The following is a 56,709-nucleotide window of genomic DNA, read 5'->3' as shown; positions in this document are numbered from 1 at the left end:
GGGTCGCCTCACGCATCCCGGGCGGGCGGCCGCGGCTCCCCTTCCACTCGACGGTACGCGGCAGACTCCTCGCGCCCGGCGAGGAACTGGACGCCGCCTACTGGACGGAACACGTCTCGGCGACCGTACGATTCGAAGACGCCGTCACCTCACTGTGCGGCCGGCCGCCCACCCATGTCGTCGAGATCGGGCCGGGGCCGGTGCTCAGCAATCTGCTCCGGCGGATCGGTGCCGCCCGCGACATCCCCGCCCTCGGCGTCTGCCGGGGCGAGGACTCCGGGCCGCGGGAGGTCGGCGAACTCCTCGCCCGGCTGCACCAGGACGGACTCGACCCCGCCTGGGACACCTTCTACCCGGACGCCGAGAAGCGGGCCGTGCGGATGCCTGCCCATGCCTTCTCCACCGAGTGGCGGTCCTGGCACCAGCAGCTGACCGTCCCCGCCCCCGACGCCCGGCCGGCGGGCGCGCCCGCCACCGGGCCCGATCCCGACCGGGTGCGCCAGGGGGTGCGTGAGGCCGTCGCCACGGTCAGGGGCGGCCGCCACGACGAACTCGACGACGGCCTGCGCTTCTACGACGATCTCGGCTTCGACTCCGTGATGCTGATGGAGCTCAAGTACCGGCTGGAGGAGCGGTTCCCGGAGATCGGTGAACTGTCCATGCCTCAGATGCTCCCCAGCCTGGTCAGCGTCGAGTCCCTGATCGGCTATCTGAGCGAGCAGCTCAACGCGGCGGTGGCACCATGACCTGGCCCGCAAGCGGCCGCGTCGGGCCCGTCCGGCTGGCAGGGATCGGCACCGCCCTGCCCGGCGAGCCGGTCGACAACACCGCGCTGGCGCGGCGGCTCGGCATCGCCGCGGAGTGGGTGGAGACGTTCATCGGCACCAGGACCCGGCACTTCGCACGCGACCTCGACGGCGGCACCGTCCGCTGGACCCTGGAGGACCTGTGCACCGACGCCGCCGACCGGGCGCTGGCCGACGCCGGGGCGGACCCCGACGACGTGGCCTTCGTCGTGCTGGCCACCGCGACCCCGGACGCACTGATGCCGACGACGGCCACGCTGGTCGCCGACCGGCTCGGCATCGACCAAGTGCCCGTCTACCAGCTCCAGTCCGGCTGCACGGGCGCGGTGCAGGCGCTGGCGCTCGCCTCGGCCCTGATCGCGTGCGGGCCGAGCGGCGGAAGGCCGGTGGGCCTGGTGATCGGCGGCGACGTCTGCAGCAAACACCTCGATCTGCACCAGGACTTCCGGGAGTTGCCGCTCTCCCAGCTCGTCAACTACGTCCTGTTCGGCGACGGCGCGGGAGCTGTCGCCCTCAGCCGTGAACCGGGTACCTCCCGGGCCGTGCTGACCCGGGCCGACCACTGGGTCAGCGGCCTCGGCCGCGCGCCGGGACAGCGCGTCGAGTGGTTCGGACTGGCCGACCGCCATACGGACCTGCCTGCCGTGACGGAGGACTACAAGGCCGTCGAGACCACGGTCCCCGTCATGTCCCAGGAGGTCCTCGACACCCTGCTCGACACCCTGGGCTGGCCCGCCGCGACCCTCGGCCATGTCCTTCCGCCACAGCTCAGCGGCAGGATGACCGAGCGCATCACGAGGGGTCTGCGGCAGGGCCTCGAGTGGGAGGAGGTCTCCTGTGTCGCGGACACCGGAAACAACGGAAACGCGCTGGTCTTCTTCCAGCTGGAGCGGCTCCTGCCGCGGCTGGGGGCAGGCGGGCGGGCCCTCGGCATCGCGATCGAGTCCAGCAAATGGATCAAGGCCGGCTTCGCAGTGGAGGCGACGGAATGAGCGCGCGAGGCGAAGCACAGCAGGAGTTGCGTGCCCTCCACGAAGCGGGCCGGCTGGCCCACGCGTACCCTCAAGTCCCCGCGCTGCTCGCCCGGCTCGACGACGACGCACCCGACGACGACGCCCTCGATCACGCGGGACGGCTGCTCGCCCGGCTGAGCCCTGCCGATGTGCTCACCGCCCACCCCGGAACCCCGGCCGTGCGCGTCGCGGTGACCGGGCGCTCCACCACCGCCGGACTCGTGCCTGCGCTCACCGCCCAGCTCGCCCGGCACGGCCTGCTGCTGATCCCGTACGCGGCGGGCAGCGGCGGCTATGTCCAGGACCTCGCCGACCCGGCATCCGCCGTGTACGCACACCGGCCGGACCTCACCCTGTGTGTCCTGGACCCGCTGACTGTCTGGGACCGGGTGCGACCACCCTGGCAGCCCTACGGCGTGGCCCTCGAAGCGGAACGGCAGCGGCTGCTGCTGGCCGAACTCGCCGGCACCCACGCCGCACACGCCCCCGAGGGGTCCACCTTCGTACTGAACACCGTGCCGCTGCTGCGGCGCTTCACCCACCAGCTGACCGGACTCGCGCAGCGGGCCGAACTGGGCGCGATCTGGCGGGAGTTCAACGCCGACCTGCTACGGATGTCCGATCCGGCGGCGGGCCTGGCCGTACTCGACCTGGAGCCGCTGACCGCGTCGGGGGTGCGCGCCGACGATCCGCGTCTGGGCGCGTACGCCGATGCGCACTGCACCGCCGGGCTGCTGGCCGGATACGCCCGCGAGGCCGCCCACCTCGCCAGGGCGCAGCGCGGCGACGCCAAGAAGTGCCTGGTCCTCGACCTCGACGGCACCCTGTGGGACGGCATACTCGCCGAGGATGGGCCCGAGCGGGTGCGCGCCGCCGACTCGCTGCGCGCGGGCGCGTTCGCGGGCTTCCGGCGGACCGTCGAGCAGCTCGCCTCGCAGGGCGTGCTGCTCGCGGTGTGCAGCAAGAACGACCCGGAGCCGGTCGCCCGGGCCCTGGCCGCCCACCCGGACTGGCCGCTGAGCACCGACGACTTCGTCTCCATCGTCGCCGACTGGGGCTCCAAGGCCGAGGGCGTCCACAAGATCGCGGCCGGTCTGGGCATCTCGCCGTCGGCCGTCGTCTTCGCCGACGACAGCGCCTTCGAGCGGGAGGTCGTACGGGCGGGAGCGCCGGGGGCCGCCGTCGTACCCCTGGACGGCGAGCCCGCTCTCCACGGCGAACGCCTGCTGGTCGACGGCTGGTTCGACGTGCCGTCGGTCACCGAGGAGGACCGCGGCCGGGCCGCGCGCTACCGGGAACGCGAACAGCGCGACCGGCGCCGGGCGGACGCGAAGGACTACCAGAGCTTCCTGCGCGACCTCGGCATCGAGGTCGACGTCGGCCCCGCTCAAAGCCATGAGACCGCCAGAATCGCCCAGTTGAGCCTGCGCACCAACCGCTTCAACCTCACCGGGACGCGGCTGACTGCGGCACAGATCCAGTGCCTCGCCGAGGCCCCGGAGGCGCTCGTACTCGCCGTGCGCGCCGCCGACCGCTTCGGCGACGACGGAGTGGTCGGCGCGGTCTTCGCCCGCATCGACGGCGCCGGACTGCATCTGGAGAACATGGTCGTCAGCTGCCGGGTGCTGGGCCGCGGCATCGAGGACGCAGTACTGGCCGGGCTGCTGTACGCCGCCCGGGACGCCGGACTGCCCGCCGTGCACGCGCTGTGGCGGCAGGGCGCGGCCAACGAGGCGCAGCGCGCGTTCTGTCCGGCACACGGCTTCGAGACGACATCTCAGACCGGTTGCGCGATTTGCTACCGGCACGCGCTGGAGCAACTTCCGCCCGTCCCTTCCCATGTGCGGCTGAGGCTGCGCCTCGCGCACGACCGGGCACAGGAGGTGGAGTCATGCACACCGTCGTCGATCTGATCTCACTCGCCAACGAACACCTGGGCACCGACCTGGAACCGGCGGACGCCGGACGCGAACTGGCCGAGCTGCCCTGCTGGGACTCGGTCCATCTACTGCGCCTGGTCACCCTGATCGAACAGGAGCTGGGCAGGCCGGTCCCGGTCGCCGAGATGCTTCAGGCTCGCAGCCTCAGCGAGATCTGGACCGCAGCGGTGGGGACATGACCGTGTCCGGGGACCGGGCCAGGCGCCATACGCGCTACTTCCTCAGCTGGGCGCGGGCCGCCGCCCCCGTCCACCTGGGCGCCGACGTCGACATGACCCGCGTCGAGGAGCACCGGGCCGCCGGGCACGCGGCGGGCCGGCGGTACTCGGTGGTGAGCTATCTGCTGTACGCCGCCGGACGGATCGTCGCCCGGCACCCCGAGGCCCGCGCGATGGCGCGCGGCGTGCTGTGGCCGCGCACCGCGCCGCTGCCGGATGTCGCGGCCAAGCTCGCACTCGACCGCAGGACCGAGGGCGGCGAGCGCGTTGTGCTCACCGCCGTGCTGCCGCGCATCGACGTGGCGGCCCTTACGGAGATCCAGGATTTGGTGGACCTGTGCCGCGAGAGCGACCCGTACGACCTGCCAGGCGCCGCGGCGGTGCGGCTGCTCAATCAGCTGCCGCCGCCCGTCGGGCAGTTGGCGTTCCGGCTCGGAGTACGCAGTCCGGCCACCAGGGCTCAGCGGCTCGGGACCTTCGCGGTGAGCTCGCTCGGGCACCGCGCTGTCGATGTCTTCCACTCCTACGGCGGCACGGCAATCACCTTCTGCGCGGGGCGGGTGGCCGACCGGGCCGTGGTGCGCGAGGGCCGGATCGTGGCAGCGCCGGTCATGCGCCTGGGACTGACCTTCGACCACAGAGTGCTCGACGGAGCTGCCGCGGCGGACGTACTCGACGGAGTGGTGAAGCGGCTGGAGGGCTGGCATGGTGATCTTTCCGGGACCCGTGACGAACCCCGCGACGGAGCAGGGATTCGCCCGACCCGTGCGGGTGACCGGCCCCGAGGGCCCCTGGGAGCAGGTCCGTGACGCGGTACGGGAGTACGGCAGCGTGGTCGTCCACGCCCAACTCGACGACTGGCTGCCCGCCGACCTGGACGCGCCCGAACTGCGCCCGCTGCTCGGCCGCGACTACGCCCGTTTCGCCGCCATGACGCACTATCAGATCCGATCCCGTTTCGTGGCGTCCAGGCTGCTGCTCAAACATGTCGCCTGCGCGATCATCGAGGCATCCCCGCAGTCCGTCGAGCTCGCCTACAAGCCGGGCGGACGCCCGTATCTGCGCGGCCTCGACCAGATCGACATCAGCCTCAGCCACACCGAGACACTGCTCCTGGTCGGGCTGACCCGCCGCGGCTGGATCGGCGTGGACGCCGAACTCAGAGACCGGCCGATGCTCGGACTCGGCACCGAGAACCAGGTGTGTACGCCGCACGAGCGCGAGGCCCTCGCGCAGATCGCCGACGAGCGGCGCAACGGCGCGCTGGTGCGTCTGTGGACGCTGAAGGAGGCTTACAGCAAGGCGATCGGTCAGGGCATGCGGTTCCGCTTCACGGAGTTCGGCTTCGGGCCGCAGGAGCGCAAGGTGCAGGTCCTGAGACCGGACGGGTCGCGCGGCACCGGCGACGAATGGACCTTCCACACCTGCTTGGTGGACCGCCGGTACACGGTGAGCGTGGCCCTGTTCGACGCGGGCTTCGGTGACACCAGCGACACCGCCGCGTCCACCATGCTCGACGCCGGCCTCATGGAGGCGCTGGCGAACACCGGGCCGGACGAGGCACCGACATGACGATCACGACAGAGGTCTGTGTGGTGGGCGGCGGGCCCGGCGGCCGCGCGCTCGCCCTCGCGCTGGTGCGCCTGGGCCGGCAGGTGGTCCTGCTGGAACAGCGCAGGGGCGGAGCGCGTGCTTTCCGCGGCGAGTCGGTGTCGCCCGACGGAGTGCGGCTGCTCGCCGGACTCGACGTACTGGACCGGGTGCGCCGACACACCCACCAAGTGCACCGTCTCGAGATCGCCGACGGCGGCTCCCGGGTACTCGACGTACGCTTCGAGACCTTCCCGTACGCCTACCGCCACCCGGTCGAGCTGGCCCAGCCGGTGCTGCTGTCGGCGCTGGCCGACGCGGCCGAAGAGCGCGGCGGCTGCACCGTACTCGAACCCGCCTGTGCTGTCGGGCTGCTGCGGGACGGCGGCGCGGTACGCGGAGTGCTCGCCAAGACCCCTGACGGGATGGTGGAGATACGGGCCGATGTGACGGTCGGCGCGGACGGCAGGTACAGCGCCGTACGCCGGATGTCCGGCCTCGTCGCCGCGCGCACTCCGCTGGAGCGTGACGTGATCTGGCTGAAGCTGCCGTTCCCGGCCGCCTGGGACCGGCGGACCTACCGGGTGAGGATCAGCGCGGGCCGCCACGGGCTCTTCCTGCCCAGCACCGACGGCACCCTGCGGGTCGGCCTCAACATCCCCAAGGGCGGGCTGCGCGAGCTGCGTTCGGGCGGCATCGGACAGCTGCACGCCCGGCTCGCGGAGCTCGCCCCCGAGCTGGAGCGGGAAGCGGCCGAGGGCATCCGCGGCTGGTCCGACACCCATCTGCTCGACATCTTCACCACCGACGTGCGGCGCTGGTCGGCCCCCGGAGTCGTCCTGCTCGGCGACGCCGCGCACACCCTCTCGCCCATCCTCGGCCAGGGCGTCAACCACGCCCTGGCCGACGCGGTCGCCCTCGCCCCGCTGCTCGCCCGCGCGCTCGATACGCCCCGCAGCGGACGCGGGGCCGCGCTCGCCGCCGCCGTGCTCGCCTTCCAGCGGGACAGGGAGGGCGCGGTGCGCCGCTCCCGGGGGCTGCAACTGCGCCAGGAGCGGATGTTCAGCCTCTCCGCACCGCCGGCCGTGGCCCTGCGGCGCACTGTCTATCGCGCACTGAACGCCAGCCCCGCACTCCAGCGCAGGGTGCTCGCCCCCGCCTACTTCCCCGGCCGGCAGACCGACCCCGGCGCACGGCCCACCAGGACGGAGCAGCGGACATGAACGGCACACCGCCCGGACCCGAACTCCCGGAGCTGCGCCGTTATGTGCTGCTGCACGCCCGCGCACAGGGACTCGCCCCCGCACGCTGCCGCGAGCTGCTGGAGAAGGTGGCCACCGCGCACGGGGGCAGCCACGACTCCTGGCCCGCCGTCTGGAGCCGCGCCGGCGACCGGCTCGCTGGACGCGGCCGACAGCTGGAGGCCTGCCGCCACTACGGCCTCGCCCGCTTCCCGTACGCGGCGGTGGACGATGTCGTCCGCCGCCGCGCGCAGCTGCTCTGCGTCCAGTCCTTCGACCAGTGGCGCCGGGCGCGAGCCGGCCTCGACCGCATCGACATCGCCCTGCCCGAGGGCCGGTTCGCCTGCTGGACGGCCGGACTCTCGGCGGCACAGCCGCGTCCGCTGATCGTCGTCATGGGCGGCATCGTCAGCGTCAAGGAACAGTGGGCCCCGATCCTGGCGCGTGCCGACGCCCTCGGCGTGGCCCTTGCGGTCACCGAGATGCCCGGCGTCGGCGAGAACACCCTGCCGTACCGCGCGGACAGCCACCGCATGCTCACTGCCCTGCTCGACACGGTCGCCGACCGGGCCGACGTACGGCGTACCTACGCGATCGCGCTGAGCTTCGGCGGCCATCTGGCACTGCGCACGGCCCTGGTCGATGAGCGCGTGGGCGGGGTGGCCACGGTGGGCGCGCCGCTGCGCCACTTCTTCCTGGACCGGGACTGGCAGCGCCGCGTCCCGCAGACCACGGTGCTCACGCTTGCGCACCTCATCGGCTGCGCGCCGGGCGATGTCTTCGACGCCGTACGCGAATGGGCGCTGTCCGAGGACGAGTTGGGGCGGCTGGACATTCCGGTGACATACGCGGCCGCCCTGCGCGACGACATCGTGCCGCTCACCGAGACGGCCGAGCTGCTGCGCGACCGCACGGCCCGGCGGGACGTACTGCTCCTTGACGACGAACACGGCGCGCCCGCCCAGCTCGGCCGGGTCCGCGTCGCCCTGCTGCGCGCGGCGTTGCGCACGGTGGGCGCGCGTCCCCTGCCAAGGGCGGCGCTCGGCGCGGTCGGCGGCGTACAGCGACTGCTGAGCAGGAGAGGACGGCTGACGGCATGAGCGCACGCGGAACCTTCAGGCCCTTGTCGGGGCTCCGCCCCGAACCCCGCGCCTCAAACGCCGACGGGGCTGGTACGGCCGGGTGGACCTACCACGACCCCGTGGGGCGCGCCCTCAGCGGCGCGGTCGGGGTGGCCGCGCTGGTCGCCGGCGCGCGGGTCGGCGGGGCCCGCAGCCGGGTGCTGTGGACGACCGCGGTGCTCCCCGACATCGCCCTGCTGTACGGCATCGAGGCCGCCCCGGACTTCGAGCGCCTGCCGGGCTACGCCGTACGCCCCTACAACATCCTGCACTCGCCCGCCGTACCCGCCGCCTTGCTCACCCTCGCGGCCGTCACCCGCAGCCGGCGCACGGCCGTCGCAGGCCTCGGCTGGCTCGGGCACATCGCCGTCGACCGGGCCTTCGGATACGGGCCGCGCAGGCCCAACGGGCTGCGGTACTGAACTTCCGTAGCCTCAGTCCCAGTTCACCGGCAGCGACTCCAGCCGGTTGACGAGCAGCCCGGTGTGCATCCGGACCTCGTCCACCGGCACGGCGAGACGCAGATCCGGGAACCGGCGGGCCAGCGCGGACAGCGCGATCTGCAGCTCGGCCCGGGCAAGAGGCGCGCCCAGGCAGTAGTGCGGGCCGTGCCCGAAGGCCAGATGCGGGGCGCCCCGGCGGGCGGGCTCGAAGCGGTCCGCGTCGGGGAACCGGCTCTCGTCCCGGTTGGCGGAGCAGATCGCCCCGATGACCGCGCTGCCGGCCGGCACCGTCGTGCCCGCCACCTCGATGTCGGCGGTGGTGACCCGGAGCGGACCGCCGTCCCCGATGGGGTTGATCCGCAGCAACTCCTCCACGAGCGTGGCCAGCGCGGCGGGAGCCGCGGGCACCAGGCCCATGCCGCCGCGGTGCCGCAGCAGCGTGAACACGGAGGTGCCCAGCACCCCGACCGTCGTCTCGTGCCCGGCGATCAGCAGCGTCATCGCCATGGTGATCAGCTCGTGCTCAGTCAGCGGCCCTTCCTCGTCCCGGATCCCCACGAGCGCGCTGAGCAGATCGTCTCCCGGCCGCTGCCGCTTCTCGGCGAGAAGCTGCTGCAGATAGCCGACGAGCGCCAGCTTGCGCTCCAGCATCTGCTCGGGCGTGTGCGCGCTGAGTGACAGGATCGCGTCCGACCAGCCCCTGAACAGCTCCCGGTCGGCGAAGGGCACACCCAGCAGCTCGCAGATCACTGCGACGGGATACGGAAAGGCGAACGCCTCGTTGAAGTCGACGGGACCGCCGCCATGCTCCGCCATCCGCTCCAGCAGTCCGTCCGCCAGCTCCTGGATGCGCGGCCGCATCAGGTCAACCCGGCGCGCCGTAAAGGCACTCGACACCAGGGAGCGCAGCCGGGTGTGCTCGGGCGGGTCCATGGTGAACAGCCCGCCCGCGTCGAACGGAACGGCCGTGAGCCTGGGCGACTCGGGAAGCGTGGTGGCCGCTCTGCTGCACCGGACGTCGGAGAGCACGGTGCGTACATCGTCGTACCGGCTGAACAGATACGCTCCGTCACCGCTGGGCATCACGACGTCTGCCGCCGGAGTGTCACTGCGCAGCCGGGCGTACTCCTCGGGGATGTCGGTCGCCGAGCGGCGAGGGGGCGGATAGCTGCGCACCACGGAGTCCTGAGGCATGACCACACCGTCCGACCTGGTACTCGGGATGTGCTCGAGCTGGTGTTCAGTTCGACTCGGAGATGTATCCTCGCCTTCGCTGACGGCGGGCTGGGGGAGGCCGAGTGCTGCGTGAACCATCGGACATGATCAGAGTGGTCCTTGCCGAGGACATGCACATGGTTCGGGGGGCACTGGTTGCTCTGCTCAACCTCGAGGCCGACATCCAGATCGTGGCGGCGGTCGGTACGGGGCGGGACATCGTGCCCGCCGTGATGGCGCACGACCCGCATGTGGCGGTGCTCGACATCGATCTGCCTGGCATGGACGGCCTTTCCGCCGCCGCCGAGGTGCACGCGAGGCATCCGTCCTGCCGCACCCTGATGCTGACCGGCCTCGGCCGCCCGGGCAATCTGCGCCGGGCGCTGGAGGCCCAGGTGTCCGGGTTCATCCTCAAGGACGCACCGCCGAGCCAACTCGCCGACGCGATAAGACGGGTGGCGGTGGGGGAGCGGGTGATCGACCCGCAGCTGGCTCTCGACGCGTGGACGGCCAGGAACAATCCACTCACCGCCAGGGAGACCGAGGTGCTGCGGATGGCCGCGGACGGGGCGGAGGCCCCCGACATAGCGGGACGGCTGTACCTGACCGTCGGGACCGTACGGAACTATCTGACGACGGTCGTCACCAAACTGGGCGCGCGCAACCGCGTCGACGCGATCCGAATCGCGAGGGAGCAGGGCTGGCTCTGATACCGCCGCCCCCCGGATCAAGGATTCCGGTGCGGAGCATGCGGGCGCAGAGGCATTCAGACGGCGCTGCGCGTGCCGTCGTCGGACTTCCTGACCGGCTGGTCCACCAGCCGCCGAGGCCGGGGCACCCGACCGCTCGTCCCGAACTCCAGCGGCACCTTCGCCACCAGATGGAAGCAGCCGTCCTCCCATACGCAGGCGGTCAGTGCGCCGCCGATCGCGGTGACGCGGGCGGAGAGATTTCCGATGCCGCTTCCGTCGTACGACGACGGCTCGCCGAAGTGGGCGTCAACCCCGTCGTTGCGCACATGCAGTTGCACCGACCCGTCGCCCGTGCTGCGAGCCTCGATACGGCAGTGCCGCACGCTGCTGTGCCGCAGGATGTTGGTGATCCCTTCCCGCAGCACGGTCGCCAGGACCGTGCCCACCTGGTCGGGCAGGTCCACCAGTGTGCAGTCGACCTCGATGTCGATGCCGGCGGCGCAGAACACCGAGCGCGCCGACGCGAGTTCGGCGGGGAAGGACATGTCCCGGTAGCTGCGGGCGACCTGCCGGGTGTCGGCGAGCGCCTGCCGGGAGATCTCGAGCACCGTCGAGAGCTCTTCACGGGCCCTCGCCGGATGCTGGTCGACCAGCCGCAGTGTCAGCTCACTGCGCAGGGTGATCGCCGAGAGGCTGTATCCCAGCAGATCGTGCAGATCGCGGGCGAACCGCAGCCGCTCCTGTTCCACGGCGAGCCGGGCGATCTCCTCTTGCGCGCTGCGTAATTTGAGCACCATCTCGGAGAGCGCGGTCAGTCCGTAGACAAGACTCGCGACCATGACGGTGGAGATGCCGATATAGGCGACGTCGAGGTAGGTCTTGCCGGACCAGGCAGTGGTCAGGCTCATGGTGCTGACGACGGTGAGCCCTGCGGTCACCCATGACCCGGGTGACCGCAGGACCAGCAGCAGCGATCCCGCGAGAAAGCCGGTGATGCCCACCCATGCGGTGCCCATCAGCAGGATCGGGGGGTAGCTCAGTGTTACCTGGATGGCCAGGATCCAGTACTGCTGTCTGCGGCCCAGCCGCACCCGTCTGGGTGCCGAGAGGACCACCTGGCAGGCGAACATCCCGATCAGAGCCGCCGCGCCCACGAGGAGTTCGGCCAGACTCTGCTGCACCGTGAGCAGATGCAGGGTCGCAGCGGCCAGCACGCTGCCCAGAGCGACCAGCAGGATGCCCTGGGCGATCTTGGGAGCCAGACCCATGTCGTTTCCACCACGCCGAGGCATGGCCGGATCGCGGTGGTCCGGACGGTGCGAGTGCTGTCTCTCCTGGGTTCGATTCACGTCAAACATGTGACCCCCCGTTGCCGCCAAGCGTGCCTCGATCTTAGGCGAGCACCGCGGGGACGGGACTGTTATTACTAGACAAACAGCGGGATCGGGTTGAGTTGCTCAAACGTGATCGGGGTGGTCCTCCGGCCAAGACGCACGGGTACGTCGTAGAGCCGACCGCGGCCGAACCGCGCCCAGAAGTGGCGTAATCCGGGCACCAGCACCTTCACCGCCGGGAGTCCGAGATCGGGCCGCGTCTGGTCGAGGACCAGCATTTCCAAGCCGTGCGCGCGCAGCAGTTGCTCCGCGGCCCGGATGTCGTCGAGGAGGTCCGCGCGCAGCGTGTAGCCGTAGTCGGTGCGGCGCTTCGCGGGGACGCTCCGGTCAGAGCCCAGATAGGGCTGGTTGGCGAGGGTGCGGCGAGTGCACCAGTCGAGTAGTTCGGGGTCGTCGGAAGGCGTCTGCAGTACGGCGGGCAGCAGCTGGTTGAGCTCGGTGAGAGCACGCCGTAGCGCGATGCCGGGATCGAAGTGGCAGCCGAAGCCGAACATGATGTCCTCGGCCGGCTTGTCGGTACGGCGCGAGAGCGCGGCCATCGCCGGAATACCCAGGTCGGATGTGAGATCGAGAACCCAGAACTCCCGGTTGAGCGAGGCGTACTGGGCGTGCATCTCATCGATCCACGGGTCCGGGAAGGACTCCAGGTCGACCGCGGGCTGAGGGGTGCGGTTGTACCACCACAGGGCGACCGCATCCCGCTCGACGAGTTCGAAGAAGCCCTGCAGGATGGCGTCTTCGAGACTGCTGCCCGCCGCGTTGCCGTTGGAATCGGCCACTGTGAAGCACGGGCCCCGCGGGGGCGCCGGGGCAAAGTAGAGCATCCCGGTCGGCAGCAGCCGCTGTCTGCCGTGGGTGAGAGACCAGACCGGGGTCCAGTCGATTGGTACGTTCTCGTCGAACGGGTCGCAGATGTACTGGAAGGGCGGCTGTACGGCGTTCCACTGCAGACGGCCCGCGAACTGACGCTCGTGGTACAGCTGGCATTCATTGGGGTGGACCGCCTCGTCGCCCAGTTCCGTGAGACTGGCGCGGATCCGGGGTTCATCGCCGTGCAGCGTCGCGGAGTACCGTTCAACGGCCTCGCAGAGCGCACCGACCTTGGCATCCAGCGCGGTGACCCCCTTGCCGCCGCTCTGACTGCGCAGCCCGGAGCGGAACGCCGCGAGGCTGCCGCGGGTCAGTGCCGGATTGGCGCCCGAGTGATACGAGTTGAGGAAGTCGGGGCCGCCGGGCGCGCGCTGCAGCGAGCTGACGACCCCGGTGACCCTGCCGACCAGGTGCTCGTAGCGTTCAAGGACCTGCTCGGCCGTCAGGGCCCGGTGACCGTTTCCGGTGAGGGTCTTCTTGGGCCGCGAAGTGAGGGTGATGGGCTGCTGCACCCGGTCCCCGACCAGCTGTGGGTCCCCGCATTCAGGACACTGCGGGCGCTTTCCGACCGGGTGTGCCCGGATACTGAGCTGAAGAGTGTCCAGAACTCGTATGGCCGACTGGCTCTTGTCGCGGTATCCGGCAATCCACTTGGCCGCCTCCACGGCTATCGCCTGGAGTGCCAGTGAGCGGCTCGCGGCGATGGTCGCACGCGGCGGCGCCGGCGGCGAAGCCAGGCCGAGTGCGTCCCCGAGGTGCTGCTCCGGCTGGCGGTGGTGGCTCAGCCGGTGTGCCATACAGCTCCAGCAGGCCCCCTCGCCCGGCTGGAACACCGGCCCGATCCACGGTTCGACGCCGTGTGGTTTGGCCAGCAGCCACGGACGTCCGCTCTTGCGCTGTTCCTCGTCGATGTCCCGCAGCTGAGGCAGGAGATAGTCGTCGCACAGGACGACCGTCAGCTCACCGCCGCCGGGGCCGCTCAACGCGACCCCGGCGGTGCAGAAGGCGTCCCGGGCGGCGGGCCCGCCGATGGCGCCCAGGTCCAGCAACCGGACCCGGCCCTCGGTCAGAGCCCTTCCCGCATGCGTCGCCTCAAGGCCGGCGGCTTCCCAGAACGCCGTGGCGTCCAGGTCAGCCGAGTCGGCCTGAGGCGGCGCTGCGTACCCGGTGACCAGGTTCGCCTGCGTCAGCTTCCCCAGGAGACTGCCGAGTTCGGTCGGCGACAGCAGTCCCTGGGTGTCCCGCACAAGTGCGGACAGGTCCCTGCTGCCGTCCAGCAGAGGAGCGAGGGCCGCTACGGCCTCGCCCTCGATCGCGGTGACACCCTGTTCGGAGACCACATAGGTCCCCTCGCCAGGTACGACGGCGGTCGTGAGGTGTCTCCTGAACCCGATCCGTGGCCACAGGGAATCCATGTGTCCCTCACATGTGCAGGGTGCCGACGGCGCCCTGTCGGTCCGGCTCGGGTGCGAAGGTGGAGCAGATGCAGGGCTGAGGTGTCACGGGAACTGCGAACGCGGGGTCGATCTCTCCGGAGAAACTGAGGTTGATGATCGTCACTTCCGTGTCGGCATCAGCCGGCAGCGCGGGTATGGAGCTTTCCGGCGTGGTCGGAATGCCGAATTCGGCGAGAACATTGCGCGGCTCCAGCGCGTACCGCAGGGCGAGCTCAGGCTGTATGTAGCTGCGGGCGACGAGTTCGGCGAAACGCCAGTCGTGTTCCACGGAGCCTGTGCGGGCCTCTTGAGCTGCGGTTTCGCTGGACGCGTAACCAGACATCATGGTGCTCCCATCGTGATGTGAACGGTGCCGGGTCGTTTGTTTCCCGTGCGGATGTTCGGCTGCGCATACGAGAGCAGTGTGCTGTCGGGCAACTGGAATCCAACAGTGGACACGTCATCTCCCTGGATGTGAACATCTCATAGGCCCCAACTACGTGATCTCCATGCACGGCTTGTGACCTGGTCACTATTCCCGCCCCTGCGCTGCATGGGACTCTCCAGGAAACAGCTTTCGCCACAGCGCGGCTGTCCGACGGGGTAAGGAAAAGGCCATGCCTGACAGGGGGCGCACCATGCGCGTCGAAGTACTGGGAACTCTGCGCGGCGAGGCCGCGGGAGTCTCCGTGCTCCCCAGTGCCTCCAAACCACGGCAGATCTTCGCCCTTCTTGCCCTCAACGCGCAGCACATCGTGCCCGTCCCGGTCCTCATGGAGGAGCTCTGGGGCGCGGGACCGCCGCGCAGTGCGCCGACGACGCTGCAGACGTACATCCTTCAGCTGCGGCGCAGACTGCGCTCCGCGATCCCCGGGGCAACAGGCGTCTGCGACAAGAACGTGCTGGTGACACGGCACGGCGGCTATCTGCTCGACGCGGACCCCGCCGATGTCGACGCCCTGGAGTTCGACCGGCTCACCGGCACCGGCCACACCGCCTACGAGGTCGGCGACATGGCCGCGGCATCGCGCAATCTGACCGCGGCCCTGGAGCTGTGGCGCGGGCCCGCACTGGCCGACGTACCCCATGGACGCCACCTCGGCATCGAGGTGACCCGGCTGAAGGAGTGCCGGCTCGGGGCGCTGGAGCGGCGCATCGGCGCCGACCTGCGGCTCGGCCGGCACCGCGAAGTGCTCGGCGAGCTGTGCGCGTTGTGCGAACGGCACCCGCTCCACGAGAGTCTGCGGGCGCTGCAGATGCTGGCCTACTGCGCGGACGGCCGGTCATCCGATGCGCTGATCGCCTACAAGCGCCTTCGTGAAACCCTGGTCGAGGAGTTGGGCCTTGAGCCTTCTCCCCGTACACAGCGGCTTCACCAGGCAATCCTCCGAGGTGAGGAAGCCATGGATGCGTGGAGTGGTCCCGGGCGCCTGGGCAGTAACGGCCGGCTGACCGGCTGACGCGGCACCGTACAACCGCTCCATCTCACTCCACCTCCGATCAAGCGGCCTTCCAGTGGCGGTCGTGAGTATCGGGGCCGCGTAGTCGAGAACCGGTGCGGTGTGAGGAGGCGGCGTGAACCACTATCTCGCGGTGTCGCCCAGAATTATTGGGCTACCCGAGCCGGCGCTCCGGCTGTTCTGCTTTCATCACGCGGGCGCCGGAGCGCTGACCTTCGCCCGCTGGCGGGCCCGTTTCGCCGCCGATGTGCAGGTGCTTCCGGTGCGGCTGCCGGGCCGCGAGACCAGACTGCGGGAGCCGCGCATCGTCGACTCCGAGCAGCTGCTCGGTGAACTCGACACACACCTGGGCCCGTTGCTCGATGTACCGCACGCTTTCTACGGGCACAGCCTCGGCGCGCTGGTCGCCTACCGGTTCGCGCTGCGGCGCGCCCGCGGTGGGCACCGGCCGCCGCTCCTGGTCGGTGTCGGCGCCTGCGCCGCGCCCCATCTGCCCACGCCGCTCGTCGAGCAGCCGGATCTGCCCGACGACAGACTGCTGGCCGCGCTCGCGCGGTACGGCACCCTGCCGCCGTACCTCTTCGAGCGGCCCAAGTGGCTGAGCATCCTGCTCTCCACCATGCGCGACGACCTCCAGCTCGCCCGCAGTCTGCGGGACGGAGCCGGCGAGCGGCTGTCCAGCCCCCTGTATGCGTACGCGGGCGCCGAGGACAACGTCGCGACCGCCCAGGCGGTCGCCGAATGGAGCCGCTACACCAGCGCCGGCTTCGATCTTCGGACCGTTCCCGGCGGCCACTTCTTCGTACGTGACGCGCACCTGCCCACCTTGCTCGCGACAGAGCTGCGCCGTCTTGCCACACCTCATCCGATCACCTGAGCCTGAACGCCTCGAAGGGAGTAGCGGATATGGACATCAGAGTGCTGGGGCCCTGCCGGGTCGTCCAGTCGGGGGTTTCCGTTGTCCCCACTGCAGTCAAACCGCGCAAGGTCCTTGCCCTGCTCGCCATGCACCCCGACCAAGTGGTCTCAGTGGGCTCGCTGGTGGAGGAGCTGTGGGGCGAAGCACCGCCGCGTAGCGTCCAGACCACCTTGCAGACCTACATACTTCAGCTGCGCAATCTGATCGCCGCCTCCATTGGCGGGTCCCGCAGACCCGAGCTGCCGAACGGCGCCAAGAGCATCCTTGTCACCGAGTCGGGCGGCTATCTGCTCGACACCCAGGGCGGTGTGGTCGACGTCAGTGAGTACGAACGGCTCGCCGGGACCGGCCATCGCGCCCTGGAGAGCGGCAACTGCTCGGTGGCGTCCGACTCCTTCCGCAGGGCGCTCGCCCTGTGGCGCGGCCCCGCACTCGTCGACGTACAGTGCGGGGCGCTGCTGGAGATCGAGGCAACCCGGCTCGAGGAGTCGCGCCTGAGCATCCTCAACCAGCGCATCGAGGCGGATCTGCGGCTCGGCCGCCACCATGAACTGGTGGGCGAGCTCTCGGGTCTCGCCGCACAGCATCCGATGCACGAGGACACCCAGGGGCAGTTGATGCTCGCGCTCTACCGCTCCGGCCGGCGCGGCAACGCCCTCGAGGTGTACCAGCGGCTGCGTTCGGTGCTCTCCCAGGAGCTGGGGCTCGACCCGTCGCCCCGGCTCCAGCATCTGCAGCGCGCGATGCTGGAATCCTCGCTCGAACTGGAGATCCAGTCGGAGCCGGTGCGGGTGGGAGCGGGCGCGGGAGTGGGAGCGGGTGTCGAGCGCGCCCTGCGGGCGCGCTGAACGCTCACGCCCGATGGCCTGGAAGCCGCCGTCCACATGCACGATCACCCCGGTGGTGCGGGGGAACCAGCCGAAGAACAGCGCGACACAGGCCCGGGCAGGCGGTTTTGGGTCGGTGGAGTCCCGGCCGAGCGGGGCGCGCTGCGCCCACAGCGCGTCGGACGACTCGGCTCCGGGAATGCCCGGGCCGGCGAGGGTGCGGGCCGGCCCCGCCGCCACCGGATTGACGGTGACGCCTGTGGCCACCTCGGCCTGGGCGAGCGCGGCGGTGTGGAAGGGCCGGCGAGTAGTCGTTGAGCACGCCTGTCACCAGGATTCGCCGGCCCGCCGACAGCCCGTTCCTCATAGCCGTTACCCCATGGTCCGTCCTGGTCAAGGGTCACAGGTCCCACAGTCCCTTGCCCAGCGTGGTGAGCCCGCCGACCAGCGAAAGCAGCAGCACCATCGGCCGCGCCCGGCTCTCCGGCACCCGCTCCGCAAGCGCCTTCCCGATCACAGCGCCTGCCGCGATCCCGGCCGCGACCAGCAACCAGACCGGCGCAGTGAGCTGCGGCATGCCCTTGGCCGCAACGGAGAACCCGTTCACCACGACCCCATAGAACTGTGCGTTCGGCACGAACTCCCGTACCGTCCAGCCCGCATTCACCGCATACAAAGAGACCGCCGGGCCACCCACTCCGGCCGATGAGTTCATGAACCCGCTCGCCGCACCGGCGGCCAGCGCTCCTTTGGCGCCACCCAGAGCGGGCACCCGACAGCCTCGCATCACCAGCAGCACGGCCGCGCTCACCAGCACCCCCGTGCCGACCAGCAGTGTCGGCTCGGACAACCGGGCGGCCACCCAGGCCCCGGCCGGCACAGTGCAGGCGGCCCCGGCAACCAACGGCACCATCGTGGCCAGGCGGACCTCCCGCCAGCTGCCGACGAATCCGACCGCACTGATGGCACCGGCCCCGAAGTTCGCCAGCACCACACCCTCGGCCGGGCCGAGAAGCAGCACCAGAGCAGGCACCGCGACGAGCGCGAACCCGATCCCCGCCAGCCGCTGCACCGACGCGCCCAACAAGACGATGCCGCCCAGCAAGAGGTCGGCGGCCCAGCCACTTGCCACAGACGGCTCCTCGCGGGTGCTGTTCATGAGTGATCCCGCACAGCCCTTTACCCGCGGAGCGGGCACGATCACGATCCAACCGCCGCCCAAGGCAGGTGACTTGCCTCACGTCGCCTGGCAGAAAGCAACACCGGGCGTCACGACCGCGGCGGACGCGGGGCCCGGAGGTCCCGGCCGAACGACCACAGGAGCACATCCGCACACGACCTCTGCGGGCAAAGTCGGCCGGAGAAGTGGTCCCTCCTCCCGTGATTCCCGCATTTCAGGCCCAGGTGAGGACGGCGTTCTCGGCGGCGTTGTACTCACCGACGCTGATTTCTCCCTCGCAGCCGGCGACGCCGTCCGGCAGGAACCGGGCCCAGCAGCCGCCGGCCCTGCCGTTGAAGAGCATGGGGCTGAGTACGGGCGAGACCGGCGCGGTCCAGGTGGACCTGCCGTCGGTCAGCTCCAGCAGGCAGGAGAGCGGCTCGACATACTCCTGCACGATGCTGTCGCCCGCCTCGAAAGCGCCGGTGACGGCCTCTTCCCAGGCCTGCTGTCCGGTGTGGCGGCCGATGAGAACCTCGCGTCCCATCTGGCTCATGGCGGCCTTCAGGACGAAGCGGTCACGCTCGCGGAAGAGCAGTGCGGGCAGGTCGTGTTCGCCCCCCTGCCAGTCGGTGCGGCCGGGGATGGTCATACGGGTCCAGGGCAGGTGCCGCTCGACCGTTCGGCGTTCGGCGCGCGTCATCCAGGGGCGCCTTTCGGAGACCAGGGCAAGTGCCTTCTTGTTGGCGAGCAGACCGCTGCTCTGCGGTGGCAGCAGGAGGAAACCCGAGCGCTGTGACTGATGGACGGGGCCAATGCCGATGCCGCGCTCCCGCCAGTCGGGCAGGGCGAAGTCGCGCAGACCGAGCGGATAGCGCAGGGACCCCGGGCGTCCGAGCGCGTCGGGGAGCTGGTGCGGTTCGAAGAAGTCCGCGGTGAAGCCGCGACGCCGGAACTGGTCGAGCGTGAGTTGGTGGAAGCCGATGCCGGAGTCTTCGAGCAGATCGCCCAGGCTGCCGACGACGGCGACAGCCCTCGGCAGATTCCGCCGGGCACAGACGTCCTCATAGGCCTGGACCCGGGCCACGAGCGGGTCGGACCCCGTGAATGGCGGCCTGTCGTCGTCCTGGTGGGTCCGCTGCCAGACCGCGGCGAGTGCGTGGGTTTCATTGGGCCCGCTGAAGGTCCCGCTGACATTGAACTCGAGCAGCTGGGGGCCCCGTTCGCCGATGACGATGTCCGGGCGGGCCATCATCGCGCAGTACTCGGTCTCAGTGTTGTCCTGGCCCGACAGCAGGGGGTAGTCGTCGGGGTCGGCGCCGAGTGCCTCGGCGCGGGCCGGCCAGCTGCCGCCCTGAGCCAGGACGGCACGGCGTACCAGCGACAGCAGCACTCGGCTGACCTCGAACAGCTCGTCGTAGGAGCTGCGGGGCAGGACGAACGGCTGCGCGGGAAGGACGGGTCCCGGGAGCGAGACGCTCAGCCCGGCCGTCTCGCGGCGCAGCAGCTCGTGCGTCTCGGCGCCCGACAGCCGCCTCAGGTCCGACGGCTGCGGCCGTCCCTCCTCGTGGAACCAAGGGTGCACGGTGCCGGACGAGGCAGGAACGGTGCTGGTCATGATCGGCCTCCCGAAGGGGTGCGGCTCAGCGGCCGAGTTCGCCGCGGACAGTGGATTCGAGCAGTTCTTTGGACATGGAGGTCCTCACGAAGGGGGCGCCGGACGGCCGGCACTCCAGGAGTCTTCGAGTCGGGGTTGAGTGGGCTTGTATTTCATTGAAGGGAATTCCCTGCCCCCGGATTCTCTTCAATGTCTGCTGGAAATGCATTCGTTCGGCTGCTGACTCCGTCAACCTTCCATGTACCGAGCCGAGTTACGAAAAAAGATAATGCAAGTGGCGGCAGCAAGAACAGCCGGACGGCCTCGAGAACTGCTGGAGACTTTCGGCTGTCACTGGTTGCGTCGGCCCCCAGCCGACATCCCTGTGCCGCGAGGAGACAGCTCGATGAGTCATCCGTCCATGCCAGTTCTGGAGTCGTTCATCCGTACCTGGCCCAACCTCGAAGCCGCGCACGAGAAGGCGATGAGGACGGCATCCGCCCTGCTGAGCTGCCGCGACGAGCTGTTGTCCCTGCTGACGCGGGTCGCCACCTACAGCAGCGCCCGTGATGAACTCCTGCGATCCGTAGGGGCGTTGACCGGTGCGCCCTGGGAACTGGCGCGCAACTGCCCGCCCCAGCTTTCCCTGCTCTCGGTGTTCCTGCCGCCGAACAACATCCTGTACTCGTACGCGCTGTTCGGTCTGATTCCCGGGCTCTACTGCGACGAGGTGGTAATCCGCCCCCCTGCCCGCACCCGGGACACCGCGTACGCCGTGCACAAGCTGATCACTTCCCGCCTCGACCCGGAACTCGCCCGGCGGATCAGGATGGTCGACGTCTCCCAGCGGCAGTTCAAGCCGATCTGCTCGGCGTCCGACGCGGTGGTCTTCACGGGTCAACCCGCCAATGCCCATGACGTGATGAAATCCGTAGGCGACCGGCCGCTGTTCCTCGTCATGGGCTCGGGACCCAACCCCCTTGTCATCGGCCCCCGCACCGACCCGGGCGCCGCCTGCCGGGCCATCCTGCGCGCCCGGCTGTACAACTCCGGCCAGGACTGCCGGTGCCCGGACGTCATCTTCGTCCACCGGCTGCGGCTCGACGCGATCGTGGAGCAGCTGCGCGCCGAACTGTCCGTCCTCACCGTCGGAGCGCGCACCTGGCCCGATACCGTGCTGACCCCGCTGGCCTGCGAAGACGCCGTGGAGGGCGCGGCGGAGTTCCTGGTCCGGAACGCCGACCATGTGGTCAGCGGCGGGGAGGCGGACCCGGAGCGGATGCTGGTCGAGCCCTCATTGCTGGTGTTCCCGGAGGGCGTGGACTTTCATCCGCCGGAGCTCCTCTCGCCGGTCTTCTGCATCGTGCCGTACGAGGACACGGAGATGCTCCGCGAGTGGGCGCGCAGCCCCGTGGAGCTGGAGCGGGGCATGTACGTCTCCGCGCTGGGCGAGCCGCGACTGACCGGGGAGACCCTGGGCACCGGCGTCATCTGCCGCAACGCCACCACGCTGGACGCCGAGGACGGCAACCAGCCCTTTGGCGGATACGGCGTGCACGCCAGCAGCATCCGGCGCGACGGGCGGCTGATCGGCCGGCCGCTGCTGCTGTCCGCGGAGGCCGGGCTGCGGCAGTCGGTCATCACCGGGCCGCTGCGGTGAGCGTCGCGACCGGACGCTGCCGCTCCGCGACGATGTGGCGTGGCGCAGCCCGGGCGTCGAGCGCTTGCGCTCGTCGACCTCGAAGAATTCCTGTCGCCGGGACGCAAGTTGGACGGTGGATCGAGCGGCGCTCCAGCGCTGCCTGTCACGGTTGTGACAAGCCCGCCAACCGCAGGGCTTCCCAGTACATTCCACGAAGGAGGCCGACGGTGGCACACCGGACGCTCATAGTGGCTCGGATGGAGCCGGGCAAGGCCGGCGACATCGCCAAGATCTTCGAGGAGTCGGACTCGAGCGAGCTGCCCCACATGATCGGTGTGACGAGGCGGTCGCTGTTCACCTTCCACGATCTCTATTTCCATCTTGTCGAGGCCGACGAGGACATCAGCCCGCGGCTGTACCAGGCCCGCAGCCACCCGCTCTACGACGACATCAACACCCGGCTCGCCGAGTGCGTTTCGCCGTACGACCCGAACTGGCAGGAGCCCAAGGACGCGATGGCGCAGTCCTTCTACATCTGGACCAAAGAGGGGGGTCGGACCCAGTGAGCGAGTTCACTCTGCTGGAGCTTGCCGAGAAGCTCCGTGAATGCGCCGGCGAGTCCGAGGGCGTCGACCTCGACAGCGACGCGGTGCTGGACGTGCCCTTCATCGAGCTCGGTTACGACTCCCTCGCGCTGCTGCAGGTGACCGGAGTCATCAAGCGCGAGCGAGGGGTCGAGCTCTCTGACGACGCGGTCGTGGAGGCCGAGACCCCGCGCATCCTGCTCAAGATGATCAATGCCAACCTCACCGAGGCGGCATGAGCACGGAAGATGCCTTCGCCTCGGGTCTCGCCGGCAAGCGCGTGCTCATCACCGGCGGCACCCGGGGCATCGGACGGGCGGCGGCTCTGGCCTTCGCCCGTGCCGGGGCCCAGGTGGTGGCGGGATACAGCAAGGACGGCAAGGCCGCTGAATCGCTCGCGCGGGAACTGGACGAGTTCGGCGCCGTTCATCTGACCGTGCGCGCCGACGTCACCACCGCGAGCGGGGCAAAGACGCTCGCCGAAGCCTGCCGGGACCGGCTCGGCGGGCTCGAGGTGCTGGTGAACAACGTCGGCATCGACGGCCACGCGAAGTTCGGCGATCTCGAAGCGGCGGAGTGGCAGCGGTTGTTCGACCACAACGTCACCTCGGCGTACCTGGTCACCCAGGGCGTGCTCGACCTGCTCTCCGAGGGCGCGTCGGTCATCAACATCGGCTCGTCGGCCGCTCTGCGCGGCCGGCCGTTCAGCGCCCACTACACCGCCTCCAAGGCAGCCCTCGTCGGATTCGGACGGGCGCTGTGCAAGGAGCTCGGGCCGCGCGGCATCCGCGTCAACACCGTGGCCCCGGGCGTCACGGAGAGCGAGACCAGCGGGGATCTGCCGCCGCAACTGCGGGAGCGGATCGCCGCGATGACCGCCCTGGGCCGGCTCGGCCGGCCCGAGGAGGTGGCCGGGACGGTGCTCTTCCTGGCGGGGGACGCCTCCCGCTATGTCACCGGTGCCACGATCACCGTCGATGGAGGAATCTGATGCCGTACGCAGCGATCACCTACCGGGTCAAGCCCGGCCACGAGGACGAGATCGCGGCGATATTCGCCAAGTTCACCCGGGTTGACACCCCCGACTTCAAGGGCGACGACGGCTCGGCCGCCGGACGCCTGCTCGGCACCGGGGTGTTCATCAAGGACGACGTGATGGTGCGCGTCATCCACTACGAGGGCGACTTCGCCGCCGTCGGCCGGCACATGGCCACCCAGAAGGGCGTGCACATCCTGGAGGAGAAGCTCCAGCCGTATCTGGCCGAGGAGCGGGACACCTCCTCGCCGGCCGGTTTCGCGGCGTATTTCCAGAGCGCCACGATGCGGTCCATCGCCCAGCTCACCGTCGACTCCCACCCGGCACAGGCCTGAGCGCCATGACCGAGGTGCTGGGGATAGCGGTTCTCCTCGGCAGCGGTGTCACCGCGGGGGTGCTTTTCGCCGTCGCGCTGAGCGTGCTTCCCGCGCTCTTCGCCATGGAGACGGGCACCTACGTCTACGCGCACAAACTGCTGGGCCGCAACTGGGACCCGACCATGCCGGTCGTCGTCCTCACCTCCACGCTGCTCGCCGCGGTCCTTGCCGGCATCGCGGACGACGGCGCGGCCCAAGCGCTGTTCGGCGTCGCCGCGGTGCTGCTGCTGGGTGTGTCCGGAGTGTCCCATCTGTGCAATGTGCCGATCAACCGCCGGGTCAAGTCCGTCGAGAACCCCGACGAACTGCCCGCCGACTGGGAGGACCCGCGGCCCCTGTGGCGGCGCTGGCACCTGCTGCGTACCCTGCTGGCGGTGCTGGCGCTGGCGGTCAACGCCGCGGCGGTCACCGTCTTGTGAAACGGCCGGCAAGGCGCCGGGGAGTGGCGGGTGGCCACCCCTGGCGCCTTGCCGGGAGACGCGGGACTGCCGCCGGTCAAGCACCGGACCGTGGGGGGCGGCGGTCACGGGGGGTGCCGCCTGCGATCACACTGTCCGGTGCCGCCCCGCCGGTGGTCTCGACCGCCGCTGTGGCCCGGGACAGCTCGTTGCCCGCCAGGGCAATGTCCGCGGATTGGGCCCCAGAGACCCTGAGGTAGACGTCGGTGCCGTGCGGGGCGCGGGAGGCGCTGAGGAAGGCGTCCCGGGTGTCCCGCAGGTCCAGCAGGGAGGTGCCCGGGCCGGGGCCTGTACCGTCCAGCGCGTCCACCGAGAGACCCACCACGTCGTCCGCGACCAGCAGCGGGCGCGGATCGGGCACCGTGGAGCGGATCTCGGTGCCGGAGATCCGTATCCCGCGGGCGTGGCGGACGTAGAGCCCGTAGGAGGGCAGGCGGCCGAACATCCGGGCTTCCGGATACTCGGCGACCTCCTCGGGGATGTCCCGCTCCACCCACTCGCGCCGGCCGCCCTCGTCCGTTTCGATGCGGATCCCCGAGAGGACGACGTCCTCGACGGGCTGCTCGGCGAGCCCGGTGATCGAGGAAGTGAGGATCGCTCCGGTGGCCTCGATCCCGGAGATGCGGACCCTGCGCAGGCGGCCCGGCACCGGGGTCGGCTGCCCCCACCCCCGGTTGCCGAGCCGAATGAAGACGGGGGTGCGGGTGTTGCGCATCCGGATGTCGGAGACGCTGACGCCGTCGACCCAGCCGCCGTCGACCATCTCGATGGCGATGCCGGAGATGGCGCGCTCGTTGAGCGGCACATCGAGGTTGTAGACCACCGAGTTGGTGAACGTGATGTCCTCGAAACCGCCCCGGGTCGCGGTGCCCAGCTTGAAGGCGTTGCAGCAGCAGGACAGCACGCAGTTGGTGACGACGACGTTCCGGGTGACCCGGAGGCCACCGTAGGGGTTCTCGCTCTTCAGACAGATCGCGTCGTCACCGGTCTCGATGTCGCAGTCGGCGATGAACACGTTCTGACACGCGGTCGGGTCGATGCCGTCGGTGTTGATGCCGTCGATCGGATTGCGGATGACGATGCCGCGGATCATCACGGTGTCACAGGCGATCGGGCGCAGCGTCCAGCCCGGGGAGTTCCGCAGGGTGACGCCTTCGATGCGCACGTTCCGGCACTCGGCGAGCTCGACCATGGGCGAGGGACGGTCGTTGTTGCCGACCGGCTTCCAGTTGTGGGTGACGACGTCGGCCCAGAGCCGGTCCGGCGGAGTGGGCGGCCGCCCGGACGGCTCCCAGAAGGCCGGACCCTGACCGTCGATGGTGCCTGCACCGGTGATGGCGATGTCGGTGGCGCCCCGGGCGAACACCAGGTGCCGCTGGCCCGCGTCGCAGTCTGCGGGCGGTCCCTCGTGCGGGGGGTAGTCCGCGAGGTCCGTGCTGCCGAGGAGGATCGCCCCGGCTTCCAAGTGCAGGGTGACCCGGCTCCTGAGCTCGATGCCGCCGGACAGATACGTGCCGGGCGGGAGGTGGGCGACGCCGCCGCCCGCGGCGTGCGCCGCGTCGATCGCCGCCTGGATCGCCTCGGTGTCCTTCGTACGGCCGTCGGCCACCGCCCCGAAGCGGTCCACGGAGAACACCGGCGGCCCCCCGTCCCGCCGGGATTCCCGGATCGGCGTCTGCGCCGGCCCGACCGTGGCGGCGGTTCCCCGCGACCCGGTCACGATGCCACCGCCCGCGCCACCACGACCCCGAACGGCTCCAGCACGACCTGCTCGGTGAGGTCCCGGCCGTCCAGCACGTCCTCCAGCCGGAAGCTGGTGCCGTCCGGCTCCGGGTGCGCGGTGACCGTGTCGCCGGACACGTTGACCAGCCATACGTACCGCTGCCCCGAGGCGTGCACCAGGCCGTCGACATGGACCCGGGGATCGTCCACGGCGAGGAAGGGGCGCACGCCCGCCCGCATCGCCAGGGCACGGTAGAGGCGGTGCACCTCGTCGTCGCGGTGCGCGTCCGGCGTCGCGGACCCGAAGAACTCCACGGGGTAGGTGGCCAGGTACACAGCGCCCTTCCCGTGGTCGCGCCGCACCAGCGCCGGGCGGCCCCGGCCGTCGCGGGCGAGCACCACGCAGTCGGCCGTCTCCTCGTCCAGCGGCAGCATGGCCCGGGCGTCGGCCGGTCCGGAGACCGGGAAGCGCAGTGTGTCACCGGCCTTGAGATCGCCCAGCGGCTCGGTGAACTCCCAGGTGACGACCGGGTCGACCTGTTCGTTCAGACCGTACCGGAGCGTGTGCGAAGCGCCGATCAGCCGCTCGATGGGCGGCCACCAGGCGCCGCGGTGGGAACCGCCCGCGCCGGCGAACCAGGACAGGTAGACGTGGCTGCCCTCGCGCGCCCAGTCCAGCAGCAGATCGAAGGTCGGTGCGGTCAGCAGCTTGTTGGACGGTACGAGCACCAGCGCGGTGCGGCGCGGCGCGTCCAGTTCGCGGGTCAGGCCCGGGGCGAGGTCGGCGGCCTTCGCCGCGAGGTACGCGTGGTGGCTCACCGTCGCGATCGCGGTCCGCTCCGCGACCGTCACCCGAGGGTGCTCCTCCAGGTGGGACGGGATCAGGATCGAGGTCTCGGTGTCCGGGCGGGTGCAGTTGTCGAAGTCGACCTCGTCGAGGAGGCGCCGGAAGCCGCCGATCTCAGCCAGGGCGGGCTTCGGCGTGCCGTCGGAGCGGGTGATGCCGAAGCCCAGCTCGAAGGGGCGGTGCCGGTAGGGGTCGACCGACTCCAGGGCGAAGTCGGTGTTGTTCCAGGCGAGCCAGCCGGTGGCCCCGGCCAGCAGCGTGTGGTGCAGCACCTGCCGGTAGTAGTGGGCGGCGTTCCGCTCCGAGGACAGCGCCGCGGAGACGCCGAACTCCTCCATCACCACTGGCTTGCCGAAGTGGCTCATCTCGCACGCCCAGCCCGCCGCGGTGTGCACCCGCACCTGGTCGTCGCCCATCGGATAGGTGTGCGGGCCGACGAAATCGACCAGGTCCTCCTGGCGCCGCAGCCGGAAGCCGTTGTCCTTGCCGGTGGTCTCCATGGTCCAGGCACCGTCGCCCAGCGACACCGGCAGCCGGGAGCCGCCCGCCCGTACGGCCTGGGTGCATATCAGGCCCCAGGCCCGGACCTCGTCGGGAGTGGCCGGTCCCGCGAAGATGGGGAACTCGTTGCTGATCAGCCAGCCGGCGACCGCGGGGTCCGCGCCGATCCGCCGGACGATCTCCCGGATGAAGAACGCCTGCTGGCCGAGCATGAAGCCGTCCGTGTAGAGATTGCGGCCCTCCCGCCACGGCACGTCCCAGTCCTCGCCGGACATGTGCCCGACCAGGAATGTGGGAATGGTGGGCAGGCCCACCTCCGCGCTGGTGCGCAGGAATTGCCGGTACCGCTCGACGAAGTCCTCGTCGATCCGGTCGGGTGCCGGGTGGAAGTCCGGCCAGAACAGGAACGACCGGGTGACGTTGGCTCCGTGCTCCCGCAGGGTGCGCAGCTCCTCGCGGACGACCTCGTCGTCGTAGTCCCGCCACATGAACAGGCTGCCGTGCCGTGACCAGTAGTTCGCTCCGAGCCAGAGGCCGGAATCGAGCTTGGGAGCCGGCCGCGGCACAGCCGTGCTGCTGCCGGCCCCGGAGGTGGGGCGGGAACTGGACTCGGTCATCTGCTCTCCGTTTCGTTCACTGGGTGCCCGGCCCGGGGCCCGTGGCGGAGGAAGCCGCCACGGGAGACCCGGCCGGATCGACGGGGGGCTGGGATCAGGCAGGTGGCGCCTGGAGATGGACCGCCTCGATGCCGCGGTTCACCTCCCGCATGATGTCGAGCATGTCCTGGTACGGCTGGTCCTGCTGGTTGGTCAGCCCGACGTTGAACGCTTCGGTGGCCCCCGGCTTGCGGGTCACCGCCTGGTCGTAGGAGGAGAACCAGCCGAAGCCGACGAACGCCCGGCTCCTGGCCTGCGCCTCGAGGAAGGCCCGGTACTTCTCCCCCCGGTCCTTCTGGCTGGTCGCCGTGATCGACGGGTTGTGGGAGGTCATCCCCCGGTCGGGGAACATGAAGGAGAACTCCAGGTTGAGGATCGGTTTGCCGTATCCCTCGTACTGCCGCAGGTAGTCGACGCTGGTCGAGTACCAGTCGAAGGAGATGGCGTCGAGGAATTCGCGTCCGCCGACGTTCCACTCCGGACTGGTGCGCCAGGTGGGCACCAGGGAGCCGCCGAGGAACAGGTGGTGCGGGTCCTGCTTCCGGATCGCCTTGCGTACCTTCTTGAAGTACGTCTTCGAGGCCAGCGTGATGAACGCCTTGACGTCCTCGGCGGGCACCCGGGCGATGTTGATCGGCGTGTCCGCCAGTGTGCGGAACGAATCGGCGTCGGTGCCGAGAGTTGCGTTGACCCGGTCCAGGTCCTCGGCGTAGGTCTCGGCCAGGTAGTGCACGAAGGCGGTCTTGGCCGCGAGGGTGGAGTCGCGCTTGACCACCTCGGCGACCACGTCGCGGCTCCAGCCGCGCTCGTTCTCGAAGAAGTACCCGACGAGCCACGGGTCCTGACGGTACGGGCGCAGATGGAAGGTGCGGTCCAGCTTGGCCGAGAAGTCGGGGTCGAACGGGTCGATTCCCCACAGCACCCGGATCACGTCGGGGGGTGTCGGCGCCTGGGCGAGGTACGGCATGACGACTTCCGTGTCGAGGGTCCACTTGCCCTGGGCGTTGAACCCCCAGTCGATCATGCGCTTGCCGACCGTCTCCCGCCACTTGGGCCGGTAGTCGTCCCCGTACTTCCGCGCGAGGTTGGCCCTGAGGAAGCTCACGACGTAGCCCTTGTCGTCCTCGGTGTAGCAGGACGCGAACCGCTCCGGGTCCGGCAGTTCCGCGAAGAGGTCGAGGGGCGTGCCGTCCGGCTTCTTCCACCAGGTGCCGTAGCCCCACTCCTGGGGGGAGAAGGCGTCCACGGCCTTGAGGAAGAACAGGTGGCCGTCCGGGGTGACGAACCACCAGCGGCCGTCGACCTGCTCCAGCCGGAAGTAGCCGGTGGCCTTGTGTCTTCCGAGCTCCCTCAGGCCGCCGTACTTGTCGTACCGGATCCGGTCCGGAGCGACATCGGCCAGCCGGGCGGCCTCCTCGGCGTACTCCCTGCGCAACTGCTCATCGGAGACGACCTTGCCGGGCCAGTCCTGGTGGAGGTACTGCCCGTAGCGGTCCACCAGCCAGCTGTCGCTCATCGTCTGCACCGGTGCCTGCGCCTGTGCCTGCGCGGGCGTGGCAAACCGGGGCACGGCGAGCGATCCGGCGATCACGGCGGCGGGGACACCGCCGATCAGGCTGCGTCGCGAAATCATCGGTCGAGCTCCTTTGCTCGGGCTGCACTCGCGGTCATGGTCGGGTTCTGGTGGATCAGCTCCAGGCCCCGGTTGGTGTCCTTCATGACGTCGGTCATGGCGGAGTAGGGCTGGTCCTGCTGGTTGACGAGGCCGAAGTTGTAGTTCTCGCCGTCGCTCGCGCGGCCGGTGACGGCCTGGTCGTAGTAGACGAACCAGCCGGACCCCACGAAGATCGGGCTGCGGGCCTGTTCCTCCGCGAACGCCTTGTGCTTGTCGCCGCGTTCGGCGATGGAGCCGGCGAGGACGGACGCGTTGATGGCGCGCAGGCCCCGGTCGTGGGTGCTGAAGGAGTACTCGAGGTTCAGCACAGGTTTGTCGTACGGCTCGTAGGCCTTCAGGTAGCTCCCGCTGTCGCTGTAGACGTCGAGGGAGATCGCGTCCACGTAGTCGCGCCCGCCGACGTTCCACGCCAGGCTGGAGTGCCAGTTCGGCACCAGGGCGGAACCGAGGAAAAGGTGGTTGGCGTCCTGCTTGCGGATGGCTGCCTGGATGGCCGAGTAGTACGCCTCGGAGGCCTCGGTGACGAACGCGGTGCGGTCGCTCACGGGCACCTTGGAGAATGTGATCTTGGTGTTCTCCAGGTCCTGCCATGTGGCGGCGCTGGTCCCCAGGATCGTGTTGACCTGCGCCAGGTCTCCGTCGTAGGCATCATTCATGTAGGCGACGAAGGCCCGCTTGGCCGGCTGAGTGCTGGTGCGCTGCAGCATGTCGGTCATGACGGCGTCGTCCCAGCCGCGTTCGTTGTCGAAGAAGTAGCCGATCAGCCATGGGCTGTTGGCGTTGGCAGCGATGTTGAGGCTCTGGATGTGCTGGTCGAGCTTCGCACCGAACTGCGGGTCGAACGGGTCGATGCCGTACTGGATGCGCATCACACCGGACGGTGCCGTGATCTGGCCGATCCAGGGCATGGTGAGCCCGCCGTCACGGCTCCACTTGGACTGCGCGTTGAAGCCCCAGTCGATCAGGCGCTTCTTGGTGATGTCGCGCCACGGGGTCTTCCAGTCGGCGGTGCCGTACTTGCGCATGAGGTTCGCCTTGACGAAGCTCACCATGTTCCCGCTGTAGGCGGGGCCGTAGGTGCCTGAGTCGGGCAGTCCGTCGAAGACGTCGCGCGGGCTGCCGTCGGCGTTCTTGTAGAGCGTGCCGTAGCCCCAGTCGTCCGCGGATGTGGCGTCGACTCCCTTGAGGATGAACTTATGGCCCTCGGGGGTGATGAACCACCACTTGCCGTCGACCTTCGCCAGCCGGAAGAAACCCGTGGCGGTGTACGTGCCCAGCGCCTTCACGCCTCCGTACTGGTCGTAGGTCGTCAGGTCGAGTTCGGCGTCGGCGAGTGCGGCGGCCTCGTTCGCGGCCTCCTGCCGCAGCTGCTGGTCGGAGGTCACCTTGCCGGGCCAGGTTCCGTAGAGGTACTGGCCGTAGGTGTCGGCCAGCCGCGTGGCGCGGGACAGTTCCTGTTGCATTTGGCTCTCGGTGAGCGGCGGTGCGGGATTCTGGCCGATGGGCCCGGTGCCGATCGTGAAGCCGACCTCGGAGAGCGGGAAGTGCAGGTACTGGTTGTTGCGGGTCATCTTGATGCGCACGAACCGGGCCTGTTTGCCGCCCATCGGAGGGTTGAACGAGTAGTTCAGCTGGGTGCGGCTCCGGGTGTCGCTGCCGGCGATGCGATACGTGGAGTCGGCTTCTGGCCGATAGGTGACCTCGATCTCGTCGAAGCCCCAGTACTGGTTCTGCGCCGTGCTCACGATCGAGACGGTGTCGAGCGGGTAGTCGCGCAGCAGGTCGAAGACGAGGGTCACCGTCTTGGGTGCGGTCGCGGAACCGCGCCATCCGACGTAGTCGGTCGGATCGCCGTTGAAGAGCTTGCTGTCCTGGAAGGCGACCAGACCGCCGGCCGAGTCCGGAGTGCCCTCCGTGGGCTGGGTGCCGGCGTAGTAGTTCCCGCTCGTGACGGTGGCGCCGTGGGCCCGCGAGGCGCCCGCCAGTTGCGCGGAGAGGAGGACCAGCAGCACTGCGAGGGCCAGGTTCAGCAGCCGGTGTCTTCGTGCGGTCATGGGGTCATCCCTTCAGACCGGTGAAATTGATTCCGCGGACGATGTGGCGCTGGAACACCAGGAAGAGCAGCAGCGGGGGGATGATCGTGATGAGCATCCCGGCAATGACCTGGTTCTGTTCCGTCGTCTCGGCGAGTCGCGGCAGTGCGACCGACAGCGGTTGTGCCTCGGTGTCGGAGATGACGATCATGGGCCAGAGGAATTCCTTCCACGCGCTCATGACCGCCAGCAGGGACACCACCGCGACGACCGGGCCGGACATCGGGATGACGATCTGCCAGAACAGTCGCCATGGTCCGGCTCCGTCGACCTGTGCCGCCTCGTGGAGCTCGCGGGGCAGGCCGTCGAAGAACTGCTTCATGATCAGTACGTTGAAGGCGTGCGCCCCGGCCGGCAGCCACACCGCCCAGGGGGTGTTGGCGATCGACCCGCCCGTGAGCGGCAGGTCGAGCACCACCAGGTAGAGCGCCACCAGCGAGGTGGTCCCGGGTATGAAGAGCGTGGCGAGCACGGCGTAGTAGACGACGCGGCCGTACCGGGGGCGCAGCACCGACAGGGCGTACGCGCCGCAGGTCGCCACCAGCAGCTGGAAGAACCAGGAACCGCCCACCAGGACAACCGTGTTGAGCAGGTAACGGCCGAGCCTCAGCTCCTCCCAGGCGGTGGCGAGGTTGCCCCACTGGAACACGGAGGGCCACAGCCGCAGCGGGTCCTTGAGGAGCTCCTGGGTCGGGGACAGGGCGCCCTTGGCCGTCCACAGGATCGGCCCGAGGCCGGCGATTGCGACCGCCGTCAGGATGATGGGCTGGGAAATCCTCAGGGTCCAGCGTACGGAGGGGCGGCGCCGGTCGGCCGGTGAGATCACGCCCCGGGATCGGTCGTCGTCGCTCATGATGTGCTCCACTTGCGGGTCAGGCGCAGGTAGACGGCGGACAGTACGGCCAGCACCAGGGCGAGCAGCACGCTGAGCGCGGCAGCGGTCCCGTAGTCACCGTTGAGGAACGCGTACCGGTAGATCAGCAGCAGGATGCTCACGGTCGAGTCCTCGGGACCGCCGGCGGTGAGGATGAAGGGCTCGGTGAAGACCTGGAAGGTGCCGATGATCTGGAGCAGCAGCATGATCAGGATGACGCCGCGCATCTGCGGCAGCGTCACGTGCCATATGCGCCGCCAGATCGACGCGCCGTCCAGCTCGGCGGCCTCGTACAGATCGGCCGGGACGCTGGACAGCGCAGCCATGTAGATCAGCGTGGTGCTGCCGGCGTGCGCCCACGTGGCTGCCAGCACCAGGCTCGGCATCGCGGAGGCGGCCGACTGCAGCCAGGGGTACGGGCCGAGGCCGATGTAGCCGAGGACCTGGTTGAAGAGCCCGAAGTCCGGGTCGTAGAACCAGCGCCAGAGCATCAGCGCGACCACCGGCGGGACCACCACGGGCAGATAGACCAGCACCCGGAAGACCCCGCCCAGCCGCCGCAGCTCCGAGACCAGCATCGCCAGCATGATGGGGACCGGGAACCCGATGACCAGGGCCAGGACGACGAACCAGGCGGTGTTGCGCAGCGTGGTCCACAGCAGGGGGTCGGTGAACAGGAAGCGGAAGTTGTCCAGCCCGACCCAGGTGGGCTTGCCGACCAGGTCGGTCTCCTGGACGCTGAGGATGACGCTCTGGCCGATCGGCCACCATGCGAAGTAGCCGAAGAGCAGCAGCAGCGGCAGCAGGAAGAGCAGCGAGGCGAGGCCGAAGCCGCGGCGTGCCCGCCGGGCCCGGCCGGGCCGCCGCGTGCTGTGGCGGCCCGGCCGGGTGGTGCCCGGCTGCTTCGTCTGCGGGGGCGCGACGGCGGAGCCGGCGGCCGGCTGGACGACGGTCATCGCTGGGCCCGCTCCAGCGCGGGGACGACCTTCTTCTCCGCCTTGTCCAACTCGGCCTGGGGGTCCGCGCCCTCGCGGGTGAGCACGGCCGCCACAGCGGTGTCCAGGGCGGCGTACACATCCTGGGCGGCCACCGAGGGCTCGACGACGAACTCCTGCTGCTTCACACCGTTGAGGAAGGGCGCGAAGTTCTTGAGCGGGGCGGTGGCGTGCTCGTTGATGGCCCGGTTGACGGGTTCGCTGACGGCGGGCTGGTAGAGGGGAACGGTCGGCGTGCCCACCGGGATGCCATCAACGGCCTTCGCCTTCGCCCGCGCGCCGGCTTCCTTCGGGTCGTGCTTCTCCTTGAGGTAGTAGTAGTCGATCCACTTCACCGCGGCTTCGCGCTCGGCGTCGCTGGCCTTCGGATTGATCACGGCCATCTTGCCGCCCAGCAGGGTGGCCGACCGGCTCGCGGAGGGCAGCGCGGCGATACCGAAGATCTCCGGGTCGCCGTTGTACTTGGTGATGTGCTCGACGTAGACGCTCGGCGTCGCCATCATCATGCCGATCCGGCCGGCCGAGAACGACTTCTGGATCTCGGCGCTGTCCCGCAGCTGCTGGGTGCCGATGGAATTGTCCTCCCAGCGCAGTGCCTTGAGCCATTCCAGGGACTGACGCACCGGTGCGTCGTTGAAGGCCGCGACCTGCTTGCCGCCCTCCTCCTTCTCGATCCGGCCGCCGTAGGTGTACGCCATGGCGGTAAGCGTCCAGCCGCCCGTGTTGTTGGTCGCCGGCTGCGCGTAACCCGGCAGGCCGGTCTTCTCCGAGATCGCCTTCGCGGCCTGCCGGACCTCGTCCCAAGTCTTCGGCGGGTTGTCCGGATCGAGCCCAGCCTTCTTGAACAGTTCCCGGTTATAGACCAGGGAGAGGGCGAACTCGCTGGTGGGCAGGCCGTAGATGCGTTCCTTCTCATCCGTGCCCGGTGCCAGGGCGCGCTTGTCGAACTGGTCGGCGTTCGGCAGCGCCTTCACCTGGTCGGTGATGTCCGCGATCTGGCCGCGCTTGATGAGCCCCTGGGGTTCGGTGAGCGGCACGATGAACGCCGTCTCGAGCTGGCCGCCGGCCAGCCGGGCGGCGAAGGTCTTCGCGTCCCACACCGCTTCGCTCGGCTTGACGTCGATGTCCGGGTTGGCGCGTTCGAAGGCGGCCACCCGGTCGGTGAACTCCTTGCGCAATGCCTCCTGAGTGGTCGGCGGCATGTCCGTCACCGTGATGGCCACTTTGCCGTCGGAGGCATTGCTGCCGGATTCCGAGGACGAGCAGGCCCCTGCGGTGACCGCGAGTATCCCCGCGGTACAGCAGGCGGCAAGTCTGGACCATGGTGCTCTCATTTTGTTGACTCCTCGTCCTCGGCGCGGGGATTTTCGGCACGGGGTGCCTGCGGCGCGGATGTGCCGACGGGTGTGGCGAAGGAGTAATGGGGCGGTCGCGATTTCGTCGGACACGGCTCTTTGCCCGTTTGCCAGGTGGCTGACTGGGCGTTACCAGTGGTGCGGCTCTAACTCACCCCGGAAGTAAACCGGTTGAATTGGGAGAGTAGTAAGCGGGTCAGTAGGGGTCAATACCTCCATCACCACGAATCCACAGCGCCGGTGACGGATCGTTATGACACTAGATATCCAGAATTGGGCGTCCATTTTGGTGGCTTGACAGAGAGTCAGTCACTGTTGCACCGAGAAACCGGTATACCTACCGGTGTCCAGCGCGTCCGGTGGGGGCTAACCTGAGCGCGTGACGGAAGAGCAACAGGACCCACGTCGGCGACCGACGATCTCCGATGTCGCCACCCGTGCCGGGGTGTCCAAGGGGGCCGTGTCCCGGACGTTCAACGGGGGGAAGGGCATCAGCCCCGGCACCATGACGAGGATCCGGGCCGCCGCCGCCGAGCTCAACTGGACGCCGAGCAGCGCGGCCCGCGCCGTCGGCGGCGGTCCCGCGCACGCCGTGGGGATGGTGCTGCGCCGGCCCACGGAACTCCTCGAACTCGACCCGTTCTTCCCCGCGTTCCTGGCCGGAGTGGAGAGCGCGCTCACCTCGGTGGGGTACGCGGCGGTGCTGCGGTTCGTCGGCGACTCCCACACCGAGCGCGAGTGCTACGAGCAGTTGGTCGGAGAGCGCCGGGTCGACGGATTTCTGCTGACAGACCTGCGCCACCGCGACCCCCGCTTCGAGTGGCTCAGCCGGCTGGGTGCCCGGGTCGTGGTCGCCGGATCACCGGGCCGTGCCTGTCCGTTCCCCTGGGTCAGCACCGGCGGCGCCGACCAGGTCCGCGAGCTGACCCGCCACCTCATCGCCCAGGGGCACCGCATCATCGCCCATGTCGCGGGCCTCCCGAGCCTGCGCCACGCCCGGCGCCGTCGTCAGCTGTGGGAGGACACCCTGGTCGGAGCGGGTCTCGAGCCCGGCCCCGTGGTGACGGGCGACTTCACCACCGAAGGCGGCGCGCGGGCCACCCGCGAACTGCTCGACCGATCACCGCGCCCCACGGCGATCTTCTACGCCAACGACCTCATGGCGATCGCCGGGCTGTCCGTGCTCGCCGAGTACGGGGTGAAGGTCCCCGACGAGATGGCCGTGGCCGGGTTCGACGACATCAGCCTGGCCAGCTACGTCACCCCGGCCCTGACCACGGTCCGCTGCGACTATCGCCGGATGGGGCAGATCGCCGCCCACACGCTGCTGGCGCAGCTGCGGAACGAGGATGTGGCGCCCCAGATCACCATCGGCGGCGAGCTGCGGCTGCGGCGCTCCACCGGCATTTGACCGCGCCTGTTCGGGGGCCCGCCCGACCCGGCCGGATCACCCGGCCCGCCCGACCCGTCCGACTCGGCAGAGGAGCAACACCTCATGCACACAGGCACGATGCGCTTCGTCCGAATCGTCGAGGAGGGCCGCGATGACAGGTGACGCCCACCCCGTCTCACCGTGGTCGGACCGGCGGCCGCTCGGTGAGGGCGCCCGCTTAGTCGACGGCCGTCTCGCTCTTGTCGACGTCCACACCGGGCGCCTTCTCGAGGCACCCGGCGACGACCGGGCTGTGAACGACGGCACCGCCGATGAGCCCGCCGCCCCGGACGCTCCCGCACCGGACGTCCCCGCCCCCGATCCCGACGGGCCCGGGCACCAGATCCCCGCCGGACGGCTCACCACCGACCTCGGCGGCATCTGGGAATTCACGACCGACCCCGCGGCGGCCGTGTGGGACAGGCTGCCCGTACCGGGCAGCTGGGACGTGCACGACAGGTACGCCGACCACCAAGGTGACGCCTGGTACCGACGGACCTTCGACACGCCCCGTCTCGGCGACGGGAAGGTCGCCCGGCTCCACTTCGAAGCCGTCGGCTACACCGCGACGGTCTGGCTGGGCGGCACCCGGCTCGGCACCCACATCGGCGGATACACGCCCTTCGAGTACGACGTCACCAAGCTGCTGAAGACCGACGGCAGTCCCAACACCCTCACCGTCAAGGCCAACAACGATGAGGCCATCGGTGCCACCTGGTTGTGGGGAGGAATCTCACGCCCCGTCACCCTCACCGTCGACCCGGCAGTACGTATCGAAAGGCAGCATGTCACCGCCCAGCCCGCGCTGCGGGAGGGCACCGCCGAGGTGGCCACCGAGGTCACCCTCTCCAATGCCTTCGACCGCGACCGGACCGTACGCCTCGGCGGCACACTCACCGACGCGGCGGGCCGCGCCCTGTGCTCCGGAGTACTGCGCCCCGAGCCGCCCGCCGGCCGGGACGTGACCGTGCCGGCCCGCTCCACGAAGACCGTCCGTCTGACGACCACCCTGCCCGCGGGCTCGTACGAACTGTGGTCCCCGGACCGCCCGACGCTCTACCGTTCCATCGTCACCCTCAGCGATGGCGATGAGCTTTCCTATGCTCTCTCCGACCGCTTCGGCATCCGCAAGATCGAGGTGCTGCCGGACGGCCTGATGCTCAACGGCGAACGCGTCCGCACCGTGGGCTTCAACCGCGTCCCCGGCGACCGCGTGCACGGCGCCACCGAGCCGCCGTCCGTCATCCGCGCCGAGATCGACCGCATGAAGCGGGCCGGGTCGGACATGACCCGAATCCACCACGTCCCGCAGTCGCCGGATCTCCTCGACTACCTGGACGAGGTCGGGATGCTCAACATCGCCGAGATCTCCGTCTGGGGGAAGGGAGCCTGCCTCGACCCCGAGCGCTGGACGCCCGAGCTGCGTGAGATGGTGCACCGGGACGCCAACCACGCCTCCATTTTCGCGTGGTCCGTGGCGAACGAGATCAGGGGCACCGACGAAGCGGGCCGGAACTTCGTCAGGGCGTTGATCGACTACACCCGCACCGAGCTCGACGACTCGCGCCCCCTGACGTACGTCAGCAACACCTTCAGCGAGATCGAGGGCCCGGAGGACGAGGCCCTCCAGTACACCGACTTCATCGCGGTCAACATGTACCGGGACTACACCGAGCGGCTACAACAGCTGCGCACGCACTACCCGGACAAGCCGGTCTTCGTCAGCGAGTTCAGCAGCGACGGCTACACCTTCACCCCCGACCGGGAGAGCGTCGAGTACGCCTCGCAGTACGACGGCGAGATCCCGGCGGAGCTGTCCCGTCTGCCGTGGGTGATCGGTGCCTCCCGGTGGACCTTCGACGACTACCGCAGCCGCTTCCAGGGGACTTCCGTCAACCAGCTGCGCGGGTGGGGCGTGCAGACCGAATGGGGTGGACTGAAGCGCAACTACGACCAGATGCGCGCCGCTTTCGCCCCCGTCAGAGGACTGTTACTGGCCTCGGCGGACGGCGGCACCCGGATCACGGTCGTCCCACGGAGCGCGGGCGAGCTGCCCAGCCGCGTTCTGCGCGGCTACCGGCTGCACTGGCGTGCGGTGAACGCTGACGGCGACACCGTCGCCGAGCGGCGCGTCCCACTGCTGGACATCGCCCCCGGCGACGCGCCCTTCAGCCGGGACGTCGGATGGCAGACGAACGGGTGGCAGGAGAAGGAGGCCATCACCGAGCACGTGGGGCTGGTCGATCCGCAGGGGTACGAAGTCGCCGTCGCAGACCAACGTCTCGCCGCACCGGCCACCCCCCGCGTCGCCCAGACCGTTGCGGCCGACGGCGCCGTCCGGGTGGTCTTCGACCATGTGACGGGAGCCGACTCGTACCGTGTCGAGGCGACGCAGGAAGGTACCGAAACAGGGCTGCTCTCCCGCACCGTCCACAAGGACGACCACGGAGACATCACGGGACTGCTGAACGGAACCCCGTACCGGGTGCGTGTCGTCGCCGTCTCCGCGGCGGGCGAGACCGCCTCCGAGTGGACGGCCGGGCTCACCCCTTGGGTGGACGCCGGGCCGCTGCCCCCAGATGCACAGGCGCTCAAGCCGGTGGTGGACGGCGCCGTTTTCCAGTGGCGTGGCGGAGGGGCGGCCCAGGCGTACGCCATCGAGGTCGCCGACGCCCGCAGCGGTGAGCTGATCCGCTCCTGGACCACCTCCGTCCGCGGCTTCAGCCGTATCGAGGATCTGGGCTCCGGGCGCCAGGTGCGAGCCCGCATCCGCGGCCTACGGGCCGACGGCGCGGCCAGCGCCTGGTCCGAGTGGATGGAGGCAAGGACCATGTAGGGGAGGGGCTCGCCCGGGACCGTGCCGTGGCCGTGCCCGGAGAAACCTTCCCCGGGCACGGCCACGCCTGTGCCTGACCGGTTGGCCATGTGCGACTGGCGCGGTCAGGCATAGGCGCGCAGCGCCACGATGCGCGCCTCCGGTGCGCCGTTCGTCGCCTCCGCCACCACTCGCAGCGCCGTGGTCCGGACCGGGGCGAACCGGTGTGTCCGGTGGCGGCGGCGGTTGCCGGTCTCCTGGGCGACCGGCGTCCAGTCGCCGCCGTCAGTCAGCGCCTCGATGCGGTAGTCGCGGACCAGCTCCGGCATGACCTCGAACTCCGTCCGATGCCGGTGGAGATTGTTGAGGTACTCGTCCACGTCGTCGTCGAGGACGAGGTGCACCGTGCCGATCTCCACCGGGGCGTCCCAATCGAGCCGCAACCATGCCTCACCCCGCTCGCTCGCGTGCCACATCTGCGGCCCGCCGAAGGGCCGCTGGTAGCCGCCGACGGCCTTGTCCGGGGCGTACGCCCGGGTCGGCCCGGCGCGGAAGCAGAAACTGCGGCGGCGCAGGCCCCGGGCGACCCACTCGGCCACTGGCTGGCCGTTCTCCTCCGGGATGTCGTGGTCGACGCCCGGCTCGCCCGCGCGCTTGCGGGCCAGGCAGAGCACGCCGGTGCGCCGCTGGTCGACGAGGTGCAGATACGCGTGCGGATCGGCCCGTACGATCACGACGGCGTTGCGCGGCTCGTCCGGTTGCCAGGGCAGATGGGCGGACACCCACTGCTCCTTGCTCTCTGGGACGGGCACCGTGCGGGAGATCAGGCGGCGGGCGGGTACGGCGTTCTCGCCGCGCAGCGTGTCCCAGAGCTCGATGGTCAGCTCGGTGCCGGCGTGTACGTCGACAAGCAGTTCCACGTCGTCCAGCCGCGGATCGACGGGGAGCACGAAGGCGAGGTCGCGGTCCAGCGGCAACGGCGTGGTAGAGGTGCCGGGCCCCGGCTCCACGGCGAGCCGGGTGAGCGTACTGGAGGCGGAGGCGCGTGCCGCACGGGCCAGGTCGTCCGGGTCGGTGTTCCGCACGCCCATCAGCGAGGCGTCCTGCCGGAGCAGGGTCTGCTGAAGGAGCGTCAGCTGCCCGCCCTTCAGCTCGCGCGGAGTCACGCCGAGTGCGGCACACAGGGCCGCGCCGGTGCCCGCGGCCTCGCCGATGGTGGCGCAGGTGGCCATGACCCGGGTGGAACCGAACGCGATATGGGTGGCTGAAACATTGCGCCCGGCGAAGAGAAGGTTTCCGACGTTTCGTGAATAGATGCTGCGGAAGGGGATGTGGTAGACCCCGTCGGAGTAGCGCTGACGGGCTCCGGGTTCCTCGGCATACATGCCCTCGACCGGATGCAGATCCACCGACCAGCCACCGAACGCAATCCGGTCGTCGAAGGGCTTCTGGGCCATCACATCGGTCTGGGTCAGCACATGGTCGCCGAGGAAGCGCCGGTACTCACGCTTGCCGGGGATGGCTCCGACCCACTCCAGAGTGAGGTTGTCGGCGTCGAATCTGCCGCTGTTCTTGATGTGGTCCCAGATGCCGTTGATGACGGACCACAGCTCGTCGCGGATGCGCTCGTTGTCGTCCACCGTGTCGAGCTCGCCGCCCCATTCCACCCACCAGTAGTCGCAACCGTTGTCGCCGGTACGGATCAGCCGGTGCTCGGGGATGGGTGTGTCCAGGATGTTCTTGGCGAAGGACGGAGGTACGTACTTCACCGGGTGTCCGGCATCCTTCGTATAGAACAGGATGGTGCTGCCGAGCAGTTTCCGGTCGGGCTCCGGCGGCGCCCACTCCTCGCCGTATTCCGCGCGGGACTCGCGTCCGATACGGTAGTCGGCTCCCGCGAGATGGCCGATCAGGCCGTCGCCGGTGCAGTCGACGAAGACCGGCGAGAAGAACGTGGTCAACCTCTCGGAGCCCATGGTCCAGCCGGTGACCGACTCGATCCGCTTCCCGTGCTCCGCCGCGACGTCACGGACATCCGTGTTGAGGAAGAGCCGCAGATTCGGCTCGGCGAGTACCGCGTCAAGCACAACCTGGTCCCAGTAATAGGGGTTGCCATCCGGATTCCGGTACTGATTCTCCAGATACAGCTCACCCATGATGCCTGTCTCGCGGGCCCAGCGGTGCACCCCATGGGCGGTCGCCCCGCACACCCACACCCGCACCTCGCTGCTCGAATTGCCCCCCACCACTGGGCGGTTGTGCACCAGCGCGACGGTACGGCCCAGCCGGGCGGCAGCGATCGCCGCGCACACTCCGGCCAGGCCGCCGCCCATGACGGTGACATCGCTGTGTACGGTCTCCTCACGCATGAGGCGGTGGCTCCCTTCTGTCCAGAAAACGCGCCCGCAGATCCGGGCGCAGCCGGGTGGCGGGGGAGGATTTACTGAGCCCGCCGTCGACGGGCAGCACGGCTCCGGTCGTGAGCGAGGCCGCCCGGGAGGCGGGGAAGTACACCGCTGCCGCGAGCCCCACGGCCCCCGCGGCGCGCGGCCGCCCCGCGGCCTGGCCCGCGGTCGTCACCACCGGGGGACCTTCTTTTCGTAGCCGGGGTCGATGCGCTGCATGTAGCCGGTGTCGTCCCGGGTGCGTAGTCCGCAGACCAGATACTGCTCGTGCAGCCGGGCCAGCGCGTCGCGGTCGAGTTCGACGCCCAGCCCCGGGCCCTTGGGCACCTGCACCGATCCGTCCGTGAAGGACAGGGCCCCGGGCTGGACGATTTCCTCGGTCTTCCACGGCCAGTGCGTGTCGCAGGCGTACATGAGGTTCGGGGTGGCCGCTGCCAGGTGGGTCATCGCCGCAAGGCTGATGCCCAGGTGGGAGTTGGAGTGCATGGACAGACCCATGCCGAATGTCTGGCAGATGCCGGACAGCAGCTTCGAGCGTTGCAGCCCGCCCCAGTAGTGGTGGTCGGAGAGCACCACCCGGACCGCATCCCGGTCGATGGCGGGAGCGAGGTGCTCGAACGCGACGACGCACATGTTGGTCGCCAGCGGTATCGGCACCTCCCGGGCCACCCGGGCCATGCCGTCGAGCCCGAGGGTGGGGTCCTCCAGGTACTCCAGAACCCCCTCGAGCTTGCGTCCGACGTCGATCGAGGTCTCCACGCTCCACGCCCCGTTCGGGTCCAGCCGCAGCGGTCGATCGGGGAACTCCTCACGCAGCGCCCGGATCGCTGCGATCTCCTGCTCCGGAGGGAAGACCCCACCCTTGAGTTTGAGCGCCGAAAACCCGTACTCGTCAACCATGCGCCGGGCTTGGGCGACGATCCCCTCGGGGTCCAGGGCCTCCCCCCAGGAGTCCGGTTCCCCGCCCGGGTGCGACCTCCACTTGTAGAAGAGGTAGGCGCTGTACGGGACGGACTCGCGTACCGCGCCGCCGAGCATGTCCGACACCGGTCGCCCGGCCGCCTTGCCCTGCACGTCCAGGCAGGCCACCTCGAAGGGGGAGAAGACCCGGTCCACCGTACCGCTGGAGGTGATCGTCCCGGTGAGCCCGTGCCCGTCGGAACCGGTGCACGCGCCCAGCACCCCCGCCACCCGCTGGTGCATCGCGCCCAGCGCATGGACGTCCATTCCCACGATTGCGTCGGCGGCCGACCGCAGCCGACGCAGGTGGTCCTCGTCCGCGTAGGTTTCGCCGAGTCCGCCAAGGCCCTGGTCGGTGGAGACTTCGACGATCGCGCGCAATGCGTACGGCTCGTGCACGCCCACCGCATTCAGCAGCGCCGGGTCGCGGAACGCCACCGGCGTGATTGTCACCTCGGTGATCCGGATCGCGCCGCCCATCAGGCGGGCACCTCTGCGCACAGCGCCGGCCCGGCATCGGTGATACGCCCCAGCGCATCCAGGTGCTCGGGGGCGGGGTCGACCAGTGGTGGTCTCACACCGCCGACGCCAAGGCCCCGCTGCCGTACCGCGGCCCTGACGTGGGAGACGGCGTAGCCGGAGACGAGTTCGAGCGGAGCGACGAGCGGGTGGAAGGCCGGCTCTCGTGGTTCACATATGTGGACTAAGAGCACACTTGAGAACATGTCAAGAATGTAAGACTCATTCCGAGTTGAGGTCAAGGGAGGCGAGAAGGTCGAGCAGGGTGCCTATGCGCATCCTGATCACAGGGCCGCCGGTGGAGTCGGAACACTTGTGCGTCCCCGGCTCGCCCGCCGGGCTGAACACTGCGGTTGCCGGACATCGCGCCGTTGCTCTCCTCGGGCTGCCCGGAGGAGGATGTCGAGCTGGCAGTGGAAGCGACGAGCACGACCTCATACCTCTCAGCGTCCCGGAGATCTGCCGGTCGGGCACGTCAACGTCACGCCCCGCTGCCCCAGTTACGAGCGCCGACTGCGCTGGTCACGCTACCGACGAAACAGCCAAGGCCGCGCCCGCCACTGCCACTGCCAACACCGAGGCCACACACTCCAGATGCGGTTGTGGTACTAGCCCACTACTTCCATCTGGCCCATCATGCCCATCATCTGGTGGCCGAGCATGTGGCAGTGGTACATGTACGGGCCGGTGTAGTCCGTGAACCGAAGCATGATCTCCGCGGACTGGCCGGCCATCACCGTGATGGTGTCCTTCAGCCCCGCCTCCTCGGGCCCCGGTGCGTGGCCGTCGCGGCTCAGCACCCGGAACTGCTCCAGGTGCGGGTGGAGCGAGTGCGGAATGCCGAGGGTGTCGGAGTTGCGGATCGTCCACACCTCGGTGACGTTCAGCCGGGGACGGATGTCGATCCGGTTGATGTCGAACGGCTTGCCGTTGATGAGGTGTTCGCCGCTCGCCGGGTCGAAGGCGAGGTGGAAGTCCCGCCGCACCTCGGCCGTTCCCAGGTCCGGTACGGGACGCAGCGCGGCCGGCACGGAGCTCGGGTCCGAGGCCGTGCGCACCACGTCGAACCGCATGACCTCGGGGGTCTCGCCCTCGAAGGCGGCCAGGTTCTCCAGCACCAGCTTGGTCCCCACCGGGTAGCGGGAGAAGTCGACGACGATCTCGTTCCGCTCGCCCGGCCACAGGGCCAGTGCCCCGGCCGGAGCGGGCGCCGGCAGCAGGCCTCCGTCGGTCGCGATGTGCACCAGCTCCGCGCCGGCCTGCGTGCCGTCGTTGAGCCTGAGGAAGAAGCCCCGCTCATTGGCGGTGTTCACCAGCCGCAGCCGGTACTTACGGGCCGCCACCTCGAAGTACGGCTTGGGGCGGCCGTTGACGAGGATCGTCGGCCGGTCCTCCGGCCTGTGCATGTCGTAGACGAAGGCGCCGTTGTCGTCGAACTTCGCGTCACGCAGCTGCAGCACCACGTCGTACTGGCCCTTGGGCAGCGGCAGTTGCTCCTCGAAGCTGTCGGTGAGCAGATACGTCGCCGCGAGACCGCGGTAGATGTTCTCCGCGTGCGCGTGGTGGGTGTGGTCGTGCAGCCACAGCGTCGAGGCCCGCTGCGTGTTGGGGTAGTAGTAGCTGCGCCGGCCGCCCGGGTCGATCTGGTCCTTGGGGTGGCCGTCCGAGCGCACCGGCACATGCCCGCCGTGCAGATGCAGCGCGAACGGGTCGGCCAGCTGATTGCTCAGCTCGACCACGACGGGACGGTCCCGGCGGGCCATGATCAGCGGGGCGAGCGCACCGCCGAAGCCGCGTATTCTGGTGCGGGTGCCGGGCAGGATCGTCACATCCGCTTCCCGCGTCGCCAGCCGGTACAGATCGTGGCCGGCCAGCCGCGTCGGCCGCAGCCGCTTCGGCACCGTCAGCGGCACCGTGAACGGCGTGGTGGCCGCCACGGCCCTGCCGGGCCGCCCGCCCACGATCAGCCCGGTGGGTGCGGCGACCAGCAGCCCTGCCGCCGCGCCTCTTCTGAGTAACTGCCTGCGGTTGAGCACGAATTCTCCCTCAGTTCGCTGACGGCGCAGCCGCGTCGCGTACGGACATCTGCGCCATGCACGTGAGCAGGGACCGCTTGAATGTCGCCACGAAGCCCTCGACCGTGCCGGTGTCCCGGGGCCTGGTCAGATAGGGGGCGAGCTTCTCTTCGACCTCCCGGACGCCGGGCTGGGCAGCCATGTGCCGGGCGATGGCGTCCAGATCGCCCTCGTACTCGATGACCCGGACCATGGTGTCGTCGCGGATGAAGACGGCGGTGGCCAGAATGCGCGCCGTCTCCCCGCCTCCCTCGCCCTTGACGACGGGGGAGCCCACCCGGCGGAAGTTGCCGAAGATCTCGGTGATCTCCTTCTCGTACCCGGCCTTGATGTCGTAGGTGATCGCGGCGAACGGCATGCCAGCTCCTTCAGGCGGACGAAGTCTTGCCTCGCCAGGACGCCGCATCCCACTCGCCGGGTGCTTGAGCGCGAGTACACCGATTCTCGGCCGTTTCCCGTCAACGCGATTTCGAGCCGCCCTGTAGGTACGACTGCGAGCGTGCTGTCGCTGGAGAACAGGCTGTTGAGGAGGCGGGCAGTGACCACCGAGATCACGCGGACCGTCCGGGTTCACGCCGACGAGGTCGAGCACAACACTCGGCGCGGCGGCGATATCCGGACGACGCTCAGCCCCAAGACCGTGGGGTGCACCTCCGGTTTCGGCGGAGTGCTGAGCCTGAAACCGGGCGACTTCATCACCACGCACTACCACCCGTACTCCGAGGAGTTCCTGCACGTCGTCACCGGGGAGCTGGAGATGACGCTGGACGGGCAGCCGGTCAGCCTCGGCCCCGGGGACTCGCTGCTGGTACCCATCGGAGTACGCCATCGACTTGTCAACACGGGGAAGGAGACGGCACACGCCGCCTTCCATCTCTCCCCGCTCGCCCCGCGCCCGGAACTCGGGCACGTGGACATCGAGGAGGTCCAGCGGCCGCAAGAGCCCAATCCGCAGGTGGGCGGTGCCGCGTGAGCCGCAAGGCCGTCATCACCGGAATCGGGGTGGTGGCGCCGGGCGGAGTGGGCCGGGAGGCCTTCTGGGACCTGCTCTCCGCCGGCCGCACCGCGACCCGCAGAATCTCGCTCTTCGACCCGTCGGCCTTCCGGTCCCAGGTGGCCGCCGAGGCCGACTTCGACCCGGTGGCCGCGGGTCTGGCCCCGCGCCAGGTGCGGCGGATGGACCGGGCCGCGCAGTTCGCGGTGGTCTGCACCCGGGAGGCGGTCGAGGACAGCGGCTACGACTTCGCGAACACGCCGCCCGAGCGCATCGGCGTCAGCATCGGCAGCGCGGTGGGCTGCACCATGGGTCTCGAGGAGGAGTACGTCCTGCTCAGTGACGCCGGCAAGCACTGGCTGGTGGACCACACTTATGGAGTGCCGCATCTGTACGGGTACATGGTGCCCAGCACCCTCGCCGTCGAAGTGGCGTGGGAAGTGGGCGCGGAAGGACCCGTCGCGCTGATCTCCACCGGCTGCACCTCGGGCCTGGACTCCATCGGCCACGGAGCCCAGCTCATCGAGGAGGGCACGGCCGACGTCGTGCTCGCGGGCGCCACCGACGCCCCGCTCTCCCCGATCACCTCGGCCTGTTTCGATGCCATCAAGGCCACCTCCCCCAGCAACGACGACCCCGAGCACGCCTCGCGGCCGTTCGACCAGAACCGCGACGGGTTCGTCCTCGCGGAGGGCTCCGCCGTGCTGGTCCTGGAGGAGAAGGAGGCCGCCGAGGGCCGCGGCGCGCGGATCTACGGCGAGCTCGTCGGCTTCGCCAGCCGCAGCAACGCCTTCCACATGACGGGCCTGAAGGCGAACGGCCGCGAGATGGCCGAGGCGATCCAGGTGGCGCTGGATCAGGCCAGGCTCGCCCCCACTGCCGTGGACTACATCAACGCCCACGGCTCGGGCACCAAGCAGAACGACCGGCACGAGACCGCCGCCTTCAAGCGCTCGCTGGGCGAGCACGCCTACGACGTGCCGGTCAGCTCCATCAAGTCGATGGTGGGCCACTCGCTGGGCGCGATCGGTTCCATCGAGGTCGCCGCCTGCGCCCTGGCGCTCGACCGCCAGGTGGTGCCGCCCACCGCCAATCTCCACACCTCCGACCCCGAATGCGATCTGGACTATGTGCCGGTGACCGCTCGCGAGCACCGGATGGACGTGGTGCTCAGCGTCGGCAGCGGCTTCGGCGGCTTCCAGAGCGCCATGCTGCTCGCCCGCCCGGGTGTGGTCCGAAACGGGAGGAGCTGACGGTGAGTGCCACCGCTGCCAAGGCCCCGGTCGTCACCGGCCTCGGGGTTGTCGCGCCGACCGGGCTCGGTGCCGAGGCCCACTGGGCCGCCGTACTCGCGGGCAAGACGGCGATCGGACGCATCAGCCGCTTCGACCCGTCCACCTACCCGGTGCGCCTCGCGGGCGAGGTGCCGGACTTCGTCGCCAAGGAACAGGTGCCCAGCCGGCTGATCCAGCAGACCGACCGCTGGACCCATCTCGGCCTGGCCGCCGCCGAGGCGGCGATCGCCGACGCCGATGTGACCCCGTCCGAACTGCCCGAGTACGAACTGGCCGTGGTGACCGCGAGCTCGTCCGGCGGCACCGAGTTCGGCCAGAAGGAGATGGAGAGCCTCTACCAGCACTCCCCGGACTGGGTCGGCGCCTACCAGTCGATCGCCTGGTTCTACGCGGCGACGACAGGCCAGGTCTCCATCCGGCACGGACTGCGCGGCCCGTGCGGAGTGATCTGCAGTGAACAGGCCGGCGGCCTCGACGCCATCGGCCAGGCCAGGCGGCTGATCCGGGGCGGCTCCCGGCTCGTGGTGACCGGCGGGACCGACGCCTCCCTGTGCCCCTACGGCCTGACCGCGCAGCTCTCGACGGGCCTGCTCTCCACCGTGCAGGATCCCGCCCGCGCCTATCTGCCGTTCGACTCCGAGGCATCGGGCTATCTGCCCGGCGAGGGCGGCGCGATGCTCCTCGTCGAGAGCGCCGAGGCCGCCGAAGCCCGCGGTGCACAACAGATCTACGGCCGGATCCTCGGCTACGCGGCCGGCTTCGACCCTCCCCCTCGCTACGCCGGGGGGACCCCCACGCCGGGATCCGAGCGCCCGCCGGCCCTGCGCCGTACCATCGCCGCCGCGCTCGCCGACGCCGAACTCGAACCGGGCGCCGTGGACGTCGTCTTCGCCGACGCGTCCGGCGTCCGGGACGAGGACCTCGCCGAGGCCGAGGCTCTCACCGCGGTCTTCGGCTCGCGGGGCGTTCCGGTCACCGCGCCCAAGACGCTGACGGGTCGGCTGTACGGAGGCGGCGCCGCACTCGACGTCGCCACCGCGCTGCTCGCCCTGCGCGACCAAGTCGTCCCGCACACCGTGGGACCCACCGCCCCGGCGCCCGGCATCGAGATCGACCTGGTGCTGGGCGAACCGCGCCGCCAGGAACTACGTACCGCGCTCGTCGTCGCCCGCGGCCACGGCGGCTTCAACGCCGCGCTCGTCCTCGGGCGGGGGGACTGACGCACATCCAATACCGACTACCGGGAGGAGGCCGCCATGGCGGGCCACACCGACAACAGCATTGTGATCGACGCGCCGATGGAACTGGTCTGGGACATCACGAACGATCTGAAGGGCTGGCCGCAGCTGTTCAGCGAGTACGCCTCCGTCGAGGTGCTGGAGGAGAAGGGCCGGGAGATCACCTTCCGGCTGACCATGCACCCCGACGAGGACGGCAATGTGTGGAGCTGGGTGTCCCGGCGGATACCCGACCCCGAGGCGAAGACCGTGCACGCGCACCGGGTCGAGACCGGGCCGTTCGAATTCATGCGCATCTACTGGGAGTACACCCAGGAGAAGGCCGGCGTGCGGATGCGCTGGGTGCAGGACTTCCACATGAAGCCCGAGGCACCGGCCAGCGACTCCGGGATGACGGAGCACCTCAACCGCAACACCGCCATCCAGATGGACCTCATCAAGCAGAAGGTCGAGGCCGCGGCCGGCCGCCGGGCCGAGGCGAGCTAGGAGGAAGCAGGTGCTCGCCTTCCTGGCTCCGGCAGTCGTGCTGCTCAACGGCCTGGCGGCCGGGGTGCTGTTCGGCACCCAGCTGGGCGGCTGGCCGCTCCTCGCGGCGCTCCCGGCCGACCGCTATGTGCACGCCCACGCCTTCTTCGCCACCCGCTACGACCCGGCGATGCCGCTGTGCCTGCTCGGCACGCTGATCGGCGACGTCGTACTGGCCGTAATCGCCCCGGACTTTGCGGCCCGCGTGCTGTTCATCGTCGGGTCCGTGCTGGCGGCGGTCACGGTCGCGATCTCGCTCACCAAGAATGTGCCCGTCAACAAGTGGGTGCTGACCCTCGATCCGGACAACCTGCCGGACGACTTCGAGGCGAACGACCCCCGCTGGAACTGGGGCGCCTGGAACCAGCGGCGCAGCGTGATCACCGTGCTCGCCCTCTTCGTCAACTGCTCTGCGCTCGCCCTGCTGCTCTGACGCCTGTGACGCTTACGGAGGAAACCATGGATCTCGGTCTCAGGGGCAAGAAAGCCCTGGTCACCGGCGGCACCCGCGGGGTGGGCCGGGGCATCGTACGGGCACTGGCACAGGCCGGCGTCGATGTACTCACCTGCTACCGGCAGGAGAGCGAAGCCGTGACCTCGCTGGCACACGAACTCAAGGAGACCGGCGGCGCGCACCATCTCGTGCGGGCCGACGTCTCCGACCCCGCGGACGTCACCGCCCTGGTGGAGCACGCCCGTACCCACTACGGACATCTCGACCTGGTCGTCAACAACGCGGGCGCCATCAGCCACATACCCTACGAGGACCTGCCCCTGGAGGAGTGGCGGCGCGTCGTCGACACCAACCTCACCGGCTCCCACCTGATCATCCAGGGAACCCTGCCGCTCCTCGGCGCGGGCTCCTCGGTGATCGGCATCGGGTCGAAGGCGGTCGACGCCGGCATACCGCTGCGCTCCCACTACACGGCGACCAAGGCGGCACTGGCCGGCTTCAACCGGTCCCTGGCCAAGGAGTTCGGCGGCCGGGGCATCCGGTTCAACATCGTCGCGCTCGGCGTGGTGGAGACCGAGAACCTGTACGCGCTCCCCGAGGACCAGCAGAAGGTCATGATCGAGCGGTACAGCGCGAAGACAGCACTCGGCCGGCTCGGCACCCCCGACGAGGTCGCGGGCGCGGTCCTGTGGCTCACCAGCGATCTGGCCCGCTATGTCACCGGCGCGACGATCAGCGTGGACGGAGGTATCTCCTGATGGCCCCCACCGTCTTCCGGGTGCTGCTCCGCATGGACATCGAGCCCGGTCTCGAGGAGGAGTTCGAGAAGGAGTGGCTGGCGGGCACCGACGCGGTGACCGGCCACCCCGCCAACCTCGGCCAGTGGCTCTCGCGGGCGACGGACGCGCAGAGCAGCTACTACATCATCAGCGACTGGGTGGACGAGCCGCGCTTCCGGGCGTTCGAGGAGAGCCCGGCGCATCTGGAACACCGCGCCAAGCTCCACCCCTTCCGCCGCGGCGGCGAGTTCCACACCATGCGCGTCGTCACGCACATCGAGGGCAAGGCATCCGCGGATGCCCGGTGAAGTGAGGGTGCTGGTCTACCAGGCGGCCCACGACGAGGAGCAGCTCCAGGCAGTGCGCGAGGCGTACCACCTGGTCAGCAAGCGGCTGGCGGAGGTCCCCGGGATGCTCGGCAACGAGCTGCTGCGCTCCCCGGCGGACCCCACCGCCCTCATCGTCGTGAGCCGCTGGGCGGACCTGGCCGCATTCCAGCGCTGGGAGCAGGGCGCCGGGCACCGGGCGGACACCGCACCCCTGCGTCCGTACCGCGACACCCGGCTCCCCGTGCCGTTCGGCATCTACGAGGTCGACGCGTCCTACTGAAGGGCAAGTTCCGATGACCACCACCGCACGACCGGCCAGGCCCGCCGCGGAGAGCGAGCCGGCGGCATGGGTGACCTGTTCCCAGTGCCGCTCCCTGGTCTACGGAAAACGATATGTACGCCTGCTGCAGGTCTGCCCCGAGTGCGGTGCCCATGCCCGCCTCGACGCCCCCAGCCGGATCAGCCAGCTCTTCGACGGGGGCAGGGCGCAGCCCGTCGCGGTGCCCAAGACCCTCACCAACCCGCTGGACTTCGTGGACCAGCGGCCTTACGGAGAACGACTCGACCAGGCCCGCCGCAAGACCGGCCAGCAGGACTCGGTCCTCGTGGTACGCGGCCGTATCGAGGGGCGGCCGCTCGTGGCCGCCGTCATGGACTTCCGGTTCTTCGGCGGCAGCCTCGGCGTCGCCGCCGGAGAGGCGATCACCACCGCGGCCGAGACCGCGCTGAAGGACCGTACGCCCCTGCTCATCGTCACCGCCTCCGGCGGGGCGCGGATGCAGGAGGGCGCACTGTCGCTGATGCAGATGGCCAAGACCAGCAACGCGCTCGCGGAACTCGACGAGGCGGGGCTGCTCACCGTCACCCTGGTCACCGACCCCACCTACGGCGGAGTCGCCGCCTCCTTCGCGACACTCTCCGACGTGGTCGTCGCCGAGCCCGGGGCGCGGATGGGCTTCGCCGGGCCGCGAGTCATCGAGCAGACCATCCGGCAGAAGCTCCCGCCGGGCTTCCAGACCGCCGAATTCCTCCTGGAACACGGCCTGGTGGACGACGTCTGGCAGCGCACCGAGCTCCGCGGCCGTCTCAGCCGTCTCCTTGCGGCCACCGAGATCCCCGGCCCGAGCTGGGGCGAGGGCGAGGACGACCCGGTGGTGCGGGACAGCCAGCTCCTCGACCAACTGCCCGCCTGGGAATGCGTACAGCTCGCCCGTGAGGCCGGCCGGCCCACCGCGCTCGAGCACATCGGCCACTGGCTGGACGGCTTCGTCGAACTGCACGGCGACCGCGCCGGCGAGGAGTGCCCGGCCATCGTCGGCGGAATCGGCCGCCTCGACGGCCTCCCGGTGATGGTCATCGGCCACCAGAAGGGCCACACCACCGCCGAACTCGTCAGCCGCAACTTCGGCATGCCCTCGCCCGCCGGATACCGCAAGGCCGCCAGGCTGATGCGGCTCGCGGCCAAGCTGGGCATGCCCGTGGTCACCCTCATCGACACCCCGGGCGCATATCCGGGGCTCACCGCCGAGGAGACCGGCCAGTCCAACGCCATCGCGGAGAACCTGCGGCTCATGGGCTCGCTGACCGTCCCGGTGGTGGCCGTGGTGACCGGCGAGGGCGGCAGCGGAGGCGCGCTCGCCCTCGGGGTGGCCGACCGGGTGCTGGTGTGCGCCAACGCGACCTACTCGGTGATCAGCCCGGAGGGGTGCGCGGCGATTCTCTGGAAGAACGCTGCCGAGGCCGCGGTGGCCGCCGACGAACTCGGCCTGGACGCCGCCTCGTTGCTGCGCCTCGGAGTGGTCGACGGAGTCATTCCCGAGCCGGAGGGCGGCGGCCACACCGACACCACGGTGATGAGCGACGCGGTACGCCGGGCAGTCGTCGTGGCGCTTCGCGAACTGCGCGGCACGACCGGCTCCAGCGCCGCGCGCCGCGCCCGCTTCCGCGCCTTCGGGCTGGCGGACGGTGCGCATCTGCAGACGTCAACAGGCGCAACCGCAACGGCAGGTACTACGGAGAGAGACCGATGACCGAAGTCACCAAGGACAGCGTGCGCAGCGGGTCCGGCGACCCGCTCGCCGGACTGGACTACGACACCAGTGGGCTGGCCCTCACCGACATCTGCCGCAGCATCGCGGAGGTCGTACGGGTCGGACCGAGCCACCCGCGCAAGGTACGGGTGGCGCTGGGCGCGGCCAGCGTGGAGGTCGAGTGGGACGAGGGGCAGCCGCCTCCCGGCCCCGGTGCCCCCGCCGCGCCGCCCCGCGAGGAGGAGGCGGCGCTCGACGGCTTCCGCGAATGCGCGCCGCTGGTCGGCACGTTCTATGCGGCGCCGTCACCGGGAGCCCCGCACTTCGTCCAGGTCGGCGACCACGTCGAGGCCGGACAGCAGCTGGGCATCATCGAGGCGATGAAGCTGATGAACCCGGTTGAGGCCACCAGGCCGGGACGCGTGGTCGAGGTGCTGATCCACGACGGGGAGCCGGTCGAGTACGGACAGCCCCTGGTTCTCCTCGACCCCAGTGACTTCCCCGGCACGGACAAGGAGGACTGACCGTGAGCCTCGACACGGTCCTGGTGGCGAACCGGGGTGAGATCGCCCTGCGGGTCATCAGGACATGCCGCGAGATGGGCATCCGCACGGTGGCGGTCCACTCCACCGCCGACCGGGACAGCGCCCACGTACGCGCGGCCGACACCGCCGTCCAGATCGGCCCGGGCATGCCCCGCAAAAGCTATCTGTCCGCGCCCGCGGTGATCGAGGCCGCGCTGCGCACCGGCGCCGACGCGGTGCACCCCGGTTACGGATTCCTCTCCGAGGACCCGGACTTCGCCGAGATCTGCGCCGACAACGGTCTGGTCTTCATCGGCCCGCGGCCCGAAGTCCTGTCCCAGCTCGGCGACAAGGCCGTCGCCCGGGCGCTGATGACGGATGCCGGGCTGCCGGTCCTGCCCGGCAGCCCGGGTACCGTCGACAGCGCGACCGAGGCGACCGACCTCGCCAACCGCATCGGCTTCCCGCTCATCATCAAGGCCGCGGCGGGCGGCGGTGGCCGCGGCATGACCGTCGTACGCCAGTCCAGCGACCTGCTGCCGGCCTACCGGCAGACCCGCGCCACCGCGCAGGCCGTCTTCGGCGACAACCGGGTCTATCTGGAGCGGTTCTGCGACAGCGCCCGCCATATCGAGGTCCAAGTGCTGGCGGACGGCCACGGCACGGTGCTGCACCTCGGCGAACGCGACTGCTCCGTACAGCGCCGGCACCAGAAGCTCATCGAGGAGAGCCCGGCGCCCGGGCTGCACCCGGGACTGTCCGAGGCCATGGCCAAGGCGGCGGTGCGCGGCGCCCGCGCGGTCGGCTACACCGGCGTCGGCACCTTCGAGTTCCTCGTCCACGACGAGGGCTTCTCCTTCATGGAGATGAACTGCCGTATCCAGGTGGAACATCCGGTGACCGAGGCCGTGTTCGGCGTCGACCTGGTACGCGAACAGATCCGCGTCGCCGCGGGGGAGGCGCTCGGCTTCAAGCAGGAGGACCTGATCCCGCGTGGCACGGCGGTCGAATGCCGGGTCAACGCGGAGGACCCCGCTCGTAACTTCGCCCCGTGCCCGGGCACGCTGGACGAGTTCGTCCCGCCCGGCGGCCCCTTCGTCCGGGTCGACACCCACGGATACGCGGGCTGGCGGGTGCCCTCCCAGTACGACTCGCTGCTCGCCAAGGTGATCACCTGGGCGCCCGAGCGGGGCCAGGCCCTGGACCGGATGGACCGGGCGCTGGCCGAGTTCCGCGTCGTAGGGCCCGGAGTGCGCACCACGATCCCGCTGCTGCGGGAGGTACTGGCCGACCCGCTCTTCCGGGACGGCAAGCACAACACCTCGTTCCTCGACGAGCGTCGCGGAGGCTGACAGGCGTACAGCAAGAAGGCCCGGGCCCTTTCGGGGACCCGGGCCTTGGGCTTGCGCGCGTCTTACTCGGGCCGGTTGTGTGCCTCGCCGCCGACCGAGTAGGGCGTGGTGACCCCTTCGTACGTCAGATGCATCACCATGCCGAGACCGGTGTGGATGAAGTTGTGGCAGTGGTCCATCCAGATGCCCGGGTTGTCGGCCTTGAAGGCGACCTCCCACTGCTCACCCGGCCGGACGTTGATGGTGTCCAGCCAGACGGGGCTGCCGGTGGTCTTCTTGCCGTCCTTGCTCAGCACCAGCATGTGGTGGCCGTGCAGATGGATCGGATGGTCCTCCTCACCGCGGTTGATGAACTTCGTGCGGACGAGATCGCCCTCCTTGACCATCAGCATCGGGGCGTCCGGGAACACCTTGCCGTTGATGGTCTGGCGCAGGCCGAACTTGCCGTTGTAGAAGCCCAGCCAGTCGTCGAAGGTGAGCTTGAAATTGCGGTCGGCCTTGCTCTGAGCGTCGAACGGCGTGCTGGTGGGCTCGCCGTAGCTGGTCAGGTCGAACTCTGGCCCGTCCAGCTTCGGTTCGATGTCGCCCTTACCGTCGGGTGAGTAGATGATCCCCGCGTCCCTCGCCGCCGAGTCCGTCAGCCGGACCGGCGAGTTCGGCATGGTGAACTCCACGTCCATTCGCTGGGCGCCGCCCACCACCAGCCGCTCGTCCTTGATCTCAGCGGGCTTGTTGATGTCGGTGCCGTCCAGCGCGGTGACCTTGAACGGTACGCCGGTCAGCGCGAACGTCTTGGTCAGGTTGGAGCTGTTGACCAGCCGCAGCCGGACCTTCTCGCCCGCTTTGGCGGTGCGCCGGTCGAGCGTGTCGGAGGCGCCGAACGCCGGGAAGATGCCGTCAGGCGTCTCCCAGTCGTGCGCGACGACCGTCACGTCCTTGTCGACCGGGCGCGTCTGCTCGGCCGGCTCGATCACCAGCGGGCCGAACAGGCCGCGCTTGACCTGCTCGGAGGCCTGCTGGTGGGAGTGGTACCAGCGGGTGCCCGACTCCTCGACGCGGAAGCGGTAGGTGTACGACTGGCCGGGCTGCACCGCGTCCTGGGTGGCTCCGGCCACTCCGTCCTCGCCGTTGGGGACGTCCAGGCCGTGCCAGTGGATGGTGACCGGGATCTCTCCGGGCAGCCGGTTGGTGAGCTTGATCTCCACCAACTCGCCTTCCTTCACCCGCAGTTCCGGACCGGGGATCTGCCCGTTGTACGTCCATGCGGTGAAGCTCTTGCCGGAGGCCAGCGTGACCTTCTTCTCCTGCGCGGTGAGGTTGAAGACGCGGTCGGGCTTACCGTCCCGCGGCCCCTTGAGCGAGTCGACGCTGACCGCGGCGGCGCTGCCGGACCCGCCGTGCATATGGGGCCCGCCTGCCATGTTGCTGTGGCTGCCGGCCGGGCCGCCGCCGTAGTCGGGCTCGCCCTGCATCATCGAGAAGGTGCCCGGCAGCTTGCTGTTGCTCAGCCCGAAGGAGACCAGGCCGAACACGGCGCCGAGCGCCACGACGGTGGTGCCCAGGCGAACGCCCCAGGTGCGGCCCGCCGAACGCCGGACGGGCGTGACGCCCTGGGCGAGCCGGTGGACCCGGCCGCGGGCGCGGACCGTGAGCAGCGCCGTGAACAGTGCCAGGATCCCGATGCCCACCACCAGGTTCAGCAGCGTCGACCGGTGCGGCGGCAGGAACTTCTCGAAGAAGCCCGCCATAGCGCCGACCGCGGTGATCTGCGGCGGCAGCACGGTACGCAGGGACGCGGCCTGCGCGCGCTCCGCGTCGGACAGGGCCGCCTCGCGGTCCTCCGGCCGCCGCCTGGCCGCGGAAACGACCCGGGGGAGGGTGAGGACGACGGTCGCGAGGACAGCGGGAAGGAGCAGTGCCAGCAAGGTGATCGAGCGCCGGTCCGAGACGAACACCCAGTCCATGGCGGCCAGTTGGACGAACGCCACGAGCTTGGCGACGGTCGCGAGCAGGGCGAGCGACAGCAGTACGAGGGCGATGCGGGCGGTGCGTCGAGCTCGTCCGGCCGTGGGCCGGCCGGCCTGCCGCCGCACCAGTATCGCCGCGGCGAGCCACGCGGGGAAGAGGACGAGGCCCAGGATGAAATCCAGCCTCGAGAGGGTCAGATACATGTCGTTACTCCGGTCGGGGGTGGTCGTCCCGAGGCGGTCCGGGGAGTTCCCCGGAC

At 69.9% G+C, this 56,709-nt stretch carries 52 protein-coding genes and 1 pseudogene (1 of these 53 only partly in view); 32 read left to right on the top strand and 21 right to left on the bottom strand.

Annotated features, from left to right (window positions below):
* From ACWDO5_RS06860 to ACWDO5_RS06820, 9 genes are all read left to right on the top strand, one after another.
* A protein-coding gene (locus ACWDO5_RS06860; RefSeq protein WP_450529029.1) for a type I polyketide synthase crosses the window boundary here: on the top strand, positions 1–746 show its 3' end. It extends 2,158 nt beyond the left edge of the window; 746 of the gene's 2,904 nt are visible here — the last part of the coding sequence; its start codon lies beyond the left edge, outside the window; it ends in the stop codon at positions 744–746.
* Entirely contained in the window at positions 743–1,798 is a 1,056-nt protein-coding gene (locus ACWDO5_RS06855; protein ID WP_450529027.1) for a 3-oxoacyl-ACP synthase III family protein, read from the top strand. The genes ACWDO5_RS06860 and ACWDO5_RS06855 overlap by 4 nt, the downstream gene beginning before the upstream one ends.
* Positions 1,795–3,732: an HAD-IIIC family phosphatase gene (locus ACWDO5_RS06850; RefSeq protein ID WP_450529025.1), complete on the top strand. Its 1,938-nt coding sequence runs from the start codon at positions 1,795–1,797 to the stop codon at positions 3,730–3,732. Before ACWDO5_RS06855 ends, ACWDO5_RS06850 begins: the two co-directional genes overlap by 4 nt.
* Positions 3,711–3,938 carry a phosphopantetheine-binding protein gene (locus ACWDO5_RS06845; protein WP_450529024.1) on the top strand — a complete coding sequence of 76 codons (228 nt, stop codon included), beginning with the start codon at positions 3,711–3,713 and terminating at the stop codon, positions 3,936–3,938. Before ACWDO5_RS06850 ends, ACWDO5_RS06845 begins: the two co-directional genes overlap by 22 nt.
* On the top strand, positions 3,935–4,786 hold the full coding sequence (locus ACWDO5_RS06840) for a 2-oxo acid dehydrogenase subunit E2 (protein WP_450529022.1): 852 nt from the start codon (positions 3,935–3,937) through the stop codon (positions 4,784–4,786). The genes ACWDO5_RS06845 and ACWDO5_RS06840 overlap by 4 nt, the downstream gene beginning before the upstream one ends.
* Positions 4,683–5,549 (top strand): 4'-phosphopantetheinyl transferase family protein, encoded by an 867-nt coding sequence (locus tag ACWDO5_RS06835; protein WP_450529020.1) that lies wholly within the window; start codon positions 4,683–4,685, stop codon positions 5,547–5,549. The genes ACWDO5_RS06840 and ACWDO5_RS06835 overlap by 104 nt, the downstream gene beginning before the upstream one ends.
* Positions 5,546–6,790, top strand: coding sequence for an FAD-dependent oxidoreductase (locus ACWDO5_RS06830; RefSeq protein ID WP_450529018.1), 1,245 nt, complete (start codon positions 5,546–5,548; stop codon positions 6,788–6,790). Before ACWDO5_RS06835 ends, ACWDO5_RS06830 begins: the two co-directional genes overlap by 4 nt.
* Positions 6,787–7,908, top strand: a complete 1,122-nt coding sequence (locus ACWDO5_RS06825) for an alpha/beta fold hydrolase (RefSeq protein WP_450529016.1) — start codon at positions 6,787–6,789, stop codon at positions 7,906–7,908. Before ACWDO5_RS06830 ends, ACWDO5_RS06825 begins: the two co-directional genes overlap by 4 nt.
* Before the next feature lie 101 nt (positions 7,909–8,009).
* A complete protein-coding gene (locus ACWDO5_RS06820; RefSeq protein ID WP_450529014.1) occupies positions 8,010–8,351 on the top strand; it encodes a DUF4260 family protein in 342 nt (113 codons plus the stop codon).
* 12 nt (positions 8,352–8,363) lie between these two features.
* On the opposite strand, the gene ACWDO5_RS06815 is transcribed toward ACWDO5_RS06820, so the two are convergent.
* Positions 8,364–9,566, bottom strand: coding sequence for a cytochrome P450 (locus ACWDO5_RS06815; RefSeq protein WP_450529012.1), 1,203 nt, complete (start codon positions 9,564–9,566; stop codon positions 8,364–8,366).
* Between the two features lie 125 nt (positions 9,567–9,691).
* On the opposite strand from ACWDO5_RS06815, the gene ACWDO5_RS06810 reads away from it, so the two are divergent.
* Positions 9,692–10,297, top strand: a complete 606-nt coding sequence (locus ACWDO5_RS06810) for a response regulator transcription factor (protein ID WP_450529010.1) — start codon at positions 9,692–9,694, stop codon at positions 10,295–10,297.
* 56 nt (positions 10,298–10,353) lie between these two features.
* On the opposite strand, the gene ACWDO5_RS06805 is transcribed toward ACWDO5_RS06810, so the two are convergent.
* The 3 genes from ACWDO5_RS06805 to ACWDO5_RS06795 form a co-directional block, all read right to left on the bottom strand.
* Entirely contained in the window at positions 10,354–11,547 is a 1,194-nt protein-coding gene (locus ACWDO5_RS06805; protein WP_450529009.1) for a sensor histidine kinase, read from the bottom strand.
* Positions 11,548–11,705: 158 nt separating this feature from the next.
* Entirely contained in the window at positions 11,706–13,958 is a 2,253-nt protein-coding gene (locus ACWDO5_RS06800; protein ID WP_450529007.1) for a TOMM precursor leader peptide-binding protein, read from the bottom strand.
* Positions 13,959–13,965: 7 nt separating this feature from the next.
* Positions 13,966–14,325 (bottom strand): hypothetical protein, encoded by a 360-nt coding sequence (locus tag ACWDO5_RS06795; protein ID WP_450529005.1) that lies wholly within the window; start codon positions 14,323–14,325, stop codon positions 13,966–13,968.
* Positions 14,326–14,617: 292 nt separating this feature from the next.
* Here ACWDO5_RS06795 and ACWDO5_RS06790 point away from each other — a divergent pair, with 292 nt between their 5' ends.
* The 3 genes from ACWDO5_RS06790 to ACWDO5_RS06780 all read left to right on the top strand — a co-directional run bounded on the left by ACWDO5_RS06790 (position 14,618) and on the right by ACWDO5_RS06780 (position 17,206).
* On the top strand, positions 14,618–15,439 hold the full coding sequence (locus ACWDO5_RS06790; protein ID WP_450529080.1) for an AfsR/SARP family transcriptional regulator: 822 nt from the start codon (positions 14,618–14,620) through the stop codon (positions 15,437–15,439).
* Between the two features lie 115 nt (positions 15,440–15,554).
* On the top strand, positions 15,555–16,316 hold the full coding sequence (locus ACWDO5_RS06785; RefSeq protein WP_450529004.1) for a thioesterase II family protein: 762 nt from the start codon (positions 15,555–15,557) through the stop codon (positions 16,314–16,316).
* A 29-nt stretch (positions 16,317–16,345) separates the two neighbouring features.
* Positions 16,346–17,206, top strand: a complete 861-nt coding sequence (locus ACWDO5_RS06780; protein ID WP_450529002.1) for an AfsR/SARP family transcriptional regulator — start codon at positions 16,346–16,348, stop codon at positions 17,204–17,206.
* 33 nt (positions 17,207–17,239) lie between these two features.
* Here ACWDO5_RS06780 and ACWDO5_RS06775 read toward each other — a convergent pair.
* The 3 genes and pseudogenes from ACWDO5_RS06775 to ACWDO5_RS06765 all read right to left on the bottom strand — a co-directional run.
* Positions 17,240–17,458 (bottom strand): annotated as a pseudogene (locus ACWDO5_RS06775) (SDR family oxidoreductase); the annotation flags it as partial.
* Positions 17,459–17,585: 127 nt separating this feature from the next.
* Positions 17,586–18,344, bottom strand: a complete 759-nt coding sequence (locus ACWDO5_RS06770; protein ID WP_450529000.1) for a sulfite exporter TauE/SafE family protein — start codon at positions 18,342–18,344, stop codon at positions 17,586–17,588.
* A 235-nt stretch (positions 18,345–18,579) separates the two neighbouring features.
* Positions 18,580–19,962 (bottom strand): hypothetical protein, encoded by a 1,383-nt coding sequence (locus tag ACWDO5_RS06765; protein ID WP_450528998.1) that lies wholly within the window; start codon positions 19,960–19,962, stop codon positions 18,580–18,582.
* 385 nt (positions 19,963–20,347) lie between these two features.
* Between ACWDO5_RS06765 and ACWDO5_RS06760 the strand changes: the two genes are divergently transcribed.
* The 6 genes from ACWDO5_RS06760 (at position 20,348) to ACWDO5_RS06735 (ending at position 23,999) form a co-directional block, all read left to right on the top strand.
* Entirely contained in the window at positions 20,348–21,601 is a 1,254-nt protein-coding gene (locus ACWDO5_RS06760; protein WP_450528996.1) for an aldehyde dehydrogenase family protein, read from the top strand.
* Positions 21,602–21,810: 209 nt separating this feature from the next.
* Positions 21,811–22,149, top strand: a complete 339-nt coding sequence (locus ACWDO5_RS06755) for a TcmI family type II polyketide cyclase (RefSeq protein WP_450528994.1) — start codon at positions 21,811–21,813, stop codon at positions 22,147–22,149.
* The gene (locus ACWDO5_RS06750; RefSeq protein WP_450528993.1) at positions 22,146–22,406 is read left to right on the top strand and encodes an acyl carrier protein; all 261 of its coding nucleotides are present in this window, start codon (positions 22,146–22,148) and stop codon (positions 22,404–22,406) included. The genes ACWDO5_RS06755 and ACWDO5_RS06750 overlap by 4 nt, the downstream gene beginning before the upstream one ends.
* Entirely contained in the window at positions 22,403–23,158 is a 756-nt protein-coding gene (locus tag ACWDO5_RS06745) for an SDR family NAD(P)-dependent oxidoreductase (protein WP_450528991.1), read from the top strand. Before ACWDO5_RS06750 ends, ACWDO5_RS06745 begins: the two co-directional genes overlap by 4 nt.
* Positions 23,158–23,538: a SchA/CurD-like domain-containing protein gene (locus ACWDO5_RS06740; RefSeq protein WP_450528990.1), complete on the top strand. Its 381-nt coding sequence runs from the start codon at positions 23,158–23,160 to the stop codon at positions 23,536–23,538. The genes ACWDO5_RS06745 and ACWDO5_RS06740 overlap by 1 nt, the downstream gene beginning before the upstream one ends.
* 5 nt (positions 23,539–23,543) lie before the next feature.
* Complete coding sequence (locus ACWDO5_RS06735) at positions 23,544–23,999, top strand: anthrone oxygenase family protein (protein ID WP_450528988.1); 456 nt, start codon at positions 23,544–23,546, stop codon at positions 23,997–23,999.
* A gap of 76 nt (positions 24,000–24,075) precedes the next feature.
* On the opposite strand, the gene ACWDO5_RS06730 is transcribed toward ACWDO5_RS06735, so the two are convergent.
* The 7 genes from ACWDO5_RS06730 to ACWDO5_RS06700 all read right to left on the bottom strand — a co-directional run bounded on the left by ACWDO5_RS06730 (position 24,076) and on the right by ACWDO5_RS06700 (position 34,735).
* Positions 24,076–25,758: a glycoside hydrolase family 28 protein gene (locus tag ACWDO5_RS06730; RefSeq protein WP_450528987.1), complete on the bottom strand. Its 1,683-nt coding sequence runs from the start codon at positions 25,756–25,758 to the stop codon at positions 24,076–24,078.
* Positions 25,755–27,725 carry a beta-mannosidase gene (locus tag ACWDO5_RS06725; RefSeq protein ID WP_450528985.1) on the bottom strand — a complete coding sequence of 657 codons (1,971 nt, stop codon included), beginning with the start codon at positions 27,723–27,725 and terminating at the stop codon, positions 25,755–25,757. The genes ACWDO5_RS06730 and ACWDO5_RS06725 overlap by 4 nt, the downstream gene beginning before the upstream one ends.
* A 94-nt stretch (positions 27,726–27,819) precedes the next feature.
* Positions 27,820–29,397: a hypothetical protein gene (locus ACWDO5_RS06720; RefSeq protein WP_450528983.1), complete on the bottom strand. Its 1,578-nt coding sequence runs from the start codon at positions 29,395–29,397 to the stop codon at positions 27,820–27,822.
* Entirely contained in the window at positions 29,394–31,493 is a 2,100-nt protein-coding gene (locus ACWDO5_RS06715; protein WP_450528981.1) for a hypothetical protein, read from the bottom strand. Before ACWDO5_RS06715 ends, ACWDO5_RS06720 begins: the two co-directional genes overlap by 4 nt.
* 4 nt (positions 31,494–31,497) lie before the next feature.
* Positions 31,498–32,385 (bottom strand): carbohydrate ABC transporter permease, encoded by an 888-nt coding sequence (locus tag ACWDO5_RS06710; RefSeq protein ID WP_450528979.1) that lies wholly within the window; start codon positions 32,383–32,385, stop codon positions 31,498–31,500.
* A complete protein-coding gene (locus ACWDO5_RS06705) occupies positions 32,382–33,362 on the bottom strand; it encodes a carbohydrate ABC transporter permease (protein WP_450528978.1) in 981 nt (326 codons plus the stop codon). Before ACWDO5_RS06705 ends, ACWDO5_RS06710 begins: the two co-directional genes overlap by 4 nt.
* On the bottom strand, positions 33,359–34,735 hold the full coding sequence (locus tag ACWDO5_RS06700; protein ID WP_450528977.1) for an ABC transporter substrate-binding protein: 1,377 nt from the start codon (positions 34,733–34,735) through the stop codon (positions 33,359–33,361). Before ACWDO5_RS06700 ends, ACWDO5_RS06705 begins: the two co-directional genes overlap by 4 nt.
* 400 nt (positions 34,736–35,135) lie before the next feature.
* On the opposite strand from ACWDO5_RS06700, the gene ACWDO5_RS06695 reads away from it, so the two are divergent.
* A complete protein-coding gene (locus ACWDO5_RS06695; RefSeq protein ID WP_450528975.1) occupies positions 35,136–36,167 on the top strand; it encodes a LacI family DNA-binding transcriptional regulator in 1,032 nt (343 codons plus the stop codon).
* Positions 36,168–36,300: 133 nt separating this feature from the next.
* Positions 36,301–39,024 (top strand): glycoside hydrolase family 2 TIM barrel-domain containing protein, encoded by a 2,724-nt coding sequence (locus ACWDO5_RS06690; protein ID WP_450528974.1) that lies wholly within the window; start codon positions 36,301–36,303, stop codon positions 39,022–39,024.
* 104 nt (positions 39,025–39,128) lie between these two features.
* On the opposite strand, the gene ACWDO5_RS06685 is transcribed toward ACWDO5_RS06690, so the two are convergent.
* The 6 genes from ACWDO5_RS06685 to ACWDO5_RS06660 all read right to left on the bottom strand — a co-directional run bounded on the left by ACWDO5_RS06685 (position 39,129) and on the right by ACWDO5_RS06660 (position 45,320).
* Positions 39,129–41,372 (bottom strand): FAD-dependent oxidoreductase, encoded by a 2,244-nt coding sequence (locus tag ACWDO5_RS06685; RefSeq protein ID WP_450528973.1) that lies wholly within the window; start codon positions 41,370–41,372, stop codon positions 39,129–39,131.
* A complete protein-coding gene (locus ACWDO5_RS06680) occupies positions 41,365–41,586 on the bottom strand; it encodes a hypothetical protein (protein ID WP_450528971.1) in 222 nt (73 codons plus the stop codon). The genes ACWDO5_RS06685 and ACWDO5_RS06680 overlap by 8 nt, the downstream gene beginning before the upstream one ends.
* Positions 41,580–42,848, bottom strand: coding sequence for a glucarate dehydratase family protein (locus ACWDO5_RS06675; protein WP_450528970.1), 1,269 nt, complete (start codon positions 42,846–42,848; stop codon positions 41,580–41,582). The genes ACWDO5_RS06680 and ACWDO5_RS06675 overlap by 7 nt, the downstream gene beginning before the upstream one ends.
* On the bottom strand, positions 42,848–43,093 hold the full coding sequence (locus ACWDO5_RS06670; RefSeq protein WP_450528969.1) for a hypothetical protein: 246 nt from the start codon (positions 43,091–43,093) through the stop codon (positions 42,848–42,850). Before ACWDO5_RS06670 ends, ACWDO5_RS06675 begins: the two co-directional genes overlap by 1 nt.
* Positions 43,094–43,495: 402 nt before the next feature.
* Entirely contained in the window at positions 43,496–44,923 is a 1,428-nt protein-coding gene (locus ACWDO5_RS06665; protein WP_450528967.1) for a multicopper oxidase family protein, read from the bottom strand.
* Positions 44,924–44,933: 10 nt separating this feature from the next.
* Positions 44,934–45,320, bottom strand: a complete 387-nt coding sequence (locus ACWDO5_RS06660; RefSeq protein ID WP_450528965.1) for a SchA/CurD-like domain-containing protein — start codon at positions 45,318–45,320, stop codon at positions 44,934–44,936.
* Between the two features lie 180 nt (positions 45,321–45,500).
* Here ACWDO5_RS06660 and ACWDO5_RS06655 point away from each other — a divergent pair, with 180 nt between their 5' ends.
* The 11 genes from ACWDO5_RS06655 to accC are packed head-to-tail and all read left to right on the top strand — an operon-like array spanning position 45,501 to position 54,482.
* Positions 45,501–45,935, top strand: coding sequence for a cupin domain-containing protein (locus ACWDO5_RS06655; protein ID WP_450528964.1), 435 nt, complete (start codon positions 45,501–45,503; stop codon positions 45,933–45,935).
* A complete protein-coding gene (locus ACWDO5_RS06650) occupies positions 45,932–47,209 on the top strand; it encodes a beta-ketoacyl-[acyl-carrier-protein] synthase family protein (protein ID WP_450528962.1) in 1,278 nt (425 codons plus the stop codon). Before ACWDO5_RS06655 ends, ACWDO5_RS06650 begins: the two co-directional genes overlap by 4 nt.
* Positions 47,206–48,471: a ketosynthase chain-length factor gene (locus ACWDO5_RS06645; protein WP_450529078.1), complete on the top strand. Its 1,266-nt coding sequence runs from the start codon at positions 47,206–47,208 to the stop codon at positions 48,469–48,471. The genes ACWDO5_RS06650 and ACWDO5_RS06645 overlap by 4 nt, the downstream gene beginning before the upstream one ends.
* A gap of 36 nt (positions 48,472–48,507) precedes the next feature.
* Entirely contained in the window at positions 48,508–48,975 is a 468-nt protein-coding gene (locus tag ACWDO5_RS06640) for an SRPBCC family protein (protein WP_450528961.1), read from the top strand.
* 10 nt (positions 48,976–48,985) lie between these two features.
* On the top strand, positions 48,986–49,447 hold the full coding sequence (locus tag ACWDO5_RS06635) for an anthrone oxygenase family protein (RefSeq protein ID WP_450528959.1): 462 nt from the start codon (positions 48,986–48,988) through the stop codon (positions 49,445–49,447).
* Positions 49,448–49,473: 26 nt separating this feature from the next.
* Positions 49,474–50,226, top strand: a complete 753-nt coding sequence (locus ACWDO5_RS06630; RefSeq protein WP_450528958.1) for an SDR family NAD(P)-dependent oxidoreductase — start codon at positions 49,474–49,476, stop codon at positions 50,224–50,226.
* On the top strand, positions 50,226–50,555 hold the full coding sequence (locus tag ACWDO5_RS06625; RefSeq protein ID WP_450528956.1) for an antibiotic biosynthesis monooxygenase family protein: 330 nt from the start codon (positions 50,226–50,228) through the stop codon (positions 50,553–50,555). Before ACWDO5_RS06630 ends, ACWDO5_RS06625 begins: the two co-directional genes overlap by 1 nt.
* Complete coding sequence (locus ACWDO5_RS06620) at positions 50,545–50,856, top strand: antibiotic biosynthesis monooxygenase family protein (RefSeq protein WP_450528955.1); 312 nt, start codon at positions 50,545–50,547, stop codon at positions 50,854–50,856. Before ACWDO5_RS06625 ends, ACWDO5_RS06620 begins: the two co-directional genes overlap by 11 nt.
* A gap of 13 nt (positions 50,857–50,869) precedes the next feature.
* The gene (gene accA / locus ACWDO5_RS06615; RefSeq protein ID WP_450528953.1) at positions 50,870–52,606 is read left to right on the top strand and encodes an acetyl-CoA carboxylase carboxyl transferase subunit alpha; all 1,737 of its coding nucleotides are present in this window, start codon (positions 50,870–50,872) and stop codon (positions 52,604–52,606) included.
* Positions 52,603–53,130 (top strand): acetyl-CoA carboxylase biotin carboxyl carrier protein, encoded by a 528-nt coding sequence (locus ACWDO5_RS06610; RefSeq protein ID WP_450528952.1) that lies wholly within the window; start codon positions 52,603–52,605, stop codon positions 53,128–53,130. Before accA ends, ACWDO5_RS06610 begins: the two co-directional genes overlap by 4 nt.
* A 2-nt stretch (positions 53,131–53,132) precedes the next feature.
* Positions 53,133–54,482 carry an acetyl-CoA carboxylase biotin carboxylase subunit gene (gene accC, locus ACWDO5_RS06605; RefSeq protein WP_450528951.1) on the top strand — a complete coding sequence of 450 codons (1,350 nt, stop codon included), beginning with the start codon at positions 53,133–53,135 and terminating at the stop codon, positions 54,480–54,482.
* Positions 54,483–54,544: 62 nt separating this feature from the next.
* Here the strand turns inward: accC and ACWDO5_RS06600 are convergent.
* A partial coding sequence (locus ACWDO5_RS06600) for a multicopper oxidase family protein (protein WP_450528949.1) occupies positions 54,545–56,709 on the bottom strand: 2,165 nt, incomplete at its 5' end.

This window comes from Streptomyces sp. NPDC000880, from assembly GCF_053599675.1.
Note: the sequence above shows the minus strand (reverse complement) of the source record. Positions and strands in the feature narration are given on the sequence as shown.

Bases quoted from the DNA above. Each gene is read 5' to 3' on its own strand.
- ACWDO5_RS06855 (WP_450529027.1), top strand. From the start codon at position 743: ATGACCTGGCCCGCAAGCGGCCGCGTCGGGCCCGTCCGGCTGGCAGGG.
- ACWDO5_RS06850 (WP_450529025.1), top strand. From the start codon at position 1,795: ATGAGCGCGCGAGGCGAAGCACAGCAGGAGTTGCGTGCCCTCCACGAA.
- ACWDO5_RS06845 (WP_450529024.1), top strand. From the start codon at position 3,711: ATGCACACCGTCGTCGATCTGATCTCACTCGCCAACGAACACCTGGGC.
- ACWDO5_RS06840 (WP_450529022.1), top strand. From the start codon at position 3,935: ATGACCGTGTCCGGGGACCGGGCCAGGCGCCATACGCGCTACTTCCTC.
- ACWDO5_RS06835 (WP_450529020.1), top strand. From the start codon at position 4,683: ATGGTGATCTTTCCGGGACCCGTGACGAACCCCGCGACGGAGCAGGGA.
- ACWDO5_RS06830 (WP_450529018.1), top strand. From the start codon at position 5,546: ATGACGATCACGACAGAGGTCTGTGTGGTGGGCGGCGGGCCCGGCGGC.
- ACWDO5_RS06825 (WP_450529016.1), top strand. From the start codon at position 6,787: ATGAACGGCACACCGCCCGGACCCGAACTCCCGGAGCTGCGCCGTTAT.
- ACWDO5_RS06815 (WP_450529012.1), bottom strand. From the start codon at position 9,566: ATGCCTCAGGACTCCGTGGTGCGCAGCTATCCGCCCCCTCGCCGCTCG.
- ACWDO5_RS06810 (WP_450529010.1), top strand. From the start codon at position 9,692: ATGATCAGAGTGGTCCTTGCCGAGGACATGCACATGGTTCGGGGGGCA.
- ACWDO5_RS06805 (WP_450529009.1), bottom strand. From the start codon at position 11,547: ATGGGTCTGGCTCCCAAGATCGCCCAGGGCATCCTGCTGGTCGCTCTG.
- ACWDO5_RS06800 (WP_450529007.1), bottom strand. From the start codon at position 13,958: ATGGATTCCCTGTGGCCACGGATCGGGTTCAGGAGACACCTCACGACC.
- ACWDO5_RS06795 (WP_450529005.1), bottom strand. From the start codon at position 14,325: ATGATGTCTGGTTACGCGTCCAGCGAAACCGCAGCTCAAGAGGCCCGC.
- ACWDO5_RS06790 (WP_450529080.1), top strand. From the start codon at position 14,618: ATGCGCGTCGAAGTACTGGGAACTCTGCGCGGCGAGGCCGCGGGAGTC.
- ACWDO5_RS06780 (WP_450529002.1), top strand. From the start codon at position 16,346: ATGGACATCAGAGTGCTGGGGCCCTGCCGGGTCGTCCAGTCGGGGGTT.
- ACWDO5_RS06770 (WP_450529000.1), bottom strand. From the start codon at position 18,344: ATGAACAGCACCCGCGAGGAGCCGTCTGTGGCAAGTGGCTGGGCCGCC.
- ACWDO5_RS06765 (WP_450528998.1), bottom strand. From the start codon at position 19,962: ATGACCAGCACCGTTCCTGCCTCGTCCGGCACCGTGCACCCTTGGTTC.
- ACWDO5_RS06760 (WP_450528996.1), top strand. From the start codon at position 20,348: ATGAGTCATCCGTCCATGCCAGTTCTGGAGTCGTTCATCCGTACCTGG.
- ACWDO5_RS06745 (WP_450528991.1), top strand. From the start codon at position 22,403: ATGAGCACGGAAGATGCCTTCGCCTCGGGTCTCGCCGGCAAGCGCGTG.
- ACWDO5_RS06740 (WP_450528990.1), top strand. From the start codon at position 23,158: ATGCCGTACGCAGCGATCACCTACCGGGTCAAGCCCGGCCACGAGGAC.
- ACWDO5_RS06735 (WP_450528988.1), top strand. From the start codon at position 23,544: ATGACCGAGGTGCTGGGGATAGCGGTTCTCCTCGGCAGCGGTGTCACC.
- ACWDO5_RS06725 (WP_450528985.1), bottom strand. From the start codon at position 27,725: ATGACCGAGTCCAGTTCCCGCCCCACCTCCGGGGCCGGCAGCAGCACG.
- ACWDO5_RS06720 (WP_450528983.1), bottom strand. From the start codon at position 29,397: ATGATTTCGCGACGCAGCCTGATCGGCGGTGTCCCCGCCGCCGTGATC.
- ACWDO5_RS06715 (WP_450528981.1), bottom strand. From the start codon at position 31,493: ATGACCGCACGAAGACACCGGCTGCTGAACCTGGCCCTCGCAGTGCTG.
- ACWDO5_RS06710 (WP_450528979.1), bottom strand. From the start codon at position 32,385: ATGAGCGACGACGACCGATCCCGGGGCGTGATCTCACCGGCCGACCGG.
- ACWDO5_RS06705 (WP_450528978.1), bottom strand. From the start codon at position 33,362: ATGACCGTCGTCCAGCCGGCCGCCGGCTCCGCCGTCGCGCCCCCGCAG.
- ACWDO5_RS06700 (WP_450528977.1), bottom strand. From the start codon at position 34,735: ATGAGAGCACCATGGTCCAGACTTGCCGCCTGCTGTACCGCGGGGATA.
- ACWDO5_RS06690 (WP_450528974.1), top strand. From the start codon at position 36,301: ATGACAGGTGACGCCCACCCCGTCTCACCGTGGTCGGACCGGCGGCCG.
- ACWDO5_RS06685 (WP_450528973.1), bottom strand. From the start codon at position 41,372: ATGCGTGAGGAGACCGTACACAGCGATGTCACCGTCATGGGCGGCGGC.
- ACWDO5_RS06675 (WP_450528970.1), bottom strand. From the start codon at position 42,848: ATGGGCGGCGCGATCCGGATCACCGAGGTGACAATCACGCCGGTGGCG.
- ACWDO5_RS06670 (WP_450528969.1), bottom strand. From the start codon at position 43,093: ATGTTCTCAAGTGTGCTCTTAGTCCACATATGTGAACCACGAGAGCCG.
- ACWDO5_RS06660 (WP_450528965.1), bottom strand. From the start codon at position 45,320: ATGCCGTTCGCCGCGATCACCTACGACATCAAGGCCGGGTACGAGAAG.
- ACWDO5_RS06640 (WP_450528961.1), top strand. From the start codon at position 48,508: ATGGCGGGCCACACCGACAACAGCATTGTGATCGACGCGCCGATGGAA.
- ACWDO5_RS06630 (WP_450528958.1), top strand. From the start codon at position 49,474: ATGGATCTCGGTCTCAGGGGCAAGAAAGCCCTGGTCACCGGCGGCACC.
- ACWDO5_RS06625 (WP_450528956.1), top strand. From the start codon at position 50,226: ATGGCCCCCACCGTCTTCCGGGTGCTGCTCCGCATGGACATCGAGCCC.
- ACWDO5_RS06620 (WP_450528955.1), top strand. From the start codon at position 50,545: ATGCCCGGTGAAGTGAGGGTGCTGGTCTACCAGGCGGCCCACGACGAG.
- accA (WP_450528953.1), top strand. From the start codon at position 50,870: ATGACCACCACCGCACGACCGGCCAGGCCCGCCGCGGAGAGCGAGCCG.
- ACWDO5_RS06610 (WP_450528952.1), top strand. From the start codon at position 52,603: ATGACCGAAGTCACCAAGGACAGCGTGCGCAGCGGGTCCGGCGACCCG.